This is a genomic window from Methanothermobacter sp. EMTCatA1 (assembly GCF_002356395.1).
In the GTDB taxonomy this organism is placed as follows: Archaea; Methanobacteriota; Methanobacteria; order Methanobacteriales; family Methanothermobacteraceae; genus Methanothermobacter; species Methanothermobacter thermautotrophicus.
In genome coordinates this window covers 1,089,939-1,132,500 of record NZ_AP018336.1, presented here as the reverse complement: position 1 = coordinate 1,132,500, position 42,562 = coordinate 1,089,939, and the positions used below count along the sequence as shown (strand labels likewise).

Here is a 42,562-nt window from a genome sequence, read left to right as displayed (position 1 = left end):
CCATGGATGTGGCTGTGGAGCTTGGTGAAGGAGATTTTGTGGGCGACTTTGAGGTCATACACACACCGGGCCATACTCCGGGATGCATATGCCTCTACGACGGCGAATCACTCATCTCAGGGGACACAGTATTTGCTGACGGCGGTTTTGGAAGGGTTGATGTTGGAGGAGACATTTCTGAACTCGCAGATTCCATAAGGAGACTCAGAAGACTCGACGTTGAGTACCTATTCCCTGGTCACGGTCCCTGGGTTGATAACGGATCAAGGCATGTGGAACTTGCTGCGTCTTTTCTCGGACTCTAGACATCCTGGGAAGATCAGTTTAGAGTAGATGCAGCACTTCCAGTGCACTTTCATTCAATCAGGATCCGGCGGAAATGATCTATGGTTTTCAGAATGTAGAAAATCGGATCCGGCGGGAATACCCCATTTTCAGAATTGTAGAAAATCTTTCTCTTTATAAGAACGAAAAATTGGAGTTCAATGGAGTCATGGCACATATCTGCGTAAAAATAATAGTTTTAGCCCTCCATGCTCCGGTTGAGTCACAGTGATTATCCTGTGAATCTCCTGGTGGCCTCTTTCACGGCATCGGTCTTGACGAGTACAGATACCTTGGTACCCCTCTCAAGGACCATGTCTGGCTGGGGTATTATGAGGTCGCCGTTATTATAGATGGCCACTATTATGTATTTGTCGGTAGGGGAGACATCCCCGACCCTTTTGCCAACAACCTTGCTGCTCCTGATCTCCATGTCCAGGATCTCGGCATCCCCGTGACCGAGGACTATAAGGTCGGCGACCTTTGGCCTTGTTATGAGCTTCTCAAGATAACCCGCAGCAGTCCGTTCAGGACTTATAACATGATCTATACCGACCTTCTTGAAGGCCTCTTCATGGTCAGGGTTACTGACCCTTGCAATGATCTTTGGGATACTGTACTCCCTCACCAGTATGCAGCTAAGGAGGTTGGCCTCATCGTTTCCTGTTGCAGCCACAAAGACATCTGCATTGGATATATTGGCCTCCTCAAGTGTCTTTATGTCTGTACCGTTCCCGCATATTACAAGGGCATCCAGTTCCACCGCCGCGTTTGCACAGAGTGTTTCCTCGTTTTCTATGAGAGTAACATCATGTCCGTCTGATATGAGGAGGTTTGCAAGTGTTAAGCCGACTCGTCCTCCACCCATTATAACAACATACATATCCACACCTTCTAGATTAGGAAAAAATCAATGTAACCGGTATCAATGTAACTGGTGTTTACTTGTGTTAAACCTCATCATTAATAAGGTTTTTCCACTTATAATAAGGGTTTCAGTAACCTCCAGATCATTTTTTACGGGTTGAGCATCAGCCTGCCTTGAATGCCTCCACAAAGCCCCGTATAAGCACAATTACAGGGATTATCTCAAGCCTTCCAAGCCACATGCTCAGGATGAGGGCCATCTTCGGGACGACGGGTAAATTGAAGCTGGTTATACCCATGCTGAGCCCCACGTTTCCCTGGGCAGAGGCGGCCTCAAAGAGTGAATTCAGGGGGTCATAACCGTAGACCACAAGGACCGACCATGTGAAAAATAGAAGGACAAAGTAGAGGCTTATATAGGAACCCGCCTCCCTTATCTCGGTGTCACTCACAGACTTCCCTGATATCTTCCTCGGTATAACTGATCCCTCAGGGGCGAGTATTCGCATGATCTCCCAGTAAACCCCCTTGAGGACGGTTATCACCCTTATTATCTTGACGGCCCCGGTGGTTGAACCGGCAGCCATTCCTATGAGCATACAGGTTATGAGCACAACCTTGAAGTATGCCGGCCATGCCACCATCTGGGGGGTTGAACTTATGCTTGAACCGGTACAGCTCAGTGCCGATATAACATGGTAGATGGACTCCAGGGGGGCAACACCCCCGACGTAGACTGCAAGGATGGTGAAGATGCTTATAAAGACCACGGTGGCCTGTAACTGTATATCATGAAGCACACTGAAAAACCTGCCCTTTATGAGCTGATAGTGGACAAGGAAACTCGTACCTCCCAGTATCATGAGGAGCATGGTTACAAGGTAAACGGCGGTGCTGTGATAGTATCCTATGTTCATGTTCTTAATTGACATCCCACCGGTGGAAAGATTTGTCAGGGTATTGTTGATGGCGTCAAAGAGGGGCATCCCTGTGAAGCCGTAAAGGACGATCCCGAGAACGGTGTAGGTTATGTAGATCCACCAGATGGTCTTAACTGTATTTGGTATGCTGGGCTTTATTCTTTCGTCCCTGGCCTCGGACTTGTAGAGACGCGATGCAGCGGTACCTGGCCTTATGAGTATTCCTATAACAACTATGACCACACCAAGGCCCCCTATCCACTGCTCAAGGCTTCTTAAAAAGAGTATGGATTTAGGGAGGGATTCTACACTGGAGAATATGGTGAGCCCGCTTCCTGTCCATGCAGACATGTTCTCAAAGAATGCGTTTGTAAAGTCAATGTTGAGGGCAGATATCATTATGAGGCTCCCGATGAGCCCTGCCCATAGCCATGCCAGGCATGCAACCATCATCCCGTGCTTGAGGCGCACTGAACATTCCTCGGGCATGTACCTCTTCAGGACGGTCCCTGCACCCAGAGAAATGAATGCAGGTATAATGAAACTCTGCAGGTTGCCCTCACCGTAGATGATGGCAACGAAGACTGGCAGTGCAACAACAAAACCCACTCCCTGCATTATCGTGCCAAGATACTTGCCCACTGTAAAAAGGTCCCGCTTTCCAACGTATCTCATAAGTACCAATATATGAATGGGGACATTGCAATATAAATTTTTAGAGCGGCAAGTTATGGGTGGATAGTATTTGAGTAGTGTCAGGACATTGCAATATAAATTTTTAGAGCGGCCGCTGGAATAATGCAGCATCTATGGTATCTGACGGATACTGTCTGAGCTGTCTGTATGCTGCTGTTTATATGGGGAATATCTAATCAGGGTTTAGAAGCAGCTGATGTTATTATGGAAGAAAATAACTTAAGAGCGGACCTTCATCCTACCGCTGAACCTGAACCAAAAAAATAAATTTCGATGAGTAGAAGAGTCTACTCCAGGTACATAACTTAAATCTATTCTACAACTTCAGCGAAAGCAAACTTGCGCCTGGTTGCACTTATCCTTATCTTGACCTCGTCGCCTACACCTGCACCAGGTACAAAAACAACAAAACCTTCGACACGGGCTATTCCATCACCATCTCTGCCAAGGTCTTCAATTTTAACTTCGTACTCCTCACCCACATTCACCGGTGTGGAGTATGTTTCCTTTCTATAGTAGTTATCTCCAAACAATTCATCACATCCTTAAGTAGGGACACACAAGAATCATGCAATTAATTCAAACCAGAATCAGTAAGAATAATCAAATGACCATCATGCATCCCATACATAAACTTAAGCATCATAGTATATAAATGTATGTGGAGCCATTAACTACTATCACCGGGTGGTTTATTTGATCGGACTGATAGCAGATTCACATGATAATCTTGAGGCAATAGGGAGGGCGGTTGATTACCTCAACCGGGAATCTGTTGACCTTGTTATACATGCAGGGGACCTCATATCTCCCTTCACAGCCCCAGAATTCGGGAAGCTTGAAATGAAGTTCGAGGCGATATTCGGAAACAACGACGGGGAAAGGGATGGCCTGAGAAAGGCCTACAGTCACCTGACAGAGCTCTCCGACTTCAAATCTCTCCGATTTGACGGCCTCAGGATAGCTGTTATCCATGGCCACGAGCCGGAAATCCTTGAATGTGTGGTTGAGTCCGGGAGGTATGACCTTGTTGTGACAGGGCACACACATAAGAGGAAATTTTCAGATTCAGGTATCGTGACCGTAAATCCCGGCGAACTGTGCGGTTATCTCTCAGGTGAGAGGACACTGGCCCTCCTTGACACGGACAGCATGAAATGTGAGTTTGTAAGTCTATGAGCGGCAGAAAACGGTTCAGAGCCATGCTGCTTTAAAGGAGCAATTTCAGGAATCAGATGTTATGTTGGTTTAAATGAAGCATAAAGGAGCAATTTTAATAGTAATAGGAGTTGTGGCCCTTGCAGCGATGATACTGATAATAGGGCCCGGCGAGATTGAGGAGGCCCTCAGAAAGGCGGACCCAGTGTATGTGCTCATGGCTGTGGTCCTGGAGTTCATCATACTCGCCCTTTTCACCCTTCGCTGGTCAATAACAACAAGGGCGGTCTCAATAGATGTTGGAAAGAGGCACCTCTTCCCGATGCTCCTTGTTGGCATGGCCATAAACAACCTCACACCGAGTGCAAGGGGAGGAGGGGAACCTGTGAGGGCCTACATGCTTGGAAAGTATTCCAGGGCCTCCATGGAGTCAGCCTTTGCAACCGTGATAGCTGACAGGGGCCTTGACACATTCCCCTTCATATTCCTGGCAGTACTCACCATAATAGGCATCGTGTTATATTTTGATCTCTCCCGGTGGATACTGGCTGCCCTGATAGCCTCTGTGGTCATCATTGTGGTGGCGTTCTTCCTTGCCCTGTACGTATCCGTTGACAGGGATGCTGGTGAGAGGATAACAGGATGGATACTTGAGGTTGTAAAGAGGTTCTACAGGAAGAACCATGAAAGGCTTGAGAGGAGAGTAAGGAGAGCTCTCCATGAATTCCAGAGTACTATGAGGATGATGCTGGCAGAAAAGAATGTCCTGCTTTATGGCATACCCATATCATTCCTCCTCTGGATCCTTGAGATCATAAGGGTTTACCTGATCTTCGCAGCCTTCGGAACAGACATATCACTGCTGGTAATCGCCGAGGTTTTCATACTCGCCACCCTTATAGGGATGATACCACTGCTCCCGGGAGGTCTTGGCGCTGTTGACGGCATAATGATTGTTTTCTACTCATATGCGGGTGTTTCACCATCTGTAAGTGCAGCTGCAACGGTGGTCGAGAGGCTCATATCCTTCTGGATGATCTCGGCCATGGGTGTGGCGGTCATACCCTACTTTGGATCATCTGTTTCAGAGAAGCTTATGGATAAACTGTGAACTGATATGGTTAAATTGAAATTATGGAAAATGATTTATTGTGCGATGATGAAAATTATACCCAGATGACCTTAAGGTTAGGGGGATAAAAATGCTTGAAAAGGTTTTTTTGACCGAAAAGGTTCATGATGAAAAATTGTATGAAAAACTGGTGGATGAGATACGCTCATCACCAGATTACCTCAATCTTATACTGGAATCTTCCGATCCATGGATCCTCCAGGATATAAATGGCTTCATACTTGACCTGAGCCAGTCCTTCGCGGATATGATCGGATATGAACCCGATAAATTGAGGGGCAGGTATCTTCCAAGCCTCCGGGCAGTACCACTGATACAGAAATCAAGGCTGAGGATTCTGCTTGACAGAATGGCAGAAGAGCCGCGTGAGTGCAGCGGTCTCTTTGAGTTCCTTGATTCAGATGGAAGGATGGTGCCACTTGAACTCAATCTCAGACCCCTTGAGATTTCCGGCCAGTTATTCGTGCTTTTAACTGCGAGGGACGCATAAGAAAGGCTCAGGGAGGTTGGGGAACTTGAGCAGAGAATAGATGAACTCAAAAACACGATAAACGGTCTTTACAGGCAGATCGACAGGAACCTCCAGCTGATCACCAGCATAGTTAACCTTCAGTTTCCATACATAAAGGACGAGGACGACTATGAACTTCTGAGGGACACCCAGAACCGTCTGAAGTCCATAAGGAAGGCCTATGAGAAACTGATATATGAGGGATCCTCTGACACCATAAACTTCGGGGCCTACGCCCGGAGCATTGTGTCAGGTATCCTGAGCACATACTCCCCTGAGCCGGGCAGAGTAAGGCTTGAGATGTACTTTGAGGATGTGGATATGGGCCTGGACCTTGCAGTACCATTCGGGATGATACTATCAGAACTCCTATCCAACAGCTTCAGGCATGCATTCACCGAAGACCAGGATGGCAGGATAAGGGCAGTTTTCATGGATAAGGGTGACCATTACATGCTTGAGGTGAGAGACAATGGAAGGGGCTTCCCTGAGGGCGTAGACTTCGAGGGCGCAGATTCACTTGGACTGCAGCTTGTTAAAAACCTCATCAATCAGATAGAGGCAAAGGTCGACTATACGCTATCCCCGGGCACCTGCTTCAAGGTGAGGGTCCTGAAGCCATGATCATCACCGGTTACCGGAACATTACCTTGATGGGGTCTTCGTGTCTGAGATGAGTATATAAATAATTTCTCTGAGCACCTGTAATAACCATATGAGCTATCACCCGGTGTACACCCCTCTTATTATCCATAGGGGCCCTCAGATTCATGGTTTTACAGTTATTTCTAAGCTGAATTGAAAGTAGAAAAATATATTAAACATTCTCCCAGTAAATCAACTAGGTGATAGTTATGGAGATAAATGGTGTTGAAATAGAAGACACATTTGCAGAGGCCTTTGGCATAAAGGTTTCAAGGGTTCTTGTAACCGCAGCAACAAAAAAACTTGCCAAAATAGCAGCAACCGAGGCAACAGGTTACGGTACCTCAGTTATAGGGTGCCCCGCAGAGGCTGGCATCGACTGCTATGTTCCACCTGAGGAGACACCTGACGGAAGACCAGGGTACATTATAATGATATGCAACCCATCCAAGAAGAGCCTTGACCATGAGCTACTTGAAAGGATAGGGATGGGTATCCTCACAGCACCAACCACAGCTGTCTTCGATGCACTGGATGATGAGGATGAGAAGCTCAACATAGGATTCAAACTCAAATTCTTCGGTGACGGCTACGAAAAGGAACTTGAAATTGATGGAAGAAAGATCCACTCAATCCCAATAATGTCAGGGGACTTCCTGATTGAAAGTGAGTTCGGAATAAAGGATGGAGTGGCCGGCGGAAACTTCTTCATAATGGGCGACAGCCAGTCATCAGCGCTCCTGGCTGCACAGGCAGCTGTTGATGCCATAGCAGCAGTTGAAGGTACTGTAACACCCTTCCCTGGTGGAGTGGTTGCTTCAGGATCAAAGGTCGGTTCAAACAAGTACAAATTCCTCAATGCATCAACCAATGAGAAGATGTGCGTGACCCTCAAGGACGAGGTTGAGGACACCCAGATACCTGAAAACGTCAACGGGGTCTACGAGATAGTCATAGACGGTGTTGATGAAGAGGCTGTAAGGGAGGCCATGAATGAGGGTATAAAGGCTGCCTGCACGGTTCCGGGTATAATAAAGATAAGTGCAGGAAACTACGGCGGCAACCTCGGGGCCTACAAGATAAAACTCCATGACCTGTTCTGATTTTAATCAGATCCATATTTTTTTTTGGACATCTGCCCTGGTACTCCAGGGATTAACCTTTTTATTCTATGCAGAATTTTTCCATCATCTCACTTTCAACTATTTCCCATATCTCGTCCTCGGTGAGGTTAACACCGAGCAGTATGCCCCTTTTCCTGAGATCCTCTTCAATTTTCCTTATAACCCTGACGTCGGCTGCAGCCACTGTGTGGGAGTGTATGTTCCGGGATATGCTGTAGAGGGCCTTCAGAGACCTTCGGGCGTCCGGGGTTTCCAGTTCCTCCATACACCTTTTCAGATCATCCATGTTCCTTATGTTGAGGTTCCTTGTAACGACCTGTTTAACCCCCGGGAGGTAGTGCTTTGAGTCAAGGATACGGCCACCCCTCTGGATTATTATTTCCTTGTCATCCATGTTTCCGAGGTCATGCTTCAGCAGCATCTCAACAACGCGGCCTGACTCCTGTATTATTGATTTGATTTCACTGAGCTTGAGGTTGACTCCTATCAGGAAACCCTCCTTTTTGAGTTCCCTTTCCACCAGCTCAAGGCTCTTTGAGTCAGGCCCTGAAATTCTGTGGGAGTGTATCCCACCACCTGAAAGGGTGTAGAGCCTGTCAAGGGATTCAAGTTTACGGGGTTCACTCCTGAGGGTCTTTATGAAACTGCCGATTTCTTCCATGGAGCTAACCCCCACATTCCTTCTGAGGGGTTCTGAGAATCCCGGGAGATAGTACTCTATATCCTCAATGGTGCAGCCATGATTTATTATGATCTCAGCCTCTCTCCTGATGTCATCGACCCCGTGGTTTTCAACGATGCTCATCTCAGGCTTTATTATTATTTCAACGAGACGACCGTGTTTCCTTGCAACATCCTTTATCTCCTCATCATTGAGGTTCACACCCAGCAGTATCCCCTCTGATTTGAGTTCATCGATAACAGCGTCTATGCTCTCCCTGTCAGGCCCGGATATCCAGTGGGAATGTATGCCGCTGACGGATTCATAGATCCTTTTAAGGGAGCTCTTCCTGGCCGGGTCCCTCTCAAGGATCTTCAGGAACCTTTCAAGTTCCCCGCCCTCAGATACACCAATCTTCCTCACCAGGGGCTCCTTGAATTCAGGGAGGTGGTATTCTATGTCCTCCAGTGTGCAGCCATGTTTCAGTATTATTCTGGCCTCCCTTCCAATGTCGTCAACATCATGCTTAACGGTTATCTTCACCATTGTTGGTTCCATGGCTGCGAAGTAGATGTCCTCTCCTCCACTGATTTCGGGTGAGATGACCCGGTTGGCCCCTGCACGGTACAGCCTTTTGATGTTCTCCCTCTTGCTGGCTCTTGTCACGATCCATATGTCGGGGTTAAGCTCTCTGCAGGTGAGTGTTATGAAGAGGTTGTCGACGTCGTCGCCTGTTGTTATTATAACCCCCCTGGCCCTTTTTATCCCGGCCGCCCTGAGGGTCTCCTCATCTGCGGCGCTCTCGGGTATCGCAAGGACATTGGGATCATCCCATAGTTCCTTTTCAACTATCTCACGGTCCTTCTCAATTATTATGCTCTTCTGGTTCCTTTTCTGGAGCTCCTTAAAAACAGCAGATCCAACACGGCCAAAACCACAGAGAATGAAGTGGTTGTTCATTGACTGCATCAACCTGCGTATCCGGGCGCCTGATATGGTATCCTGCAGGGTCATTGTAACCACCGAAACGGTTAAGCTGAAAACGTATGCAATCAGCCCCACACCACCTAGGGCCAGTGTCACGGAGAATATCTTCTGGGGTATGGTAAGAGGGATTATATCCCCGTAACCAACGGTTGCAATGGTTATAATGGTGAAGTAGACTGCGTTGTAGAAGTCAAGGCCCATTATGTAGATTGAACCCAGTATGCCATATACTATGAGGGCTGTCAGGGCTGCGAGGGCGTAGTATATGATTGAGATGGGAACGTACTGGATACTCTCCATTGGATTCCTTTGAGGTGGCATGGGAAACCTCGCTCTGGTATTGATATATTAATAATCTGCAGACAACAATATAAATTAGGAGTATTCCATCCGCACGGGTCACGAAAATCTGCGCCGGTGTACTGAATGACTGGAGTATTGATAAGCAAGCTTCAATAAATTTGAGGCTATCCTGAACACGGAGAGGGGGTTCTCTCTGCCGGGTAAGGAGGCTTCAATAAACTCAGGAAGCCTGACTGATCCTGTGCGGTGGAGGATATCCATCTTTGATCCCTGGTCAGGAGGATGTCAGATGAAACCGGTTGATATGGCTGCAGCAGACATTAACGCGGAATACCTGGGTGTTCCAAGACTATCCCTCATGGAGAACGCAGGGAGAGCTGTGGCAGAGGAGATAGGGAATGCGGTGGATGAGGGGAGGGTTGCTATATTCTGTGGTTCAGGAGGAAACGGAGGAGACGGATTCGTGGCGGCAAGGCACCTCCTTAACATGGGCTTTGACGTGGAGGTCCAGCTACTCAGTCACCCTGAAAGGATAGGCTCAGAGGAGGCCCTCGTAAACTGGAAGGTCCTTGGGGCAATGCAGCCCCATCCAGGCGGATTCAGGGTGGAGGTGGTCAGGGATTCATCTGAAATCAATCCACCGGATGCTGATGTTGTGGTTGACGCCATACTGGGTACGGGTGTACGGGGGTCTCTTAGAGAACCATCGAGGTCAGCCATTGAAATCATAAACAGGTCAGATGCCTTCAGGGTATCTGTGGATATACCGAGCGGTCTGAACCCTGAAACCGGCTCAGTCGATGACATCGCTGTGTCTGCAGACCTGACGGTGACCTTTCACCGGATGAAGGACGGTCTTAATGTTGCGGATCCTGCAGTCACAGGGGAGATCGTTGTGAGGGACATAGGCATACCCCCTGCGGCTGAGGTATTCATGGGCCCGGGTGATCTCCTGAGGATGCCCTCAAGGAGTCCTGGAAGTCATAAGGGCGAAAATGGAAGGGTTCTTATCATAGGGGGAAGCAGACAGTACTCTGGGGCACCGGCAATAGCAGCAAAGGCAGCACTGAGGGCGGGAGCCGATATCGTAATGGTGGCAGCTCCGGAGAGTGCCGCCAGGGCCATCAGGTCACTCTCACCTGACATCATAGTCCGGGAACTCGATGGGGGCTACATTGGAATGGAATCCCTTGATGAAATCCTTGAACTTGCAGAAAAGTCTGATTCAGTTCTCATGGGCTGTGGTGCAGGCAGGGAGACGTCAACGGCCAGGACGTTCCTGAGGGTCATTGAGGACCTCCATGAAATGGAAAAGCCACTCATACTCGATGCGGATGCACTCAGGCTCATGGATTACTCTGATGTCAGTGAATACAGGGAACTGACCGTGACACCCCACATGGCCGAGTTCCGCAGCTTCTTTAAGCTGAAATCCATGATATTTGATGACTTCAGGGAACGTGTATCTGCCTTCCAGTCAATCTCATCCAGGATAATGGGGACGGTCCTCCTCAAGGGGAGAATTGACATGATATTCCAGGGGGACAGGTCACGTCTCAACAAAACAGGGTGCCCTGGAATGACCGTTGGGGGTACTGGGGACGCCCTTGCAGGTTTAACAGCTGGTTTGCGTTCACTGGGCCTTTCATCCTTTGATTCCGCTTCACTGGCAGCGTTCATAAATGGGATGGCAGGTGAGCTGGCGATGGAGAAGTATGGCAATGGCTTCACAGCATCTGATATGCTTGATATGATCCCCCCTGTGATGGATATGGGGTTCTATGGTTTTTGATGCCTGCTATGGTCCCTGTGATGTCACTCCCTTCTCAAATTTAAAAATAATTAGCAGGGTTAGATCAGCCCAATTATATTGCCCAGGAGGAGAATCCCTACCCCGGTTATCCCCCCGAAACCCGCCACAAGAACCGTGAGGGGGTTGAGGGGAATGTTTATGAAGGGCAGTATGTTCACAGCAAGGAGAAGGATGAGGCCTGCCACCATGTTCCCTGCAACTGTGAGGACCCTCTTACCTAAACCCATAAGTATCCTCAGGGATGCCAGGCCCCCGGCAACTATGAAGGTGGCGATTACGATGAGTATGAGGAATGAGAGACCTTCCATCAGCTCTCCTTCCTGCAAACCCTGCTGTATATGGCAGCCTGGAGGGCATAGTTTTTGACCATCCCGGCCATCTCCCTCTGGTCAAGGGTCTTATCCTCAAAGGATACTATTTCCTCACTGTATAGGCTGTAGGGTGACTCCCTTCCAGTGACACGCATGCTGCCCCTGTGTAGTTTAACCCTTACTGTACCGGTGACACGCCTCTGCATGTGGTTTACTGCCATGTCAAGGTCCTCACGGAGGGGGTCATGCCACAGACCACTGTACACCAGTTCAGCATAGGTGCTGCTTATTATGTCGGCAAACCTGAGCTCACTTCTTGTGAGTGTAAGCTGCTCCAGGCCCCTGTGGGCCTCCAGGAGCAGGAAGGCCGCCGGTGTCTCATAGACCTCCCGGCTCTTCATACCTATTATACGGTCCTCCATTATGTCGACCCTGCCAATGCCATGTTTTCCTGCCACCTCATTTGCAAGGCCTATGAGTTCAAGGGGCTCCAGTTCCTCGCCATTCAATGCAACCGGAACACCGTGACGGAATTCAATTTCAAGGGTTTCAGGGTCCTCCGGGGTCTCATGGATGGGTCTTGTCCATTCAAAGGCATCCTCAGGGGGCTCAACCATCGGGTCCTCCAGGATGTCTCCCTCTATTGCACGTCCCCAGAGGTTCTCATCTATACTGTAGAGCTTGTCTGAGGGGAGTGGTATCCCACAGGATCTGGCGTATTCCATCTCCTCTGTCCTTGTGAGGTTGAGGTCCCTTATGGGGGCGATGACATCCAGGTCCGTTGTTGACCTTATAACAGCCTCGAAACGGAACTGGTCGTTACCCTTACCTGTGCATCCATGGGCTATTGCAGATGCACCCTCCTTCTCGGCCACTTCGACTATCTTTTTAGCTATCAGAGGCCTTGCAAGGGCAGTGCTGAGGGGGTAACCCTCGTAAACCGCATTGGCCTTTATGGCTGGAAATATGTAGTCCTCTGCGAACTCCCTCCGTGCATCTACTGTGTAGTGCCTGTAGTTTCCGAGTTTCTCGGCAACCATGGCAGGTCTTTCAATTTCATTCCGCGGCTGACCAACATCCACACAGGCAGTTATGACCTCCATGTTATACTTTTCCTCAAGGAGTTTGATACACACTGATGTGTCAAGGCCTCCACTGAAAGCAAGAACCACTTTATCCACAGCAATCACCTTCAACTTATAAATGGAATCATTCTGATACGCTCATGTTTTTATTACAACACTATAGATATTAATACGGGATAAGTTATAAGTGTATGTCCCATCTGCCGCTGGTTATACGGATTTTCCTGGAAGTGTGCCAGCAATTCAGGTGACCCTGATGTTTGTAAGTGAGGATTCAGTTGAGGTTTCACTGATACATGATGGTTCGGGAGGGGATATTACCAGGAACCCTGCATTAAAGCCTTATATACATGATGGGTATCCTCGGGTCATTGCAGAATACTCCCTCAAGGGGACTGTAATGTTTAGCCTGGGCTCTGGAAGGCCATCTGTCATGGTTGTGGCCGGTGTCCATGGAAACGAGATACCCCCGCAGTTAGCGGCCATGCGCCTTCTGGAGCACCTCGCATCATCTGATATCTCTGGAAAGGTTCATGTTATACCCATCGCCGCCCCCTGGGCCACCATGAAGAACATTCGCTGGTGCAGGGGCCGTGACCTTAACCGTTCAGCCGGCACACCCGGCTCGGTTACAAATGCCATATTCAGGAGAGCACTTGAACTCGGGGTTGATGCCCTGGCTGACTTTCATTCAACTGCACCCGGGAGCAGACCCGGTGTTGAGGGAGTTTTCTGCTCAGAGGAACCTGAACCAGAGAGTGTTGAGATAGCCCGCCACATAACTTCAAGGACCTCATCCAGGGTCCTGTGTTATGAGAGGGCTTCCTCCAGTTACATGGGCGCCCTGGAGGACGAATGCAACCTTGCAGGCATACCATCTGTCACATGTGAGGTTGTATCTGAGAATGGAACTGTCAGGGAGGGCAGTTATGAGAGGTCCCTCCTCCAGATGAAGTTATTCCTGGAGTACATGGGAATCCTGGTGGAGGGGGTGCCTGGCTGTCTTTGAGGTTAATTGATGTGTGGGGTCCGGGGGATGTTGCATTCTGATGGATTGAGGTTCATTAACTGTATGGAGGTCCTGTGATTGTCGTCTTACAGGAAGCATGCTCTTATTTCAATTATAATGGCCATCCCGGTATTTCCGGCTGTTTTCCCGGTGGCACTGGCGCTTATAGGGGCCATGATACCTGATATGGACCATGAGGTTAAATCTGGGAGTGTTTCAACGATATTCCTCCTTGGACTTGTGATATTCCTGGTGTTCTACATCCTGGGGCTTCCTTACCTTGCTGGAATAGCCCTGATGGATCTGGCCCTGATATTTTACCTTTCAGGGCACAGGGGCTTCACACATTCTCTTATCGGGGCGCTTATACTCTCAGCATGTCTGACGGTCTTTGTACTGGCATCGTTCTTCCTTCTGCGGTCACTGGGTCTTGATGGAAGGGCTTCCCTTGTGGTTATACTGACTGTCCTTGGATTCATAATTCTGAACAGGTTGCTGATTCTGCCCTTTGTGCTGGTGACACTCCTGGGGGTTTTCCTCACGGACTTCCCTGTCATGAACCTTTACACGATAATGGGACCACTGCTCCTGGGCTTCATAAGTCATGATATGCTTGACTCCTTCACACCCTCAGGGGTGCGCTTCATGAGGCCACTATCAGGGAGGACATTCCGCAGGGGCTTCGGGGTCCTGATGCTTGTTTTATGGGCGATTCTGGCGGTTTATTCTCTTTCAGGTGTTTAATCACGGGATCCCTGATTTTTATTACGATTTATATAGAAAACTTTATATTATCATAAATAATCATGTTAATTATTGATACCAAAGTGAAGGGAGCTATAAAATGTTTATCACGAGGATTCTGTACGGCATCGCCTACTTCCTGGTCCTGATATATGAAATACTCAAGGCAACGGTTGACGTGGCAGCAAGAACCCTGAATGGAAATGTAAAGCCTGTAATAGTTGAGATAGAGACGGAACTCACAAGGCCAGTGTCCCAGACAATACTCGCAAACAGCATAACACTCACACCGGGAACCCTTTCCATCGACCTGGATTCTGAAAACAGGGTCCTGAAGGTCGCAGCCATCTACCCGCGGGAAAGGGAGGACATAATACCCTTTGAGCCCTACATAAAGGGGATGCTTGAATAGGTGGTTCCCATGGATATACTGATGATCGCAGAGTACACGCTTCTCGCATCCCTTGCAGTATTCAGCATTGCAGCCGTGAGGATAGCAACACGCAGAAGTATAGGGATGGGTCTTGTGGGGATCTCAGGTCTGAGCATAGCCATTGCAACCATACTCATACTCATAAACAGGATGTACGGTGTCGGGTTCTGCCGTGACATAGCCTACGCCCTGGTCCTCCTTGGGCCTGTTGGTACAATAGCATTTGCAAGGGTTCTGAGGGGTTGATAGAATGTATCTGGTAATCCTGAAATCAGCGGTTCTCTTCATATCATCCATACTTGTGATACTCGCAGCCCTGGGGATACTCAGGTTCAGGGATGACATCGAGCGTGTCCTGTATGCCAGGATCCATATCCTGGGGATAGCTGACGTGGCATGCATACTCGCCCTCCTTGCACTTGGCGAGCCACTTCTTGCAGCCACCTACTTCATACTGGTGCCCTTTGTGTCCCATGCAATAGCCAACGCCCACCACTATGGGGAGGGAGATTAGATGATTGAATACGTGATAATGATCATAGCCATACTCGGAGCTGTACTGGCCCTTGTCCAGAGGGACCTCCTCAAGGCAGCCATACTCACAGGGGTCCCGGGGGCAGCAATAGCCGCCCTCTACCAGTTACTCCTTGCACCGGACGTCGCCCTGACACAGGCAATAGTCGGGTCAGCGATAATACCGGTATTCTTTGCCCTTGCAGCCTACAAGACAATGAGAATGGAGGAAGAATGATGATATCCCTACAGCTGGCATCACTTCTGACGGCAGGAAGCCTCATGGTCATAGGCGCCGTTGCAGTGATCTTCATAGACAATCTCATAAAGAAGGTTATAGCCCTCTCCTTCATAGCCGACGGTGTTAACCTCTTCCTTGTGACCCTCGGATATAAACCGGGGGGCATAGTCTACATCTACCTGCCGGGAATGTCAGGGTCATGGTTTGCCCAGAACGCAGCCTACCCCCTCCCCTTTGCACTGGTGCTCACCAGCATAGTCATAGGGGCCAGCACCCTGGCTGTCATGCTCGGCATAATAATAATACTGTACCATAAACACGGCACCATCAGCGCATCGAAGGTGCTTGAAGAGTGATAAAATGAGGAATCTAACAGGTGAGGAACTATGAATCCACTCATACCGGTCATGGTGGTTTTACCGATTCTATGCGCACTTCTCCTGAACCTCCTGCATGGAAGGGACAGGACCGTACGGGCACTGGCAGTTGCAGTGGCGGTCCTTCTCCCCATAATACCCCTACTTGCAGGTTACGGTGTCCATTACTTTGGAGGATACGCGCCTCTATCTGAAAATTCAACAATTGCAGCGGGTCTGCCGGGTTCCATAAAATCGTCCTATCTGTACTCATTCCACCCGGCGATAACCTATGTGTTTGGAAGCGCCCAGAGGATATTTCTCCTGATACTCTCAGTGGTAACATTCCTGGCGGTCCTAACCTCACTCAATGAGGTTAGAAGGCCATCCGGGGTCTATGCATTCCTGATGTTCATGGGGACCGCCGCTGTCACAGCAATAGTCCTCACGGACGACATATTCAACCTTTATGTCTTCTTTGAGATAGCGGCCCTGGCACAGGTGGGTGTGGTCCTGTGTTCGGGGGTGGAGCGTAACTATGAAACCGCCCTCAAGTACATGATGATAGGGGGTGTTGCGGCCCCCATGCTGCTGCTGGGTGTGGCCATCCTCCTGGCTCTGACAGGTAACGTGAACATATCTGACATCGTATATTCCATGAGGAGCGGTCTCGTTAACCCGGGAAGCCCGCTGTTCCTCCTGGCATCAGCACTGCTCATCTTCGGATGGCTTTATGGGACAGGATTGCCACCGTTCCACACAATAAAATCTGCCATCTACAGCAAGGCCCTCCCCCACGGATCCGCACTCCTCCAGGCCTTCTCTGTCTTCACATTCACGGCCCTGGCCATTGTGATACTCAGAATGTTCTACCATGTCCCCCTCGTCAGGTGGGTCATGGTGTTCTTCTCCCTGGCGGGGATGGTCCTCGGTATAAGCATGGCACTCATGCAGACCGATCTGAGGAGGATGATAGGTTTCCTTGCAGTGGGGGAACTGGGATACATAGGGATAGGTCTTGGACTCGGAACAGCCGCCAGCATATCAGCCGGACTATTCCAGGCAGTAAACGAGGCCCTGATAACAGCATGCATATTCCTGGGCTTTGGAACCATATTCTACATGACGGGTAAAACAGACCCGGAGGGCATGGGGGGCCTACTGGCATATAAGCCAGGACTCGCGGGCCTTGTGATGCTGTCAGGGTTCATAATGGCAGGTGTGCCCCCATTCAACGTATTCCAGAGCAAACTCCGTCTGATCCAGGCAGCGATCCAGGCAGGGTTCCCTGAGCTCGGCATCCTCATGATACTCCTCAGCATAGTAACCTTCATGACATTCATGAGGGCATTCTATTCGGTTTACCTCAAACCGGAGCCTAGGGGGATGGAACTTGAATCCAGGTCCGTGCCCAGGTCAACGGTCTTCTCAATGGTGGTGCTCATCATAATCTGCACCGTCCTAGGAATCGCACCATGGCTTGCAACCTCACAGTTCACGGCACTCATACAGGGTCTTATAATATGAGAGGGGATGGAATGAACTTCTATGATGAGATAATCAACAGGATAAGGAAGGTCACAGAAGAGAGGGGAGACGGTGAGAGCAACATCTCAGTCTCAGCCGCCCTAACAGCCGAGATAACGTTTATATCAGCGGTCCTCATAGCCGCGGTGATGCTCAGGAAGCTGAACTTCATCCTGATGGTCATCGCGGTTCTCTTACTTGCAGCGGTTCTGCTGACATCCTTTCCGCTGTCGGCGAGGCTCAGGACCGAGCAGGGGGATGGTTTCAGTACAATGATGTTCTACGTACTCCTGACACTGGGGATACTTGTATCCATATTCTACTGGGGTGGTGCCGGTGTCTGAATCACTGAGGGGCCTCATGGCCACCGTGGCACTGGGACTCTTTGGAGTGACACTCTTCGACGCCATAATAGACCTTAGCGGGATGATAAACCCCGGTATAAGCATCATATACAACTACCTCGGGACAAAGATAGCCCCCAACATGGTCACCGTTGTGGTGTTTGACTGGAGGGCCTACGATACCCTGGGGGAGGCCCTCATACTCGTCACAGCTGTACTGGTAACCCTTCTGGTCTTTGGAAGGGGTAAGGTTCAGATTGGGAGTTCAGATAAGGGAGGGAAGGAGAGATGAGTACCATACTTAAGATATTCGCATTCCCTGCAGCCATATTCATAATGTGTCTCGGAATCCTCACAGTACTGGGAGGGCACATAACACCCGGCGGAGGATTCCAGGGCGGTGCCATGGTTGCAGCAGGGTTCATATTCTGTGCAGTTGTCTATGGAATTGAAAAGAGCCCCTTCCAGTTTTCCCATGAATTCATGTCTGCAATGGAGAGCATAGGAGCCCTCGGGTACGTTGGTCTCGGACTCTGCGGCCTCTTATTCTCAGGTTTCTTCCTTTACAACCTGGGAGTTGACCTGTACGGAGTATCTCAAGCTGTCAGCGGGTTCTTCAACTACCCTGACCCCACAGATGCAGGTATAATACCCTACCTGAACATCGTGGTCGGCCTGAAGGTCATGGTGGGTCTCAGTGCAATTGTTATAACCTTCATGGAGTTCAGGGGTGAAGAGGTCACCGAATAGAGGGGAGTTGAGAAATGTTCACAGGACCAATAATCTTTGGATTCATACTGGGATTCATACTCGGAAGCAGGATAAGGGATGACAGGTTCCCGCCGTCATCCTACATAGTGCTGATCCTGGCCCTCATCCTCGTGGCCTGGAACCTTGGTCCATTCCCTTACTACACGGACCTCCCGGTCGCCACAGGATTTGTGGCTGCAGCAGTGGGTATAATGGCAGGCAGGATCTTACTTGGACGCGGATAATCTCATGGGGTTATGATCATGTTCATATCAACAGGAAAATGTGAGGGACTCGGGGAATGTGTTAAGGCATGCCCTACAGAAGCCATAAGGATGATTGATGGCAGGGCCTTCAGCTGCATAACCTGCGGCGCCTGCATGGAGGCCTGCCCCAACAAGGCAATACGCAGGAACAGGTACGGTGGATACGTTGTTGACAGGGCCAAGTGCAATGCCTGCGGTGTATGTGAGATGACCTGCCCTGTTAACAGTATAAAGATAGAGGATGGTGTTGTTAAGGGCATATGCGCAAGGTGCGGTCTCTGCGTGGACGCATGTCCCCTCGGTGCAAGGGTGGACGCCTTTGACCTCATAGAGGACAGACAGCTTCGATTCCTTGAATCACTGAACCTTGCAGTTAAACCACCGGTTAAGAGGACTCCAAGGAGTCATGAGGCCACCAGGGTCAACGTGGTCACCGACACCGAAAGATGCACCCTCTGCAGGAGGTGCCAGTACTACTGCCCCACAGGCGCCATTATTGTTGATACCGGGGAGGGCGTATGCACGGAGTGCCGTGTCTGTGAGGATGTCTGTCCGGTCGGTGCAATAGAGGACCTCAAAATCGACCCTGAAAAATGCACCCTCTGTCTCAAATGCATGCGGGAATGCCCCAGCAATGCAATATACCTTGACGACTTTAAGGTGAAAATAAGAGGGGCAGAGGATAGTCGGGAGGGCAGCATAGTGTCATGCCTCAACTGCGGCCTCTGTGCAGAGTCCTGTGAGAGGGGCGCCCTCAGGATGGTTGATGGCAGACTAAGATATGACCCGACACTCTGCAGGGACTGTGATGAGACACCCTGCATTGAGGCATGCCCTGTGGGTACGCTGCGGATGGTTGATGGGGAGCTCAGGGGCTACTGTGTTTCATGCGGCCGCTGCGTTAATGCCTGTGATGTTAGCGAGGCAAGGAGCTTCCAGACGGTCAGATGGGATGGATCAGTCTCAGAGGACTGCATATCATGCGGTATCTGCTCTGAGATATGCCCTGTGGATGCCATAACACTGCGCAGGGGATCCATAGAGGTGGACACCGACAGATGCATACTCTGTGAGAAGTGCGGGATACACTGCCCTGTCGATGCGATACCGAGAACAACCATGAAGAAGAGAAGTATAAAGGGCGGATTCACCCTCATAGACCCGAGGCTCTGCATAAGATGCGGCCTCTGTCTGGATGTGTGTCCAGAGGATGCCATATCAAGGGATGAAAGCGGATTGATGGTAGTTGATGATGATAAATGCATACACTGCGGGGCATGCTCCAACATATGCCCTGCAAGGGCAGTGATATTTGAGAGGGAATTTGCATCAGATTAATGGATGGTGGATCATGTGAAGAATCTTCTAAGGATAATGCTGGAGGGATCCTACACCAACCTGAAGAGGATATTCCTTGCAGCTGACCGTGTGACAGATATGGAACTGCGAAGGAGGATCCTTGAGGGGCGGGTGGAACCTGAACCCAAGGTCGCCGAGGTCTCATGCATAGGATGCGCAGGGTGCTCCAACGCCTGCCCCACAGGGGCCATTGAGATGAGGGACCTGGATGAACCCGTTGAGATAATTGAGGGGCTCGTGAAGAAACAGATACCGGTACTGAACAGTGAAAAATGCGTGCACTGTTACTACTGTCACGACTTCTGCCCCCTCTACGCACTCTTCGGTGAACCCGGAACCATACACCCCAACGATGTGGGGGAGGTCGACTTCGACGCCGGGAGGGTGCTACAGAAACCAGTTAAGATATCAGAGGATAAGCTCAGATTCATATCCCAGTTCCTGGCTGATAAGAGTGTTATGAAGAGCACTACCCTTGCAGAGGCTGCAAGGAGGATCAGGTGATGCAAAATGGGACTTAAATCATTTTCAAGGGCAAGGGCGGTACATGCAATGCTCGTATACACAGGGGGATGCAATGGCTGCGATATAGAGATCGTAAATGCAGTTTTCTCACCGAAATATGATGCTGAACAGTACAAAATATTTCTAACATGGAACCCAAGGGAGGCTGATGTCCTCATAGTAACGGGTCCGGTGACAAAGCAGAATGAGGAACCACTGAAGGCCATATACAATGCAATACCCGAACCGAAGGCGGTTATAGCTGCAGGTGCATGCGCACTCATGGGTGGTGTCTACAAGAACATACATGGGGACATACCCTCTGAGGAGATCTGCGGTCCGGTGGACCAGGTCATACCCGTTGATGCCAGGGTCCCGGGCTGCGCAGTGAGGCCAGAGGACGTACTTGCAGGTGCAGTTGCGGCACTTCCAAAACTGCTGGAGGCGGATTGAACAGATTCAGGTGCTTACAATGGATGGAAAACAGGAGATAATAGAGACAGAAATAGCAATGGGGACCGTGCATTCAGCAGCCATAGAACCATACCGTGTAAGGCTCTTCGTGGAGGATGAGATAGTAAGGGACGCCGAGATAACGGTTGGCGTGAACCACAGGGGAATCGAGAGGATAATGGAGGGCCTCCCGGTTGAGAAGGCCAACAGTCTCACCGAGAAGGTCTGCGGTATCTGTTCAGGCGTCCACCTCTGGAACTCGGTACTGGTTGCAGAGAAGGGCCTGGGTGTTGAGATACCTGAGAGGGCATCCTACATTAGGATCATCGTCGGTGAACTTGAAAGGCTCCACAGCCACCTACTTTACCTTGCACATGGAAATGAGGTTCTGGGCCATGAGACATTCTCCATGAGGCTCTTCTACATAAGGGAGACTGTCATGGAACTTCTAAGACTCATAGGGGGTAACAGGGTACAGTACGGCGTCCCCATAATAGGTGGAATAAGGCCCCGGGCTGACCTTGATGAGATGAAGATACAGAGGATAAGGGAGGGTATTGACCTCATCGAGGAGAAGGTGGAGGCCTTCGCAGAGAGGTTCACCTCCGATCCCATGATAATGTCCCGTATAACAGGGGTCTGCCCCATAAGCAGAAAGGATGCGCTGAGGTTACACGTCACAGGACCAACCCTGAGGGCAACCGGCGTGGACCTTGACATCAGGCGTGAAATGCCATGCTACGACCCCTTTGAATTTGATGTGATAACACAGGATGGTGGTGATGTGAGGGCAAACCTCCTCATGCGTGTCCTTGAGATATTTGAATCAGTGAAGATCATAAGACAGGCCCTCAGGGATTTACCCGGGGGCAGGGTTGTTGACAGGAGCTGGGAGATGCAGGACACAGGCATTGTCAGGAGCTATGTGGAGGCACCGCGTGGCAGACTCTACCACTCATATGCCATAGAGGATGGAAGGGTCAGGGGCTCGGTGATAAGGACGCCCTCCATGTCAAACATAGGGGCAATGCAGTATGCATGCATAGGCCACCACATCACGGACGCCCAGCTGGGCATAGTGCAGTGCGACCCCTGTTTCACATGCACAGACAGGGCCATAGAAATTGTAGATCTGTCTGATAATCCTCGCAGGTGATTTAATGGATCCATCATACGCAGTTGCAACGGTTTTGGGAACAGTAATCCTGGGATTGCTTGTGAGCCTCTGGCTCCCTGGTATTGAAAGAAAATTTGTGCATGCAAGGATACAGCAGAGGATAGGACCACCTGTCTCAAGCCCGGGGCTTATGGCGGCCCTGAAGTTCTTCTATAAAAAGACGGTTAAGCCATGCTCACCCCTGCCAAGGCTCTACAATTCACTCCCGATAGTAGGCTTCATATCAGCCCTCCTAATACTGCTCTTCCTCATACCACCCATGTACACTCTGGGGGCCCTGGCAAGCCTTGTCGCCATCGTCGGGTTCCTTAAGATAGAGGAGGTCATATATGTATTCATGGGTTCCCTCTCAAGGTCTGTCATGTCCATGGGGATGCCCTTCCCTGACCTTGCAAGGGGGGCGAAGCACCCGGATCTTCAGAGGTATTTCCTCGAGGATCTGAGCTCAATGAGGGCATTCCGTTTGATAGCCTTCGGCTCCTTCCCAATTTACCTTGCACTCTTTGTGCCGGCTGTGATGTCAGGCAGCATCTTCCTGAAGGACATAGTGGCATATCAGGCGGTCCATGGACCCGTCCTATTTACCCTGGCCGGTGTGGTGGGGGCCGTTGTCTTCTTCATAGGATACATGATACTCCTCAACGAGTACCCCTTCGCAATCCTCAAGACAAAGGCTGATGTGATAGAGGGGCCATACATGGAGTATGCCGCACGCTACCGGGCATTTGTCTACATAACCAGGGGGTTCCTCATGTTCACACTGGGGTGTCTCTTCTCAGTCCTCTTCCTGGGAGTGCCACCGAACATACTCAGCTGGGGCATACTGGTTAACATTGCAGTTGCGGCGGTTTTCCCGGTCCTCATGGCCATATTCAGCGCCTTTGCACCGGTATTCACATTCAAGCAGTTCTACCCTGTAACGGCGGCGGCTTCGGTGCTCGGGGTCCTGGCACTGGTCACAGCATTTGTCTGAAGGTGATAGTATGAAGATGGTGATAAGACCAAGGCACATGATAAGCCTCGGAGGGTACATAGTTGAACTTGAGTTCCCCTACCGTAACCTGATAGTTGTAAACCCCACCGATGAGCACATAAAGATAGAGGTCCCGGTATTTGATGAGGGATGGATAGAGGAGCACCGGAAACTCGGACTTAAAATAGTGCCTGTGGGGGATGATGATAACTACCTGAGCCTCTGGAGGAGGGAGAAGGCCCTCCTTGAGGCATCAGATTGATCCAGTGATTTTAATGAGTTCAGTGGCTCTGAGCATAAAGACCGTGGAGAGGCCAGGTGTTCTCAGTGAGATAACCGGCATGATAGCCTCAAGGAATATAAACATCACCTACGCCCACCTCTACGTTGAAAGGGATGGTCATGGCGCAATATACATGGAACTTGAGGATATAGATGACCGGGAGTCCCTCATTGATGAGCTGAAATCCTCCAGCACGGTACTGGATGTGAAGGTACACAGGTCACTGGAGGAGATCTATGGTAAGAGGATAATCATAATCGGTGGGGGAGCCCAGGTCTCCCAGGTTGCAATGGGGGCCATCAGTGAGGCCGACAGGCACAACATCAGGGGAGAACGTATAAGCATTGACACCATACCCCTGGTTGGAGAGGAGGAGCTTGCAGAGGCAGTGAGGGCTGTTGGGAGACTACCGAGGGTGGCGGCCCTCGTACTTGCAGGGTCCCTCATGGGCGGTGAAATCACAAGGGCCGTTGAGGTGGTTAAGAGGGAACATGATATTACGGTTATCAGCCTCAACATGCCGGGGAGCGTCACCGATGTGGCTGACCTCGTTGTAACAGACCCCATACAGGCAGGGGTTATGAGTGTCATGGCGGTGGCTGATACCGCTGTTTTCAGTATAGAAAAGGTAAGGGGTAAAAAATTTTAGAAAAAAGATTCAGCTCATCTCAATTGCCCTTATGAGCTTGCTTGCAGCGTTTTTGAGTTCGGTGTCCTTTATGTCACCGCTTTCCCTTATTTTGAGGGCAAGTTCCAGGACCTTTGAGACGTCTGATGGTTTCAGGTTCTCTGCCATTTCAAGGTAGCTCTGGTCCTCCTCGGGTATCTCATCCTTCTTCTTCTCAGCAAGTTCCAGGAGAACACGGCAGCTGCTCATTATATCCGGACTGTCCAGATTTTCACACTTTTTAAGAAGTTCCTCCTTCATAGCATCACCATAGGTATTATGTTGAAACAATTATTTAAACTCTGGGAAATTATCTCAAAAAAATCACCGGATCTGGTTCAGAGTATGATAATCTTTGCAGGCCCCACATCCTCTGATGAAAATCATGTATTCTGATCCCGGGTGACCTTCATCCTCCAGGTAACCTGGGTCAGCACGGACCCTCCCTGGAGCAGACCTCTGCAAGGCTGCAACCGGCACACCTTGAGGGGTTCAGATCCACGGAGGGAACCTCACCATCCTCGGTTATCCTCCTTATCTCATCAAGCACATCGAAGAGGTACTCCCTCCTGCGGTAATCTATCACCACCGGCCGCCGCTCTGCAGGCAGGATATAGTCTATGAAGGATACCATGACCTCTGTTTCAAATTCCCTCTCAACCAGAATTGCCTGGGCCGTTATTTCAAGGCTGTCAGAGGGCCATACCCCACTTGCAGGTGGCAGGGATGTCCTGAACTTGAGGGGGTGATATGAACCACCACTTATCTCCATGCTGACACGGCCATGCAGTTCGATGGACGGATCATATATGGGGTAGTCCCTGATGAGGGGTGGGAAGAGGAGGGAGGCCACCCTGTCGCACTGGCCCCCCAGGATGTTCATGGCCCTCCCTATACGCAGTGCCATGGTCCTCACCTCAAATACCATGGGTTCAGCTATCAGATCCCTTTCACCCTCATTAAGGTCCCCCAGAATTCTCTCAAGGTCCTCCATCAGCATTGATTCCAGTTCATCCACCCCAACATCATCTTCCAGTTTCCGGGTGATGCTCTCTGCCGCTGCCCTGAAGTCAAGGTAGGCCTTCCTGAGGTGTACTGCCTCGGGTCTCATGGGTTCCCTCACCCCGAGAACCTCCCGGAGGTACAGTTTGAGGGGGCAGAACATGAATTCGGATATCATGGACACAGCAACCGACATCTGATCACCACACTTTATAATATTAATTAATATTAAATTATTACTAACATTTAAAAAATTTATTGGTTCAGAGTATCCGGAGGCGCAGGGGTTCACCCCTCACCCACCTGATCTCTGATATCTCAGAGAGGGCCCCCTGGATGGCCCCCTCACTTGCCTCATGGGTTACGATGTAGATCGGCACAGTTTCACCCTCATGGGCGCCCTTCTGGGTCACTGATTCTATACTTATACCGTGCCTGCTGAAGGCTCCGGCTATTTCATGGAGCACCCCTGCCCTGTCTACGGCATCAAGCCTTATGTAGTACCTTGAGGATGTCCTGGAGAAGTCCCGCACTGACTCAACAACCCTGATGCCCGGACCTGTGGGCATTGATCCCTCAGGGTTAACTGCAATATCCATGCAGTCTGCGACAACTGCACTTGCAGTGGCCCTCCTGCCTGCACCCTTCCCATAGAACATGACTGGCCCTGTGAAGTCCCCTGTGATGTATATCCCGTTGAAGACACCGTTCACAGAGGAGAGGAGGTGATGGTGTGGTACAAGGGTTGGTGTAACACCCAGCTCCAGTTCACCATCATTGAGCCTGGCTGTTGCAAGGAGCTTCACACTGCATCCAAGCTCTGCAGTGGCATATTCAATGTCATCCCTCCTTATACTGCTTATACCCTCAACATGGAGTTCATCCTCCGGTACATGGACACCAAAACCAAGCAGTGTGAGTATTATTAGCTTCTGTGCGGTGTCATGGCCCTCTATGTCGAAGGTGGGATCCCTTTCAGCATATCCGAGCCTCTGGGCCTCCCGCAGAACATCATCAAATTCCATGCCCTCTGAGGCCATCCTGGTCAGTATGTAATTGGCGGTACCGTTTATTATTCCATATATGGATTCTATTCTGTTGGCTGCGAGGGACTCGTTGAGGGCCCTGAGGACGGGTATACCACCACCAACACTGGCCTCAAATGCAACCCTCACGCCATGCTCCCTGGCAGCATCCATTATCTCATCCCAGTGCCTTGCAAGGAGTGCCTTGTTGGCTGTTACAACATGTTTACCATTTTCTATGGCCTTCAGGATGAAGCTACGCGCCGGTTCATAGCCACCTATGAGTTCTATGACGATGTCTATTTCAGGATCCTCGAGAATGTCATCTGCGTCGGTTGACAGGATCCCCGGATCTATTTCAACGCCACGGTCGGTTTCAATGTCAAGGTCAACCACCCTCCTGAGCCTGAGCTCCATCCCTGTCTTTTTCATTATGATATCAGGGTTGGTGTTGAATATTTCCACCACACCTGCCCCTATTGTTCCAAATCCTATGAGTCCAATGTTCACACAAAAACCTCCACATATTTTCTGTTTACTCCAGTCTGAGATCCTTCAGCTTTATGAATTCATTCATGGCTTCCCTGGTTGTTCCAACAACCACCCTGTAACCCTCTGATTTTCCGGTGAACCTCTCAAGTTTACCCCTTGCAACTATGCGCTCCCCCTCCCTGGCCTGACCAGCATAGGTGTGGGTGAAGGATACGACCTCCCCTATCTCAACAGCAGGGCCCTCAATCACATTGACATCATCCACAAGGTACCTTGAGGGGTTGTCAAAGGCCTCAAGGGCATCAGTGACTGTGCACTCAATGGTTATGGTCCCATGGGGCTCATAGGTTGTATCACCCCAGTGACCATCTATTTCACTCCAGTCCCTGGCTGCAAGGATATCGAAGAGGGTTCCATCTACCCTTCCACGGTTGTTCTTGCGCATCTCATACCAGCAGAACTCCCTGAAGGATAGGGTGTCGTCAACGATCCGCTTGCTGTAGACCCTCCTGAGGAGCTCTTCATCGAGGCCCATGAGTGGCCAGGAGGGGTCATCCTTAAGTTCACCGAAGGCCTCCATGGCCCTCCGGTGGTTTTTCAGTCCATAGACAACAAAGTCAATGTCGGAGTTCTCGGGGTCATACAGCCCGGGCAGTATGGATCCAGAGACTCCCATGGACCTGTAGGGGATCCCGGCTGCATCGTGGAGCGTATCTGCTATTTTAACAGCCTTTTTGAGGAGGGGATCTGATGGGGACTCCATTATCTCCTCCAGACGATTTTCAGGCCTCAGTATCTCCTCGACCCTATCGTGGGGCACGCCCATCATGAGAACCCCGAGCTCATCATAGTGGTGAAGGTACTCAGGGTGCGCATCCTCAAGGAAACGGTATGCCACGTCCGAGCTGACCTTTGAGTATCTTGCAGAGTCCAGTGATCTTTCACCATGTCTATCCGGTATGTAACGTAAAAATGATATGATTCTCCCATCAGGATGAAGGTATGAGGTCACAGCAAAGAAAAGGTCATCAGTGGTGTGTATGAAGTCACGGATTCTGGCTCTCATAGATAAATTAAATGCCTGATGTGACTATAAATCTTTTCATATGATTCTCATAAGACTTGAACCGGGCATGGACCTCATGGAGGAGATGAGGGCAGCCTTTTCGGAAGGCGTGGTGGTGACGGGCATAGGAAGCCTCCACCGCGTCAGGATAAGGACGGCCGATGAATCAGAACTCACGGTTGAGGGGCCCCTTGAGATCCTCTCACTCCAGGGGACCATCTCCCCCGATGGAGTGCACATCCACATTGCGGTTGCAGATTCAGAGGGCAGGGTTACCGGGGGCCACCTCAGGGGGGACTCCCCGGTGAGGACAACTGCAGAGATAGCCGTGATCCCATACCAGGGGGTGCTGCGGAGGGTTATGGACAGGAGGACAGGCTACCGGGAACTCCTGGTCCTTGAGTGAGCACCCAGGAGTTTCACTCCGGATCTCCAGCCGGGGCCTCCGTGCATGAATTCATCCACTGGATTCATTGATACTGTCATCTATGGAGGAGGATGGCAGTCCCGGCATCCTACTTATTAAATAGATTAAATAGGGGCAGCTCCAGATATAATGCTGGTGATGTAATGTTATATGAGCACCTTGAAGATCCCCTCCTCTATGATGGGAGTCAGATAGAACCTGCATGGGCCCTCAGTGAACTGGGAATAAAGGGCTCAAGCATAATAACATGGATAGGCCCCATGGACGTTAAGAATATAGTGGACTATGAGGACGTTGAACTGGAGATAAGATCTGAAGAGGTCCTCCATTTCATCGTTGAGCACTTTGATGAACAGCCATCCAGCCTGAGGCTCGCATACCACAGGCAGAGGATTCTGGTAATGCTGCTCATGGAGGAACTCATGAGAACTGGTGTGCGGACAAGGCGCGAGGGTGATGACCTCTACATAGGTTCATCTAAGCTCACAGTTTCAATAGCAACGGCCTCTGTCTCAAGCATGAAGATACATCTGGGCGTCAACATCCATGAGAGGGGAACACCAGAGGATGTCGACACCATAGGGCTTCTGGATGAAAAGCCTGAGCTGTCAGCTGATGACATTAAGGTAATAGCTGAGAACGTTGCAATGGCGTATATACATGAGATAGATTCCATCGAGGAGGATATAGCCAAGACCCGGATCTTTTAAGGTGTCGGGGGGATGCTGCTGGTGTCTGGATACTGGTGTGTCTGAGGATATGGCCAGGACCCGGATCTTTTAAGGTGTTTCAGGATAGGCTACCCGGCTCCCCATTCAACAGTTGAAGTGGTAATGATGAAGATAGTTATAAATGGAATACACGCAAACCTGAGGTTTTCAGCCGCCCACATGATACCTGAACATGAGTCATGCGGCTGCATACACGGTCACTCCTACATAGTTGATGTTAAGGTTGAGGGTAAGAGGAGCGGTAAGCATGGTTTTGTAGCTGACTTCAAGGATGTTAAGGATATAGTCAGACGAATATGCAGCGAATTTGACCATAAACTCCTGATACCCCTCAGGAACCCCCTCATAAACTTCACATCCACCACCAGAACAGTTAAATTTGAAATAGCGGGTAAGAAGTACAGCATACCCGAGGAGGACTGCTGCCTCCTGGACCTTGAATCCAGCTCTGCAGAGGAGCTTTCAAGGTACTTTGCCGCAACCCTCTTCAAGGAACTGAGCAGTAAGTATGATATATCCTCCGTCGAGGTCTGTGTGAATGAGGGTATAGGGCAGGGGGCCATATACACGATATCCCGGTGATCTTGATGAGGGCACCCATCGTGGAGGTCTTCAGCAGCATCCAGGGCGAGGGCCTCCTTGTGGGAAGGAGGCAGATCTTTGTGAGGTTCGCAGGCTGCAACCTCAACTGTAGCTACTGTGACACACCAGAGAGCAGGGACCCCTCAGCCGGGAGGCTCTTCACAGCCCCTGAACTCACAGAGATTATTGAAGGGTTAATAACGCCTGATTTTCATTCAATCAGTATCACAGGAGGTGAACCTCTCCTCTACCCTGATTTTATCACAGAACTCATTGAGGAGAGCCCTCACAGGACCCTTCTCGAGACCAACGGGTCCCTGCCCGGCAATGCAGAGAGGATAGCTCACCTCTTTGACTACGCCTCAGTTGATATAAAAATAGCTGAACATTTTTCAGATAATTTAAGATCAGGTACTACAGAATCCGATATATCCAGCCCCGGTGACCTCATTGATCGGGAGATTCAAGTCATAAACATATTAATATCAAGAGGTGTAAATACATATTGTAAGGTGGTTGTGATGCCCACAACGGGGGCTGACTACATCGGGGCTCTCGCAGAGAGGCTCCTTGAATGCGTTGATGAGCCGGAAAGACTTCCATTGGTTATACAGCCATGCAGTCCCCCTGAGCAGTGGGCTCAAAACACTCCTCGCCTGCTGGAAATGTCTAAGGAAGCCGGAAAGTATATGGATGTTTACGTGATACCACAGATGCATAGGGCCCTTGGCCTTAGGTAGGAGGTTTTCAGATGGAAATGGAAACAAAGGTTACAGTCCATGATGCCATGACATCGAATGTTATAACAGCAGACCCTGGCATCAGCGTTGCAGAAGCAGCATCAATAATGACCGAAAAGAAGGTTGGAAGCATCATCGTCAAGAGCAACTCCGAACCAGAGGGACTCATCACCGAGAGCGACATCATAAGGAAGGTTGTTTCCAGAGACCTGCAGGCCAGTGAGGTTACAGTGGGGGAGGTAATGACCCGCAACCTTATAAGCATAGAACCTGACAGGGAGCTCAGCGAAGCAGCGAGGCTGATGGCCAAGAACAGCATAAGGAGGCTTCCGGTGGTCAGGGACGGCGCGCTCGTCGGGATCCTGACATCCTCCGACGTCATGATGGTGGCCCCGGAACTCACAGAGATCCTTGTTGAGAATGCAAGGATTGAGGAGAACAGGGTACAGCTACCTGAAAATGAGAGGTCAGTTCCAGGTGTCTGTGAGATTTGCGGCAACTTTGAGGAGTACCTTGAGGAGTACGACGGTAAATACATATGTGAGGAGTGTAAAGAGGACTTAGAGGGTGAATGATTTGTTTGTAAGAGACGTAATGACATTAAATCCTGTCTCAGTCTCACTTGAAACCGCCGCCACAAGAGTAAGATCTATTTTAAGGGATGAGGATTTCAGGTGCGTCCCTGTAGTCGCCGGGGAAAAACTGAGGGGTATTATAACCCGGGGTGATGTGCTTAACATCACAGCGACAAAGTCCAACCTTGAGGCAAGGGGGATAATGGAAAGGCCCAAGCTTATTCTGACCCCTGAAATGGAGGCAATGAAGGCTGCAGCCGACCTGGTGAGGGCGGGTGAAATACAGGCCCCTGTGGTTGAGTCAACAGAGAGCATGAAACTTGTCGGGATAGTCAGTACCATAGACTTCATTTCAGGGTTCCTTGAAAAGGGCTATGAACCAGTTAAGAGTCCTGTGATGGAGATAATGACACCTGAACCTGTCACCTGCCAGCACAGCGACCCTGTATCAGCTGTATGGGATAAGATGGATGAATCAGGATTTTCAGGGCTTCCGGTGATGAAGAACGGCAAACTGATAGGTATCATAACAAGGAAGGACCTCATAAGGTACGGCCATGCCAGGATTCACAGGGAGTCCGGGGATGTGAGATCAGTGGCGGTTGAGAAGATAATGAAGACACCACCCATAGCCATAACACCAGATACGCCTTCTGAAAAAGCTGCTTTTCTGATGCTGGAGAGGGACATCGGCAGGATCCCGGTGGTTGAGAAGCCGGTGTTCATAAAGAGTGACCCCAGCATGGTGAAGGAAGCCGATCTTCTGGGCATAGTGTCCAGGGAGGACGTCCTCAAAGCATATATCAAGTGAAATGGTGGCCCATGATAAGAGAAGGATCCATCATCCAGAACCCAGTTTTTATTAATAAAATTATTTTAAGTAATAACGATACTTACTTCATGTAAGTATATCTCCCAGAGAGGTGTGTAAATGAGAAAAAAAGACACCATAAACCTGGTAAAGTCTAGGGACCGTGGTCCCGTCGAATTCGAGAGCAGAAACTTCGACCATGAAGGCGATGTGATGGCCATCGCCAGGAAGGAAGTTATTTCCATACCACAGACAGCCACCATCAAAGAAGCAGCGGAGATAATGGTTAAGAACAAATTCAGGAGGCTTCCAATAACAAACCCCGGGACAGGTAAGCTCCAGGGGATAGTCACGGCCATGGATATCCTGGACTTTTTAGGAGGGGGAGATAAATCCAAGATCATCGATAAAAAATATGATGATAACTTCCTTGCAGCTGTCAACGAACCCGTTAAAAGTATCATGACCCGGGACGTCATCAGCATAACCACCAGGGACTCAATTGCAGATGCAGTGAGCATGATGCTTGAGAACAGCGTCGGCGCACTACCGGTAGTTGATGATGATGAGAAGATAGCCGGCATAGTATCTGAGAGGGACTTCGTGCTTCTCATGGCAGGAGTATTCAATGATGAGGTGACAGAGGAGCACATGACAGCAAATGTGATAAGCACAACACCAGGAACACCCATAGAGGGCGCCTCAAAGATAATGGTGAGGAACAGGCTAAGGAGGATACCTGTTCTTGGCGAGGAGAGAAAAACTCCACACCCTGAGGAGGAAAAACTTGTAGGGATAGTGACATCCACTGACATACTCGAGTTCCTTGGAAGGAACCAGGCCTTCAGTGCAATGAAAACCAACAGTGCCGAGGAGGTCCTCTCAACACCTGTAAACGAGATCATGGAGACACAGGTCTGCATGGTAACATCCACAACACCCCTGGGAAGGGTATGTGAGCTCATGGAGAAACATGGAATAGGAGGACTTCCCGTGGTGGACTACGGGGAACTGACAGGAATAATAACTGAAAGCGACTTACTGAGGGCAATAGCAGGGTAGGTGGTTACAGTGGATATAGGGAGCATAATGACAGATGAAGTCATCGTCATGGATGAGACACAGCAGGTTGCCTATGCAAGGAACCTCATGCTGAGACACGGGATAAGCAGGGTCGTGGTTGTTGATGCAGATGGTAAACCGGTCGGCATAGTGACTGAGACCGACATAACCAGAAAACTCCGGGTTAACGGCCCCGACTGGAGGAGGAGACCAATAGATAAGATCTCCATAAGGAGGGTGATGACAGAGAACCCCGTAACCGTGAATGTTAATGACACCCCCAGGGATGCAGCGGAGCTCATGCTAAGGAAGAATGTGGGGTCCCTCCTTGTAATGGATGGAGAGGAACTTGCAGGCATAGTAACCAAGAAGGACCTTCTCAGATTCTTCAAGGACAGATGCGCCGGCAGATGGAAGGTGAGGGACCTCATGACAGAGGACGTTAAAACGGTGACACCCAACCACACACTGTCCCATGTAATAGGCGTCATGGAGGAGAACAACATCTCAAGGGTGGTCGTAACAGATAACGGCGCAGTTGAGGGGATAATAACCTCAGAGAACCTCTCATTCGCAACCTTCGAGGACCCTGAGAGGGGCATACCCGTCGAGAGGGTCTACTTCATAAGCAGAACCTCAGAGGAGAAGAAAAGGGTCCGTACCATCGCGATGCTAACCGCAGGGGACATAATGACTGAGGACGTGATAAAGGTGGAACCATCTGTGGATGCATCCAGCGCAGCAGCCATGATGCTTGAAAATGGTATAAGCGGCCTTCCAGTGGTTGAGGACGATGAACTGGTGGGGATAATAACAAAAACAGATATAATAAGCGGAATCCAGTAGGTGGAGAGTATGATAATCAAAAACATCATGTCAGAGGATCCTGTCTGCATCGATAAGGATCAGAACATATGTGACGCCCTGAGACTCATGGATAAAAGGAACGTCTCAAGGCTCCTCGTTATAAACACCAACAGCGACCATGAGAGGGAACTTGTTGGTATAGTTACCGAGAAGGACATAGCACTCAAACTCGGATCCTCAAGGTACGGCAACATGGCACCCTCCCACTTCCATGTCTCAACGGTCATGACACCGGAACTCATAACTGCAGAGCCAGACATGGACGCCGGAAACGCAGCAAGCATAATGCTCGAAAACAACATCGGAAGCCTTCCGGTTCTCCATGACGGTGAAATCATGGGTATAGTCACAAAATCAGACCTCCTTGACATCTGCAGGGGAAGGGCCTATGAGAAGTACACTGCAGCCGATGTCATGAGCACAGAGATGATAACGGTGTCCCCGGCAGAGAGGGTCGTCCATGCAAGGAGGATAATGATCGACGCAGGCATAGGCCGCCTGCTGGTCATGGAGGAGGACGAACTTGCAGGAATACTCACAGCCAGGGACATGACAAGGGCCGTCATAAACTTCAGAAAGCTCGTCCCGGACAGGCACAAACCCTCAAGGATAAGAAACCTCCTCGTGGAGGATATAATGAAACAGAACGTGAGGACCATTGAGGAGGAGACTCCGGTAACTGAAGTGGCATCACTCATGCTGGAGACAGGCTACGGGGGATTCCCTGTAATCAAACAGGAAGTTGAGGGTATAGTAACGAAGACAGACATCCTTGACCTCATAGTTGAGATAGAGGGTGTCTTCTAAACCTCCTTTTTTTAAGACGTTTCAAGTGAATTCAATGAACAGTGACATCCCCTTCGATCTGATCCAGGAAAGGACAGGAGTACCATCCTCCAGGTTAAAGGTTGCATTTGCCCGGGGGAGCCTGAGGCTACTTGAATCTGCGGGTCTGCAGGCCCTCCTCTTCAAGAAGCCCCTGGGGGACCTGGAGGCAGGGACGGTGATCTACCTTGGAGATGAAACTGAGGTCATAAGGGGATTTCCAAAGATAAGGAGGACACTGCTACTCTCACCCACCATCCAGGAACACTTCAGGGACAGGGTTGCTGTAGAGGAAAAGATGAACGGCTACAATGTCCGTATAGCATGCCTATCATCGGGAGAAACCGTTGCACTCACAAGGGGGGGCCATGTCTGCCCATTCACCACCCGAAAGGCCCAGGAGCTCCTTGACCTCTCTGAATTCTTCAGGGAACACCCGGACCTTGTTATATGTGGAGAGATGATTGGAAGGGACAACCCCTATGTTTCACAGGACTACCCTGAGGTCGGACCCCTCGGATTCAGGGTATTCGATCTGAGGGAGAAGAACACGAACAGACCCCTCCCTGTTGAAGAGAGGAGGGCGCTCCTGGATTCCTATGGACTTCCTAATGTGCGCCTCTTTGGGGTCTACCCCATTGAGGAGGCCGCCAGTGAGGTCGCGGATATAATAAGGGCCCTGGGAATGGCTGGAAGGGAGGGTGTGGTTATGAAGGACCCCAGCATGGAGGTGCCTCCCCTCAAGTACACCTCATCACAGGCCCATGCACGTGAACTCGCATACGCCTTCAGCTACCCCTTCGACTTCGGAAGACCCTTCTTCTTCAGCAGAGTCATAAGGGAGGGCTTCCAGGCCTATGAACTCGATGAATCGGATGATGAAACCCGTGAAAGGGCACGCCGCCTCGGGGAGGCAATAATATACCCCATGCTTGAGAGAATAAAGAGCATATCAGCTGGTGAGGCCGCCTATGAGGACACGGTCATCGACGTTGAGGACCGGGAGGCGGCAGAGGAATTCATACGTCACCTTGTCCGTCTGGGGGTCTCAGCCACCCTTGCAGATTACCGTGACGGCAGGGCAACCATAAGGCGATTCTATCAGTCAACAACAGACAGGATAAACAACTACCTTAAGGGGGGTCTCTACTGACATCTCTTCCCATAGCCTATCTGGGCCCTGAGGGGACATTCACAGAGGAGGCAGCCCGGAGGGTCGGCGAGGAACTCATCCCCTTCGACTCAATACTCGAGGTGCTGGGCGCAGTGGCAACCGGAGTGGCCTCAAGGGGTGTTGTACCTATCGAAAACTCAATAGAGGGCCCGGTGGGGGTCACCCTTGACCTCCTTGCCTGGGAATATGATCTCTGCATAGAGGGGGAGATAATACTCCGTGTAAGGCACAACCTCCTCGTTAACAGGGGTGTCTCCCTGAATGAGATCCGGGAGGTCTACTCCCATCCCCAGTCCCTTGCACAGTGCAGAGGATTTCTGGAGAAACTTGGGGTCTCAACACACTCAACACCAAGCACGGCTGCAGCTGCAAGGACCATAATGGGGAGGAGGGAGTGCGCGGCCATAGGAACGAGAAGGGCTGCGGATATATATGGCCTCGAGGTGATTGCAGAGAACATCCAGGACTTTGACCCCAACTTCACAAGGTTCATAGTCCTTTCAGATGGTGACCATGAACCAACAGGAAGGGATAAGACCTCCATAGTCTTCTCACTATCGGAGGATAAACCAGGGGGACTCCATGAGATCCTGGGCTTCTTCGCAGATGCGGGAGTCAACCTCACCAAGATAGAGTCCCGCCCATCAAAGAGGGGTCTTGGCAAGTACATATTCTTTGTGGATTTCCAGGGGCACCGGAAGGACCCGCATGTAATGGACATACTCAGGAGTATATCTGATAGGACCCCATTCTTCAAGATTCTGGGTTCATACCCTGAAATGACTGATTATTGATTAATTCTGATCCCTCAAAGGCGATTAAAACGTGAGTAAGAGCAATGGGCGGGTCATTTTAAGGGTGTGGCGCGGCACTCTGTAAATTTATATACTGGTGAGTACAATATAGATCCGTTTATTATCACTGATTTAATTCAGGAGATGGTGATGATTAGCCAGGATAAGAAAATGCTCCTGAGACAGCTCAAGAAACTTGAAAGGGAACGTGAAGAGGGAAGCATTTCAGAGAAGGAGTACAGATCACTCAGGGAAAAGTACACACGTGAACTTGAAACCCTGGAGGCAGTGGAGAACATAAGAAGGCTTCAGGGACAGGAGACTCCTGAAAAGCCCCTTGACCACTGGGTGGAGGAGTCAAGAATAAAGAAGGACAGGAAAGAGAAAGAGGAGCTCATTGAAAAATATGTCAGGACAGATGAGACCAGAAGGAGGAAGAGGCCGAACCTGTCCCTGATAGGGGCCATAGTCCTTGTGGTGGCATTCCTCTTTGGCACGGGCTTTGGTCTTTACTTCATGAATATTCAGCCAGAAACTCCGGCCACGGGGACAGTCACGGTGAATGAGAGCGCCTTCCCATCCTCCAACGACACAGTGAAGAATGTAACTGTAACATCCAATAAAACATTCAGTCAGGGAAACACAACACCACAGACACCATCCACACCACAGACGCCATCAACGCCATCCACACCATCAACGCCACAGGATAACCAGGGGACAGGAGGCACTGGCGGCACTCAGAATCCGCCATCATCACCCTAGCGAGGTTAATGATATGAAGAGGTACATGTTAATCCTTTTCATGGTCCTGGTTGTGTCTGTATCCGGCTGCACATCAGAGGATGCAGGCTCTGAAAACCAGACAAAAACGTTTACAGGGAATAACGTTTCATTTGAGTATCCATCAGACTGGGTAACAGCGAATTCACTGGCCAATGACACAGTTGCAGCGGTTGGAGACCCATCATCCGTTGATTCCTCAGGTCTTGCCCAGGTCTCTGTGGTTATCCAGTCAAAGGACCTCAAGGGGAACCTTTACGACATGTACAGGGCGAATTATGAAGCCTTTTTCACAAATTCAAGTTACAGGAGAGTCTCAGAGACCAACACGACCATAGGCAGTTACCAGGCAATCGAAAACCTTTACATCATCACAGACAGCGGAATACAGAAAAAGCAGAGGGCAATATGGATAGAGAACAATGGAAGGGTCTATGTGATACTTTGCACAGCTCCGGCAGATAAATTCGATGCCGAGAGCCGGAACTTTGACCTCATTGTCAGGACCCTGAGGTTCCTCTGATTTTCACACCAGCCCCCGAATCCCTTCTTATTTTTTTGCCATCCAAAACTATAAATTTATATTTATCAAAGTAATTAATTAACCATAGGGTCGCTGCAGTGATAAATAGATGGGCTCTTTTTATTTTATCTCCAGAGGTTTAAGGGCTGCTAATGGCTTTTTAAACCTGGATTATACAGTGTGACCTTGTTCACGATAATCACGGTAACCACTAAAGAAAAGGAGGAAGAAGCAATGGTATTGCCAATATGCGATGTCTGTCTTAAAAGCGGAATTTTATGTCAGGGCTGTGAAAATAAACTTAAAACAGGGGAGGTAACTCAAACTGAACTGGAGATTGCGAAGGTTCTATACAGGATTGGAGAAGGTAAACTGGGATTTAAAAGGGCCATAGACCTTGACGGGATAGTTATAATAATCACAGAAGCTGGTGAGGTTGGTAAACTCATAGGCAAGGGTGGTAAAATTGTGAAGGCAATATCAAGGGCCATAGGAAAGAAGGTCCGGGTCGTTGGAGAGAAATCAGACCTAAAATCAGTTGCAGAAGACGTTCTAGCACCTGCAAGGATATCAGGGATCAACATTGTATTCGGGAAGGATGGGGAAGAACGCTTCAAGATAAGGGTCATGAGGGAGGATGCCAGGAGAGTGCCTGGCAAACTGGAAACCCTCAATAATATAATAGAAATGCTGACCGGTGAGAAGACGGTTGTAGTTATAGATGATACATGATGGGGATTCCATGGAGATCATACTGTGCGTCACAGGGAGTGTTGCAGCCATCGAGGCGGTGAAGCTTGCAAGGGAGCTTGGGAGGCAGGGAGCCGAGGTTAAGTGCTTCATGAGCGAGGACGCCTGCAGGATAATACACCCCTATGCAATGGAATTTGCAACCGGAAGCAAACCTGTACTGGAACTTACAGGGGAAATTGAGCACGTTAAATACGCAGGCGCTGACCTGATCCTTGTGGCGCCGGCAACAGCCAACATCATAGGTAAACTGGCATACAGGCTGGCTGATAACCCCATATCATCCCTCCTCCTCACAGCATCAGGCATGGGCACCCCAATTGTCATGGTGCCCTCAATGCATGAGGCCATGTATGCCGCAGCAGCCGAGAATATCATGAGGCTGAAGGAAGAGGGAGTTATCTTTATTGAGCCCCGTATGGATGAGGGAAAGGCCAAGTTCCCGGACATTGACACCATCGTACTAGAGGCAATGAGACAGACCTCCAGACAGAGACTGCAGGGTAAAAGGGTCCTTGTGAGTCTTGGGGGGACCTATGAACCCATAGACCCCGTCAGAGGGATTACAAACAGGAGTTCAGGGAAGATGGGTCTCGCCATAGCAAGGAGGGCCTACATAGAGGGCGCTGATGTCACGGTTGTGGCCGGCACAGTATCTGTGGAGATACCCCCACAGTTAAGATCCTTCCGGGCAGAGACAGCAGAGGAGATGGCCGAAAGGGTCAGGGAACTCGTTGCTGATCATGATGTATTCATATCTGCGGCTGCAGTGGCCGACTTCAAGCCGGTCTACACTGAGAGAAAGATATCATCCTCAGAGGAGTTTTCAGTTGAACTCAGACCCAACCCCAAGGTAATAGGGATCGCAAGGGAGATTAATCCAGATGCCTTCATCGTTGGATTCAAGGCAGAGTATGATGTGGACGATGAGGCACTGGTGGAATCTGCAAGGAAACAGATAAGGGAATCAGGTGTTGATATGGTGGTTGCCAACGACGTGTCCGTTGAGGGTTTTGGCTCAGACAGGAACCGGGCCATCATTGTCTCAGACATGGTAACCGAGCTTCCCCTTATGGAAAAGGATGAACTTGCGTCCATCATAATTGATGAAGTGATAAGGAAGGTTGGAGACAGCCTGGACCAGTTATTATAGAACTAGAAAAAATATTATTTAGGTTAGAAACAGTTTAACTGCAGTTCTGGTTGTTCTATCCCCTCTCAGCTTTAAAGATTATTAAAGCTACTTTACATCATGATATTAACTCAAAAAATTAAAATTCAACTCCAGGTTATTGTGAACAATAACCCGGAGGTGAAATTATGGCCTGCAGTTGGGATTGAGATTATGTAATTAATCCAATATATACCTTTTTTTACTAAAAATATATCAAAAAATCATATGCCCTTCTAAACATCCTTTTTAACCAGAACCGCCATATGGTCCTTTTCGTAGGGATTGAGACCCACCTGATCAATTATTCTGAAACCAGAAGACTCAAGCTTCCCTACTTCCTCCCGGAAGATCTTTCTGGGACTTCTTGTAACATCTATGCTCCTGGCCTTTATCATTATGAGTCCATAACCATCCCTCTTCAGGAAGCAATCCATATTCTCAATGAATAACCTGGTCTGGTCAGGCTGTGCAACATCACAGTACACGAGATCAGCGGCCTCAACCATCCTGAGGTAACTGAGGGGTCTTGAGGCGTCCTCCAGGAGGGGGGCCATGTTTTTTCTGGATTCACACACACCCAGGAGTTCCCGCATCATCCTGGGAGAGAATTCGATGCAGTAGACCCTCCCATCCGTGACGATATCAGATATGTGTGAGGCAGTTGTCCCGGCCGATGCACCCAGATAGAGAACCCTGGAGTCTGAATTCAGACTGAAACCCCGCAGACCGTTAAGTATGGCCGCAGCAAGCTTGGACCGCCGGGGATCCCAGACCCGGTACTCCCGGCCGCCCCACTCAATGATCCTCTCACCATAGACCTTCACACCGGGGTTGGGGTTAATGGTGAGGAGGGAGTTGTTCATGATAAAGACACCATCCATACCCTTAACTTCCTTCACAGCATACACCTGCCCGCTATCATTTCCTCTTCCTTCTGAAACCCTTCTTCCTTGCCGGGGGCTTCGGGTTATCACTTTTAATGGCTTCAAACCTCTCATTGAATGATTCAACTATTCCCGGATCAAATTCTCTGCTGAAAACGTCCTTTCTAACTGCGATGGCTATCTTACCCGCCAGCAGCCTTGCAACCTTTCCCCTGATCCACCAGGGGGATGACCTTATTGAGGGGTGCTGGAATATAACCCCATGCTTCGGTGGCTTTGCACCGGATTTCAGGTGTCTGAAGAGGGCCTTCTCAGCTCCAAGGACCTGTATTGTGGAGGATGGTAGCATGGCAAGTTCCCTCAATCCTCCGGCATGGGCAATGAGCCTCGCACCAACATTTGACCCTGCAAGGGCCCTGAGGTTGGGGGCAAGCTTCTCCATCTTGATGTCAATGTACCTCTCTGTCTCCTCCCTCAGCCTCTGAAGACCCCTTATATTCTCTGCAAGGCCCCTGAGGATGTGGAGGTCCTCGGAGGTGATATCTGAGCCAAGACTCTCATCAACGTCCATCCTGAAATTTTTCAGTATCTGGTCCCGGTCACCGTACTCTGCAATGAGCTCAACGTACTGTTCATGACTCTTAATACCGTCGAGTTCAGGGAAGTGGAGGGAGTACCATTCTCTCAGCCTTTCTATGAGCTTCCCGGTCTCCTCATCAAGTTCATCAAGGGCATTTATGGACTGTATTATGAACCTGTCTGTCTCCCGGAGGGACTCCCTCAGCCTTTCACGCGCAACCGACATGAGGGCGTCATGTATGAAGTCCCCGGCGGGCATATCAAGGATTTCTGCCAGGATGTCCTCAAGGTTCTCCCTGAGGTGGATGCCTGCCCTGCTTGGAACCTCAAATCTGAGGTTCCTGAACCCGGCATACTCAGGGGAGGGGGAGGCCTCAACCACAACCTCATCGTATTCAGGGGTGAGCCTCTCGAGCATAATCCTCTCCTCCGGTGAAACACCACCCATCTGTGACTCAGCAAGCCTTCCGGGGATTTCATCAACCGGGAAAGGTTCATAATCTATGAGCTCCAGATCTTCACTGAAGGCAAGAGGACCTGCAATGCAACCTGTAAGATAACACTTCATAGGGGTACATCTATAGGTGACGGATATAAATATATTTAGCAGAAGGTGTTTTTCATGCTTGAGACCAGCATATGTAATATTGAACTCCGGAACCCGACCATACTGGCTGCAGGGGTCATGGGTAGCATGGCATCGTCCCTTAACAGGATTTACCGTGCGGGTGCAGGGGCTGTTGTGACCAAGTCCTTCTCACTCAGGCCCAACCCGGGATACAGAAATCCCACAACCGTGGAGGTCACAGGCGGGGTCATAAACGCAATTGGACTCTCAAACCCAGGTGTTGAGGCATTCAGGGAGGAGCTGAAGCTGGTGGATGAGGAGGTACCTCTGATAGCCTCAGTCTATGGGGCATCACCCGAGGAATTTGCCTCAGCAGCGGCTTCAGTGGAGGAATACGCTGACATGATTGAACTGAACGTCTCCTGCCCCCACGCCATGGCAGGGTGCGGAGCCTCAATCGGACAGGACCCTGAACTGACCTTCAGGGTTGTTTCTGCTGTTAAGGATGCAGTGGACGTCCCGGTATCCACGAAGCTCACACCAAACGTCACAGACATCGTTGAGATAGCAGGGAGCGCTGAGGAGGCAGGTTCAGACGCCCTTACCCTCATAAACTCCCTTGGCCCCGGGATGAAGATCGATATAAAGACCGCAAGGCCCATACTCTCCAATGCCTTCGGAGGCATGTCAGGCCCGGCAATAAAACCCGTCGCGGTCAGATGCGTCTATGACGTTTACCGCAGCGTGGATATCCCCATAATGGGTGTGGGCGGTGTCAGGGACTTCCAGGATGCAGTCGAGTTCCTCTTTGCAGGTGCAAGGGCTGTTCAGGTTGGAACAGCCATAATGTATGATGGCCCCGAGGTTTTCATGAAGATATGCAGGGGCCTTGAGGCCTTCATGATGGCCGAAGGATTCTCATCAGTGGATGAGATGGTGGGGCTGGCACATGATTAGGGAGATGGATTCCATGAATGTTCCAGAGGTTCTTG

Annotated in this window: 55 protein-coding genes (2 of these 55 only partly in view); 43 read left to right on the top strand and 12 right to left on the bottom strand. The window is 50.0% G+C overall.

The window, feature by feature from the left end; translation table 11 throughout:
- Positions 1 to 305 carry the 3' end of an MBL fold metallo-hydrolase gene (locus tag tca_RS06040; protein ID WP_286708709.1) on the top strand. It extends 313 nt beyond the left edge of the window, so the window shows 305 of its 618 coding nt (coding positions 314-618); its start codon lies off the left edge, out of view; the stop codon is at positions 303 to 305.
- A gap of 251 nt (positions 306 to 556) precedes the next feature.
- Here the strand turns inward: tca_RS06040 and tca_RS06035 are convergent, their stop codons facing one another.
- From tca_RS06035 to tca_RS06025, 3 genes are all read right to left on the bottom strand, one after another.
- Positions 557 to 1,207: a TrkA family potassium uptake protein gene (locus tca_RS06035; protein WP_048061014.1), complete on the bottom strand. Its 651-nt coding sequence runs from the start codon at positions 1,205 to 1,207 to the stop codon at positions 557 to 559.
- 148 nt (positions 1,208 to 1,355) lie between these two features.
- The gene (locus tag tca_RS06030) at positions 1,356 to 2,786 is read right to left on the bottom strand and encodes a TrkH family potassium uptake protein (protein ID WP_286709240.1); all 1,431 of its coding nucleotides are present in this window, start codon (positions 2,784 to 2,786) and stop codon (positions 1,356 to 1,358) included.
- Positions 2,787 to 3,118: 332 nt separating this feature from the next.
- The gene (locus tag tca_RS06025; RefSeq protein ID WP_010876887.1) at positions 3,119 to 3,340 is read right to left on the bottom strand and encodes a TRAM domain-containing protein; all 222 of its coding nucleotides are present in this window, start codon (positions 3,338 to 3,340) and stop codon (positions 3,119 to 3,121) included.
- Positions 3,341 to 3,494: 154 nt separating this feature from the next.
- Here tca_RS06025 and tca_RS06020 point away from each other — a divergent pair, with 154 nt between their 5' ends.
- From tca_RS06020 to fhcD, 5 genes are all read left to right on the top strand, one after another.
- Complete coding sequence (locus tca_RS06020) at positions 3,495 to 3,986, top strand: metallophosphoesterase (RefSeq protein ID WP_286708708.1); 492 nt, start codon at positions 3,495 to 3,497, stop codon at positions 3,984 to 3,986.
- A 73-nt stretch (positions 3,987 to 4,059) separates the two neighbouring features.
- Positions 4,060 to 5,076, top strand: a complete 1,017-nt coding sequence (locus tca_RS06015; RefSeq protein ID WP_286708707.1) for a UPF0104 family protein — start codon at positions 4,060 to 4,062, stop codon at positions 5,074 to 5,076.
- A 91-nt stretch (positions 5,077 to 5,167) separates the two neighbouring features.
- Positions 5,168 to 5,587 carry a PAS domain S-box protein gene (locus tag tca_RS06010; RefSeq protein WP_286708706.1) on the top strand — a complete coding sequence of 140 codons (420 nt, stop codon included), beginning with the start codon at positions 5,168 to 5,170 and terminating at the stop codon, positions 5,585 to 5,587.
- A gap of 36 nt (positions 5,588 to 5,623) precedes the next feature.
- A complete protein-coding gene (locus tca_RS06005) occupies positions 5,624 to 6,232 on the top strand; it encodes a sensor histidine kinase (protein ID WP_353681348.1) in 609 nt (202 codons plus the stop codon).
- 230 nt (positions 6,233 to 6,462) lie between these two features.
- Positions 6,463 to 7,356, top strand: coding sequence for a formylmethanofuran--tetrahydromethanopterin N-formyltransferase (gene fhcD, locus tca_RS06000; protein ID WP_286708705.1), 894 nt, complete (start codon positions 6,463 to 6,465; stop codon positions 7,354 to 7,356).
- A 61-nt stretch (positions 7,357 to 7,417) separates the two neighbouring features.
- Here fhcD and tca_RS05995 read toward each other — a convergent pair whose 3' ends face one another.
- On the bottom strand, positions 7,418 to 9,346 hold the full coding sequence (locus tca_RS05995) for a 3H domain-containing protein (RefSeq protein WP_286708704.1): 1,929 nt from the start codon (positions 9,344 to 9,346) through the stop codon (positions 7,418 to 7,420).
- 271 nt (positions 9,347 to 9,617) lie between these two features.
- Here tca_RS05995 and tca_RS05990 point away from each other — a divergent pair, with 271 nt between their 5' ends.
- Positions 9,618 to 11,120 carry a bifunctional ADP-dependent NAD(P)H-hydrate dehydratase/NAD(P)H-hydrate epimerase gene (locus tca_RS05990; RefSeq protein ID WP_048175806.1) on the top strand — a complete coding sequence of 501 codons (1,503 nt, stop codon included), beginning with the start codon at positions 9,618 to 9,620 and terminating at the stop codon, positions 11,118 to 11,120.
- Positions 11,121 to 11,179: 59 nt separating this feature from the next.
- Here the strand turns inward: tca_RS05990 and tca_RS05985 are convergent, their stop codons facing one another.
- The gene (locus tag tca_RS05985; RefSeq protein WP_048175805.1) at positions 11,180 to 11,449 is read right to left on the bottom strand and encodes a pro-sigmaK processing inhibitor BofA family protein; all 270 of its coding nucleotides are present in this window, start codon (positions 11,447 to 11,449) and stop codon (positions 11,180 to 11,182) included.
- On the bottom strand, positions 11,449 to 12,633 hold the full coding sequence (locus tag tca_RS05980) for an argininosuccinate synthase (RefSeq protein WP_286708703.1): 1,185 nt from the start codon (positions 12,631 to 12,633) through the stop codon (positions 11,449 to 11,451). The genes tca_RS05985 and tca_RS05980 overlap by 1 nt, the downstream gene beginning before the upstream one ends.
- A 160-nt stretch (positions 12,634 to 12,793) precedes the next feature.
- Here tca_RS05980 and tca_RS05975 point away from each other — a divergent pair, with 160 nt between their 5' ends.
- The 19 genes from tca_RS05975 to tca_RS05885 all read left to right on the top strand — a co-directional run bounded on the left by tca_RS05975 (position 12,794) and on the right by tca_RS05885 (position 24,118).
- Positions 12,794 to 13,546: a succinylglutamate desuccinylase/aspartoacylase family protein gene (locus tag tca_RS05975; protein WP_286708702.1), complete on the top strand. Its 753-nt coding sequence runs from the start codon at positions 12,794 to 12,796 to the stop codon at positions 13,544 to 13,546.
- Between the two features lie 78 nt (positions 13,547 to 13,624).
- Positions 13,625 to 14,290, top strand: a complete 666-nt coding sequence (locus tca_RS05970; RefSeq protein ID WP_048175803.1) for a metal-dependent hydrolase — start codon at positions 13,625 to 13,627, stop codon at positions 14,288 to 14,290.
- Positions 14,291 to 14,390: 100 nt separating this feature from the next.
- Positions 14,391 to 14,702 (top strand): monovalent cation/H+ antiporter subunit E, encoded by a 312-nt coding sequence (locus tag tca_RS05965; protein ID WP_286708701.1) that lies wholly within the window; start codon positions 14,391 to 14,393, stop codon positions 14,700 to 14,702.
- Between the two features lie 9 nt (positions 14,703 to 14,711).
- Positions 14,712 to 14,969, top strand: a complete 258-nt coding sequence (locus tca_RS05960; protein WP_048175801.1) for a monovalent cation/H+ antiporter complex subunit F — start codon at positions 14,712 to 14,714, stop codon at positions 14,967 to 14,969.
- A gap of 4 nt (positions 14,970 to 14,973) precedes the next feature.
- Positions 14,974 to 15,237, top strand: a complete 264-nt coding sequence (locus tca_RS05955; protein ID WP_048175800.1) for a monovalent cation/H+ antiporter subunit G — start codon at positions 14,974 to 14,976, stop codon at positions 15,235 to 15,237.
- Complete coding sequence (locus tca_RS05950) at positions 15,238 to 15,474, top strand: DUF4040 domain-containing protein (RefSeq protein WP_010876872.1); 237 nt, start codon at positions 15,238 to 15,240, stop codon at positions 15,472 to 15,474.
- The gene (locus tca_RS05945; RefSeq protein WP_173402647.1) at positions 15,474 to 15,833 is read left to right on the top strand and encodes a cation:proton antiporter subunit C; all 360 of its coding nucleotides are present in this window, start codon (positions 15,474 to 15,476) and stop codon (positions 15,831 to 15,833) included. The genes tca_RS05950 and tca_RS05945 overlap by 1 nt, the downstream gene beginning before the upstream one ends.
- A 30-nt stretch (positions 15,834 to 15,863) precedes the next feature.
- Complete coding sequence (ehbF, locus tag tca_RS05940; RefSeq protein WP_048175798.1) at positions 15,864 to 17,360, top strand: energy conserving hydrogenase EhbF; 1,497 nt, start codon at positions 15,864 to 15,866, stop codon at positions 17,358 to 17,360.
- An 11-nt stretch (positions 17,361 to 17,371) separates the two neighbouring features.
- Positions 17,372 to 17,704 (top strand): hypothetical protein, encoded by a 333-nt coding sequence (locus tca_RS05935; protein ID WP_048175797.1) that lies wholly within the window; start codon positions 17,372 to 17,374, stop codon positions 17,702 to 17,704.
- Positions 17,697 to 17,996, top strand: coding sequence for a hypothetical protein (locus tca_RS05930; protein ID WP_048175796.1), 300 nt, complete (start codon positions 17,697 to 17,699; stop codon positions 17,994 to 17,996). Before tca_RS05935 ends, tca_RS05930 begins: the two co-directional genes overlap by 8 nt.
- Positions 17,993 to 18,454, top strand: coding sequence for an MnhB domain-containing protein (locus tca_RS05925; protein WP_048175795.1), 462 nt, complete (start codon positions 17,993 to 17,995; stop codon positions 18,452 to 18,454). Before tca_RS05930 ends, tca_RS05925 begins: the two co-directional genes overlap by 4 nt.
- Before the next feature lie 14 nt (positions 18,455 to 18,468).
- Positions 18,469 to 18,699: a hypothetical protein gene (locus tca_RS05920; RefSeq protein ID WP_048175794.1), complete on the top strand. Its 231-nt coding sequence runs from the start codon at positions 18,469 to 18,471 to the stop codon at positions 18,697 to 18,699.
- Positions 18,700 to 18,717: 18 nt separating this feature from the next.
- Positions 18,718 to 20,058, top strand: coding sequence for a 4Fe-4S binding protein (locus tag tca_RS05915; protein ID WP_048175793.1), 1,341 nt, complete (start codon positions 18,718 to 18,720; stop codon positions 20,056 to 20,058).
- A 15-nt stretch (positions 20,059 to 20,073) separates the two neighbouring features.
- Positions 20,074 to 20,583, top strand: coding sequence for a 4Fe-4S dicluster domain-containing protein (locus tca_RS05910; protein WP_048176645.1), 510 nt, complete (start codon positions 20,074 to 20,076; stop codon positions 20,581 to 20,583).
- A gap of 6 nt (positions 20,584 to 20,589) precedes the next feature.
- Entirely contained in the window at positions 20,590 to 21,036 is a 447-nt protein-coding gene (locus tca_RS05905; RefSeq protein ID WP_048175792.1) for an NADH-quinone oxidoreductase subunit B family protein, read from the top strand.
- A 19-nt stretch (positions 21,037 to 21,055) separates the two neighbouring features.
- Positions 21,056 to 22,192, top strand: coding sequence for a nickel-dependent hydrogenase large subunit (locus tca_RS05900; protein ID WP_286708700.1), 1,137 nt, complete (start codon positions 21,056 to 21,058; stop codon positions 22,190 to 22,192).
- 4 nt (positions 22,193 to 22,196) lie between these two features.
- Positions 22,197 to 23,186: a respiratory chain complex I subunit 1 family protein gene (locus tag tca_RS05895; RefSeq protein WP_286708699.1), complete on the top strand. Its 990-nt coding sequence runs from the start codon at positions 22,197 to 22,199 to the stop codon at positions 23,184 to 23,186.
- A 10-nt stretch (positions 23,187 to 23,196) separates the two neighbouring features.
- On the top strand, positions 23,197 to 23,448 hold the full coding sequence (locus tca_RS05890) for an energy-converting hydrogenase B subunit P (protein ID WP_286708698.1): 252 nt from the start codon (positions 23,197 to 23,199) through the stop codon (positions 23,446 to 23,448).
- Positions 23,449 to 23,461: 13 nt separating this feature from the next.
- Positions 23,462 to 24,118, top strand: coding sequence for a DUF5612 domain-containing protein (locus tag tca_RS05885; protein WP_048175788.1), 657 nt, complete (start codon positions 23,462 to 23,464; stop codon positions 24,116 to 24,118).
- Positions 24,119 to 24,127: 9 nt separating this feature from the next.
- On the opposite strand, the gene tca_RS05880 is transcribed toward tca_RS05885, so the two are convergent.
- The 4 genes from tca_RS05880 to tca_RS05865 form a co-directional block, all read right to left on the bottom strand.
- On the bottom strand, positions 24,128 to 24,397 hold the full coding sequence (locus tca_RS05880; RefSeq protein ID WP_048175787.1) for a hypothetical protein: 270 nt from the start codon (positions 24,395 to 24,397) through the stop codon (positions 24,128 to 24,130).
- A gap of 169 nt (positions 24,398 to 24,566) precedes the next feature.
- Positions 24,567 to 25,334 carry a Dna2/Cas4 domain-containing protein gene (locus tca_RS05875; protein ID WP_143485777.1) on the bottom strand — a complete coding sequence of 256 codons (768 nt, stop codon included), beginning with the start codon at positions 25,332 to 25,334 and terminating at the stop codon, positions 24,567 to 24,569.
- Positions 25,335 to 25,401: 67 nt separating this feature from the next.
- Positions 25,402 to 26,673 carry a homoserine dehydrogenase gene (locus tag tca_RS05870; RefSeq protein ID WP_010876856.1) on the bottom strand — a complete coding sequence of 424 codons (1,272 nt, stop codon included), beginning with the start codon at positions 26,671 to 26,673 and terminating at the stop codon, positions 25,402 to 25,404.
- 25 nt (positions 26,674 to 26,698) lie between these two features.
- The gene (locus tag tca_RS05865) at positions 26,699 to 27,721 is read right to left on the bottom strand and encodes a DNA polymerase subunit beta (protein WP_010876855.1); all 1,023 of its coding nucleotides are present in this window, start codon (positions 27,719 to 27,721) and stop codon (positions 26,699 to 26,701) included.
- 40 nt (positions 27,722 to 27,761) lie between these two features.
- On the opposite strand from tca_RS05865, the gene tca_RS05860 reads away from it, so the two are divergent.
- From tca_RS05860 to coaBC, 15 genes are all read left to right on the top strand, one after another.
- Positions 27,762 to 28,127, top strand: a complete 366-nt coding sequence (locus tca_RS05860) for a PPC domain-containing DNA-binding protein (RefSeq protein ID WP_010876854.1) — start codon at positions 27,762 to 27,764, stop codon at positions 28,125 to 28,127.
- Positions 28,128 to 28,291: 164 nt separating this feature from the next.
- Positions 28,292 to 28,858 carry a DUF366 family protein gene (locus tag tca_RS05855; RefSeq protein WP_048061000.1) on the top strand — a complete coding sequence of 189 codons (567 nt, stop codon included), beginning with the start codon at positions 28,292 to 28,294 and terminating at the stop codon, positions 28,856 to 28,858.
- 126 nt (positions 28,859 to 28,984) lie between these two features.
- Positions 28,985 to 29,461, top strand: coding sequence for a 6-pyruvoyl tetrahydropterin synthase/6-carboxytetrahydropterin synthase family protein (locus tag tca_RS05850; RefSeq protein ID WP_286708697.1), 477 nt, complete (start codon positions 28,985 to 28,987; stop codon positions 29,459 to 29,461).
- Between the two features lie 5 nt (positions 29,462 to 29,466).
- A complete protein-coding gene (locus tca_RS05845) occupies positions 29,467 to 30,201 on the top strand; it encodes a 7-carboxy-7-deazaguanine synthase QueE (RefSeq protein WP_286708696.1) in 735 nt (244 codons plus the stop codon).
- Positions 30,202 to 30,212: 11 nt separating this feature from the next.
- The gene (locus tca_RS05840) at positions 30,213 to 30,776 is read left to right on the top strand and encodes a CBS domain-containing protein (protein WP_048175780.1); all 564 of its coding nucleotides are present in this window, start codon (positions 30,213 to 30,215) and stop codon (positions 30,774 to 30,776) included.
- The gene (locus tag tca_RS05835; protein WP_010876849.1) at positions 30,769 to 31,587 is read left to right on the top strand and encodes a CBS domain-containing protein; all 819 of its coding nucleotides are present in this window, start codon (positions 30,769 to 30,771) and stop codon (positions 31,585 to 31,587) included. Before tca_RS05840 ends, tca_RS05835 begins: the two co-directional genes overlap by 8 nt.
- A gap of 120 nt (positions 31,588 to 31,707) precedes the next feature.
- Entirely contained in the window at positions 31,708 to 32,649 is a 942-nt protein-coding gene (locus tca_RS05830; RefSeq protein WP_048175778.1) for a CBS domain-containing protein, read from the top strand.
- Positions 32,650 to 32,658: 9 nt separating this feature from the next.
- Entirely contained in the window at positions 32,659 to 33,495 is an 837-nt protein-coding gene (locus tca_RS05825) for a CBS domain-containing protein (RefSeq protein ID WP_048060997.1), read from the top strand.
- A 9-nt stretch (positions 33,496 to 33,504) separates the two neighbouring features.
- Positions 33,505 to 34,323 carry a CBS domain-containing protein gene (locus tag tca_RS05820; protein WP_286708695.1) on the top strand — a complete coding sequence of 273 codons (819 nt, stop codon included), beginning with the start codon at positions 33,505 to 33,507 and terminating at the stop codon, positions 34,321 to 34,323.
- Between the two features lie 34 nt (positions 34,324 to 34,357).
- A complete protein-coding gene (gene mthRnl / locus tca_RS05815) occupies positions 34,358 to 35,494 on the top strand; it encodes an ATP-dependent RNA/DNA ligase MthRnl (RefSeq protein WP_286708694.1) in 1,137 nt (378 codons plus the stop codon).
- An 11-nt stretch (positions 35,495 to 35,505) separates the two neighbouring features.
- Complete coding sequence (pheA, locus tag tca_RS05810) at positions 35,506 to 36,309, top strand: prephenate dehydratase (protein ID WP_394339339.1); 804 nt, start codon at positions 35,506 to 35,508, stop codon at positions 36,307 to 36,309.
- A gap of 150 nt (positions 36,310 to 36,459) precedes the next feature.
- Positions 36,460 to 37,074 (top strand): hypothetical protein, encoded by a 615-nt coding sequence (locus tag tca_RS05805; RefSeq protein WP_286708693.1) that lies wholly within the window; start codon positions 36,460 to 36,462, stop codon positions 37,072 to 37,074.
- A gap of 13 nt (positions 37,075 to 37,087) precedes the next feature.
- Positions 37,088 to 37,615, top strand: coding sequence for a PsbP-related protein (locus tca_RS05800; RefSeq protein ID WP_286708692.1), 528 nt, complete (start codon positions 37,088 to 37,090; stop codon positions 37,613 to 37,615).
- 234 nt (positions 37,616 to 37,849) lie between these two features.
- A complete protein-coding gene (locus tca_RS05795; protein ID WP_048060993.1) occupies positions 37,850 to 38,347 on the top strand; it encodes a transcription elongation factor NusA in 498 nt (165 codons plus the stop codon).
- Positions 38,348 to 38,357: 10 nt separating this feature from the next.
- Complete coding sequence (gene coaBC, locus tca_RS05790) at positions 38,358 to 39,518, top strand: bifunctional phosphopantothenoylcysteine decarboxylase/phosphopantothenate--cysteine ligase CoaBC (protein ID WP_286708691.1); 1,161 nt, start codon at positions 38,358 to 38,360, stop codon at positions 39,516 to 39,518.
- Positions 39,519 to 39,772: 254 nt separating this feature from the next.
- Here coaBC and tca_RS05785 read toward each other — a convergent pair whose 3' ends face one another.
- Together tca_RS05785 and tca_RS05780 are read right to left on the bottom strand one after the other, a co-directional pair.
- A complete protein-coding gene (locus tca_RS05785; RefSeq protein WP_286708690.1) occupies positions 39,773 to 40,447 on the bottom strand; it encodes a fibrillarin-like rRNA/tRNA 2'-O-methyltransferase in 675 nt (224 codons plus the stop codon).
- Between the two features lie 10 nt (positions 40,448 to 40,457).
- Positions 40,458 to 41,570: an NOP5/NOP56 family protein gene (locus tag tca_RS05780; RefSeq protein WP_286708689.1), complete on the bottom strand. Its 1,113-nt coding sequence runs from the start codon at positions 41,568 to 41,570 to the stop codon at positions 40,458 to 40,460.
- Between the two features lie 54 nt (positions 41,571 to 41,624).
- On the opposite strand from tca_RS05780, the gene tca_RS05775 reads away from it, so the two are divergent.
- Together tca_RS05775 and tca_RS05770 are read left to right on the top strand one after the other, a co-directional pair.
- Positions 41,625 to 42,527 carry a dihydroorotate dehydrogenase gene (locus tca_RS05775; protein ID WP_286708688.1) on the top strand — a complete coding sequence of 301 codons (903 nt, stop codon included), beginning with the start codon at positions 41,625 to 41,627 and terminating at the stop codon, positions 42,525 to 42,527.
- Between the two features lie 4 nt (positions 42,528 to 42,531).
- Positions 42,532 to 42,562, top strand: partial view of a dihydroorotate dehydrogenase electron transfer subunit gene (locus tca_RS05770; RefSeq protein WP_394339338.1) — the beginning only. The gene runs 773 nt beyond the window's last position; only the first 31 of its 804 coding nucleotides appear in the window; it begins with the start codon at positions 42,532 to 42,534; the stop codon falls past the right edge of the window.

Coding starts and splice junctions, on each gene's coding strand:
- tca_RS06035 (WP_048061014.1), bottom strand. CDS start 1,207: ATGTATGTTGTTATAATGGGTGGAGGACGAGTCGGCTTAACACTTGCA.
- tca_RS06030 (WP_286709240.1), bottom strand. CDS start 2,786: ATGAGATACGTTGGAAAGCGGGACCTTTTTACAGTGGGCAAGTATCTT.
- tca_RS06015 (WP_286708707.1), top strand. CDS start 4,060: ATGAAGCATAAAGGAGCAATTTTAATAGTAATAGGAGTTGTGGCCCTT.
- tca_RS06010 (WP_286708706.1), top strand. CDS start 5,168: ATGCTTGAAAAGGTTTTTTTGACCGAAAAGGTTCATGATGAAAAATTG.
- fhcD (WP_286708705.1), top strand. CDS start 6,463: ATGGAGATAAATGGTGTTGAAATAGAAGACACATTTGCAGAGGCCTTT.
- tca_RS05995 (WP_286708704.1), bottom strand. CDS start 9,346: ATGCCACCTCAAAGGAATCCAATGGAGAGTATCCAGTACGTTCCCATC.
- tca_RS05990 (WP_048175806.1), top strand. CDS start 9,618: ATGAAACCGGTTGATATGGCTGCAGCAGACATTAACGCGGAATACCTG.
- tca_RS05985 (WP_048175805.1), bottom strand. CDS start 11,449: ATGGAAGGTCTCTCATTCCTCATACTCATCGTAATCGCCACCTTCATA.
- tca_RS05975 (WP_286708702.1), top strand. CDS start 12,794: ATGTTTGTAAGTGAGGATTCAGTTGAGGTTTCACTGATACATGATGGT.
- tca_RS05965 (WP_286708701.1), top strand. CDS start 14,391: ATGTTTATCACGAGGATTCTGTACGGCATCGCCTACTTCCTGGTCCTG.
- tca_RS05960 (WP_048175801.1), top strand. CDS start 14,712: ATGGATATACTGATGATCGCAGAGTACACGCTTCTCGCATCCCTTGCA.
- tca_RS05955 (WP_048175800.1), top strand. CDS start 14,974: ATGTATCTGGTAATCCTGAAATCAGCGGTTCTCTTCATATCATCCATA.
- tca_RS05950 (WP_010876872.1), top strand. CDS start 15,238: ATGATTGAATACGTGATAATGATCATAGCCATACTCGGAGCTGTACTG.
- tca_RS05945 (WP_173402647.1), top strand. CDS start 15,474: ATGATATCCCTACAGCTGGCATCACTTCTGACGGCAGGAAGCCTCATG.
- ehbF (WP_048175798.1), top strand. CDS start 15,864: ATGAATCCACTCATACCGGTCATGGTGGTTTTACCGATTCTATGCGCA.
- tca_RS05935 (WP_048175797.1), top strand. CDS start 17,372: ATGAACTTCTATGATGAGATAATCAACAGGATAAGGAAGGTCACAGAA.
- tca_RS05925 (WP_048175795.1), top strand. CDS start 17,993: ATGAGTACCATACTTAAGATATTCGCATTCCCTGCAGCCATATTCATA.
- tca_RS05920 (WP_048175794.1), top strand. CDS start 18,469: ATGTTCACAGGACCAATAATCTTTGGATTCATACTGGGATTCATACTC.
- tca_RS05915 (WP_048175793.1), top strand. CDS start 18,718: ATGTTCATATCAACAGGAAAATGTGAGGGACTCGGGGAATGTGTTAAG.
- tca_RS05905 (WP_048175792.1), top strand. CDS start 20,590: ATGGGACTTAAATCATTTTCAAGGGCAAGGGCGGTACATGCAATGCTC.
- tca_RS05900 (WP_286708700.1), top strand. CDS start 21,056: ATGGATGGAAAACAGGAGATAATAGAGACAGAAATAGCAATGGGGACC.
- tca_RS05895 (WP_286708699.1), top strand. CDS start 22,197: ATGGATCCATCATACGCAGTTGCAACGGTTTTGGGAACAGTAATCCTG.
- tca_RS05890 (WP_286708698.1), top strand. CDS start 23,197: ATGAAGATGGTGATAAGACCAAGGCACATGATAAGCCTCGGAGGGTAC.
- tca_RS05885 (WP_048175788.1), top strand. CDS start 23,462: ATGAGTTCAGTGGCTCTGAGCATAAAGACCGTGGAGAGGCCAGGTGTT.
- tca_RS05880 (WP_048175787.1), bottom strand. CDS start 24,397: ATGAAGGAGGAACTTCTTAAAAAGTGTGAAAATCTGGACAGTCCGGAT.
- tca_RS05875 (WP_143485777.1), bottom strand. CDS start 25,334: ATGTCGGTTGCTGTGTCCATGATATCCGAATTCATGTTCTGCCCCCTC.
- tca_RS05865 (WP_010876855.1), bottom strand. CDS start 27,721: ATGAGAGCCAGAATCCGTGACTTCATACACACCACTGATGACCTTTTC.
- tca_RS05860 (WP_010876854.1), top strand. CDS start 27,762: ATGATTCTCATAAGACTTGAACCGGGCATGGACCTCATGGAGGAGATG.
- tca_RS05855 (WP_048061000.1), top strand. CDS start 28,292: ATGTTATATGAGCACCTTGAAGATCCCCTCCTCTATGATGGGAGTCAG.
- tca_RS05850 (WP_286708697.1), top strand. CDS start 28,985: ATGAAGATAGTTATAAATGGAATACACGCAAACCTGAGGTTTTCAGCC.
- tca_RS05845 (WP_286708696.1), top strand. CDS start 29,467: ATGAGGGCACCCATCGTGGAGGTCTTCAGCAGCATCCAGGGCGAGGGC.
- tca_RS05840 (WP_048175780.1), top strand. CDS start 30,213: ATGGAAATGGAAACAAAGGTTACAGTCCATGATGCCATGACATCGAAT.
- tca_RS05830 (WP_048175778.1), top strand. CDS start 31,708: ATGAGAAAAAAAGACACCATAAACCTGGTAAAGTCTAGGGACCGTGGT.
- tca_RS05820 (WP_286708695.1), top strand. CDS start 33,505: ATGATAATCAAAAACATCATGTCAGAGGATCCTGTCTGCATCGATAAG.
- mthRnl (WP_286708694.1), top strand. CDS start 34,358: ATGAACAGTGACATCCCCTTCGATCTGATCCAGGAAAGGACAGGAGTA.
- tca_RS05805 (WP_286708693.1), top strand. CDS start 36,460: ATGATTAGCCAGGATAAGAAAATGCTCCTGAGACAGCTCAAGAAACTT.
- tca_RS05800 (WP_286708692.1), top strand. CDS start 37,088: ATGAAGAGGTACATGTTAATCCTTTTCATGGTCCTGGTTGTGTCTGTA.
- tca_RS05795 (WP_048060993.1), top strand. CDS start 37,850: ATGGTATTGCCAATATGCGATGTCTGTCTTAAAAGCGGAATTTTATGT.
- coaBC (WP_286708691.1), top strand. CDS start 38,358: ATGGAGATCATACTGTGCGTCACAGGGAGTGTTGCAGCCATCGAGGCG.
- tca_RS05780 (WP_286708689.1), bottom strand. CDS start 41,570: ATGAAGTGTTATCTTACAGGTTGCATTGCAGGTCCTCTTGCCTTCAGT.
- tca_RS05775 (WP_286708688.1), top strand. CDS start 41,625: ATGCTTGAGACCAGCATATGTAATATTGAACTCCGGAACCCGACCATA.